The sequence below is a fragment of the Spirillospora sp. NPDC048911 genome (genome assembly GCF_043198015.1).
In the GTDB taxonomy this organism is placed as follows: Bacteria; Actinomycetota; Actinomycetes; order Streptosporangiales; family Streptosporangiaceae; genus Spirillospora.
Map to the genome: position 1 here is coordinate 115,343 of NZ_JBICUD010000016.1, position 56,081 is coordinate 171,423.

49 protein-coding genes (2 of these 49 running past the window's edge) are annotated in these 56,081 nt (G+C 71.2%); 17 read left to right on the top strand and 32 right to left on the bottom strand.

What is annotated here, in order from left to right; genetic code table 11:
* The 14 genes from ACGFNU_RS47740 to ACGFNU_RS47805 all read right to left on the bottom strand — a co-directional run.
* A protein-coding gene (locus ACGFNU_RS47740) for an aldehyde dehydrogenase family protein (RefSeq protein WP_392603398.1) crosses the window boundary here: on the bottom strand, positions 1-897 show its 5' portion. The gene continues 693 nt to the left of window position 1, outside the view; the window shows 897 of its 1,590 coding nt (coding positions 1-897); its start codon is at positions 895-897; its stop codon lies off the left edge, out of view.
* A gap of 156 nt (positions 898-1,053) precedes the next feature.
* Positions 1,054-2,964, bottom strand: coding sequence for an anthranilate synthase family protein (locus tag ACGFNU_RS47745; RefSeq protein ID WP_392603399.1), 1,911 nt, complete (start codon positions 2,962-2,964; stop codon positions 1,054-1,056).
* The gene (locus ACGFNU_RS47750; RefSeq protein WP_392603400.1) at positions 2,961-3,632 is read right to left on the bottom strand and encodes an isochorismatase family protein; all 672 of its coding nucleotides are present in this window, start codon (positions 3,630-3,632) and stop codon (positions 2,961-2,963) included. The genes ACGFNU_RS47745 and ACGFNU_RS47750 overlap by 4 nt, the downstream gene beginning before the upstream one ends.
* A 16-nt stretch (positions 3,633-3,648) precedes the next feature.
* Positions 3,649-4,419: a 2,3-dihydro-2,3-dihydroxybenzoate dehydrogenase gene (locus ACGFNU_RS47755; protein ID WP_392603401.1), complete on the bottom strand. Its 771-nt coding sequence runs from the start codon at positions 4,417-4,419 to the stop codon at positions 3,649-3,651.
* Between the two features lie 3 nt (positions 4,420-4,422).
* Entirely contained in the window at positions 4,423-5,934 is a 1,512-nt protein-coding gene (locus ACGFNU_RS47760) for an amidohydrolase family protein (RefSeq protein WP_392603402.1), read from the bottom strand.
* Positions 5,931-6,164: a phosphopantetheine-binding protein gene (locus ACGFNU_RS47765; protein WP_392603403.1), complete on the bottom strand. Its 234-nt coding sequence runs from the start codon at positions 6,162-6,164 to the stop codon at positions 5,931-5,933. Before ACGFNU_RS47765 ends, ACGFNU_RS47760 begins: the two co-directional genes overlap by 4 nt.
* Positions 6,161-7,837 carry a (2,3-dihydroxybenzoyl)adenylate synthase gene (locus ACGFNU_RS47770; protein WP_392603404.1) on the bottom strand — a complete coding sequence of 559 codons (1,677 nt, stop codon included), beginning with the start codon at positions 7,835-7,837 and terminating at the stop codon, positions 6,161-6,163. The genes ACGFNU_RS47765 and ACGFNU_RS47770 overlap by 4 nt, the downstream gene beginning before the upstream one ends.
* Positions 7,837-8,871, bottom strand: a complete 1,035-nt coding sequence (locus ACGFNU_RS47775) for a ketoacyl-ACP synthase III family protein (RefSeq protein WP_392603405.1) — start codon at positions 8,869-8,871, stop codon at positions 7,837-7,839. Before ACGFNU_RS47775 ends, ACGFNU_RS47770 begins: the two co-directional genes overlap by 1 nt.
* Positions 8,868-10,241, bottom strand: coding sequence for a salicylate synthase (locus ACGFNU_RS47780; protein WP_392603406.1), 1,374 nt, complete (start codon positions 10,239-10,241; stop codon positions 8,868-8,870). Before ACGFNU_RS47780 ends, ACGFNU_RS47775 begins: the two co-directional genes overlap by 4 nt.
* Positions 10,242-10,274: 33 nt before the next feature.
* Positions 10,275-12,581 (bottom strand): amino acid adenylation domain-containing protein, encoded by a 2,307-nt coding sequence (locus ACGFNU_RS47785; RefSeq protein ID WP_392603407.1) that lies wholly within the window; start codon positions 12,579-12,581, stop codon positions 10,275-10,277.
* A gap of 5 nt (positions 12,582-12,586) precedes the next feature.
* Positions 12,587-13,699: a 3-deoxy-7-phosphoheptulonate synthase gene (locus tag ACGFNU_RS47790; protein ID WP_392603408.1), complete on the bottom strand. Its 1,113-nt coding sequence runs from the start codon at positions 13,697-13,699 to the stop codon at positions 12,587-12,589.
* Between the two features lie 13 nt (positions 13,700-13,712).
* On the bottom strand, positions 13,713-14,729 hold the full coding sequence (locus ACGFNU_RS47795; protein WP_392603409.1) for a ketoacyl-ACP synthase III family protein: 1,017 nt from the start codon (positions 14,727-14,729) through the stop codon (positions 13,713-13,715).
* 171 nt (positions 14,730-14,900) lie between these two features.
* Positions 14,901-16,073 (bottom strand): 3-hydroxybenzoate 6-monooxygenase, encoded by a 1,173-nt coding sequence (locus ACGFNU_RS47800; RefSeq protein WP_392603410.1) that lies wholly within the window; start codon positions 16,071-16,073, stop codon positions 14,901-14,903.
* Positions 16,074-16,120: 47 nt separating this feature from the next.
* Positions 16,121-17,578: an MFS transporter gene (locus tag ACGFNU_RS47805; RefSeq protein WP_392603411.1), complete on the bottom strand. Its 1,458-nt coding sequence runs from the start codon at positions 17,576-17,578 to the stop codon at positions 16,121-16,123.
* Positions 17,579-17,663: 85 nt separating this feature from the next.
* Here ACGFNU_RS47805 and ACGFNU_RS47810 point away from each other — a divergent pair, with 85 nt between their 5' ends.
* Positions 17,664-18,206 (top strand): CGNR zinc finger domain-containing protein, encoded by a 543-nt coding sequence (locus tag ACGFNU_RS47810; protein WP_392603412.1) that lies wholly within the window; start codon positions 17,664-17,666, stop codon positions 18,204-18,206.
* A gap of 14 nt (positions 18,207-18,220) precedes the next feature.
* On the opposite strand, the gene ACGFNU_RS47815 is transcribed toward ACGFNU_RS47810, so the two are convergent.
* From ACGFNU_RS47815 to ACGFNU_RS47845, 7 genes are read right to left on the bottom strand one after another with little or no spacing between them, the layout of a single operon-like run.
* On the bottom strand, positions 18,221-19,366 hold the full coding sequence (locus ACGFNU_RS47815) for an acyl-CoA dehydrogenase family protein (protein WP_392603413.1): 1,146 nt from the start codon (positions 19,364-19,366) through the stop codon (positions 18,221-18,223).
* Positions 19,367-19,368: 2 nt separating this feature from the next.
* Positions 19,369-21,039: an AMP-binding protein gene (locus tag ACGFNU_RS47820; RefSeq protein WP_392603414.1), complete on the bottom strand. Its 1,671-nt coding sequence runs from the start codon at positions 21,037-21,039 to the stop codon at positions 19,369-19,371.
* Positions 21,036-21,992, bottom strand: a complete 957-nt coding sequence (locus tag ACGFNU_RS47825) for a transketolase family protein (RefSeq protein ID WP_392603415.1) — start codon at positions 21,990-21,992, stop codon at positions 21,036-21,038. Before ACGFNU_RS47825 ends, ACGFNU_RS47820 begins: the two co-directional genes overlap by 4 nt.
* On the bottom strand, positions 21,989-22,852 hold the full coding sequence (locus ACGFNU_RS47830; RefSeq protein ID WP_392603416.1) for a transketolase: 864 nt from the start codon (positions 22,850-22,852) through the stop codon (positions 21,989-21,991). Before ACGFNU_RS47830 ends, ACGFNU_RS47825 begins: the two co-directional genes overlap by 4 nt.
* Before the next feature lie 9 nt (positions 22,853-22,861).
* Positions 22,862-23,887, bottom strand: a complete 1,026-nt coding sequence (gene argC / locus ACGFNU_RS47835) for an N-acetyl-gamma-glutamyl-phosphate reductase (protein ID WP_392603417.1) — start codon at positions 23,885-23,887, stop codon at positions 22,862-22,864.
* Entirely contained in the window at positions 23,884-24,747 is an 864-nt protein-coding gene (locus ACGFNU_RS47840) for a RimK family alpha-L-glutamate ligase (protein WP_392603418.1), read from the bottom strand. Before ACGFNU_RS47840 ends, argC begins: the two co-directional genes overlap by 4 nt.
* A gap of 4 nt (positions 24,748-24,751) precedes the next feature.
* On the bottom strand, positions 24,752-24,934 hold the full coding sequence (locus ACGFNU_RS47845) for a lysine biosynthesis protein LysW (RefSeq protein ID WP_392603419.1): 183 nt from the start codon (positions 24,932-24,934) through the stop codon (positions 24,752-24,754).
* A 238-nt stretch (positions 24,935-25,172) separates the two neighbouring features.
* Between ACGFNU_RS47845 and ACGFNU_RS47850 the strand changes: the two genes are divergently transcribed.
* From ACGFNU_RS47850 to ACGFNU_RS47875, 6 genes are read left to right on the top strand one after another with little or no spacing between them, the layout of a single operon-like run.
* Positions 25,173-25,997: a family 3 encapsulin nanocompartment shell protein gene (locus ACGFNU_RS47850; protein WP_392603420.1), complete on the top strand. Its 825-nt coding sequence runs from the start codon at positions 25,173-25,175 to the stop codon at positions 25,995-25,997.
* Positions 25,990-26,907, top strand: a complete 918-nt coding sequence (locus ACGFNU_RS47855; RefSeq protein ID WP_392603421.1) for a sulfotransferase — start codon at positions 25,990-25,992, stop codon at positions 26,905-26,907. The genes ACGFNU_RS47850 and ACGFNU_RS47855 overlap by 8 nt, the downstream gene beginning before the upstream one ends.
* Before the next feature lie 15 nt (positions 26,908-26,922).
* On the top strand, positions 26,923-27,693 hold the full coding sequence (locus ACGFNU_RS47860; protein ID WP_392603422.1) for an SDR family NAD(P)-dependent oxidoreductase: 771 nt from the start codon (positions 26,923-26,925) through the stop codon (positions 27,691-27,693).
* Positions 27,694-27,717: 24 nt separating this feature from the next.
* A complete protein-coding gene (locus ACGFNU_RS47865) occupies positions 27,718-29,589 on the top strand; it encodes a M20/M25/M40 family metallo-hydrolase (RefSeq protein ID WP_392603423.1) in 1,872 nt (623 codons plus the stop codon).
* A complete protein-coding gene (gene cysD, locus ACGFNU_RS47870) occupies positions 29,586-30,506 on the top strand; it encodes a sulfate adenylyltransferase subunit CysD (RefSeq protein WP_392603424.1) in 921 nt (306 codons plus the stop codon). Before ACGFNU_RS47865 ends, cysD begins: the two co-directional genes overlap by 4 nt.
* Positions 30,506-31,747, top strand: a complete 1,242-nt coding sequence (locus ACGFNU_RS47875) for a sulfate adenylyltransferase subunit 1 (protein WP_392603425.1) — start codon at positions 30,506-30,508, stop codon at positions 31,745-31,747. The genes cysD and ACGFNU_RS47875 overlap by 1 nt, the downstream gene beginning before the upstream one ends.
* Before the next feature lie 250 nt (positions 31,748-31,997).
* On the opposite strand, the gene ACGFNU_RS47880 is transcribed toward ACGFNU_RS47875, so the two are convergent.
* A complete protein-coding gene (locus ACGFNU_RS47880) occupies positions 31,998-32,873 on the bottom strand; it encodes a LysR substrate-binding domain-containing protein (protein ID WP_392603426.1) in 876 nt (291 codons plus the stop codon).
* Between the two features lie 282 nt (positions 32,874-33,155).
* On the opposite strand from ACGFNU_RS47880, the gene ACGFNU_RS47885 reads away from it, so the two are divergent.
* The 5 genes from ACGFNU_RS47885 to ACGFNU_RS47905 all read left to right on the top strand — a co-directional run bounded on the left by ACGFNU_RS47885 (position 33,156) and on the right by ACGFNU_RS47905 (position 40,096).
* Positions 33,156-33,284, top strand: coding sequence for a hypothetical protein (locus ACGFNU_RS47885; protein WP_392603427.1), 129 nt, complete (start codon positions 33,156-33,158; stop codon positions 33,282-33,284).
* 14 nt (positions 33,285-33,298) lie between these two features.
* Positions 33,299-35,521, top strand: a complete 2,223-nt coding sequence (locus ACGFNU_RS47890; protein WP_392603428.1) for a TOMM precursor leader peptide-binding protein — start codon at positions 33,299-33,301, stop codon at positions 35,519-35,521.
* Positions 35,522-35,572: 51 nt separating this feature from the next.
* Complete coding sequence (locus tag ACGFNU_RS47895) at positions 35,573-37,063, top strand: SagB family peptide dehydrogenase (protein ID WP_392603429.1); 1,491 nt, start codon at positions 35,573-35,575, stop codon at positions 37,061-37,063.
* 160 nt (positions 37,064-37,223) lie between these two features.
* Positions 37,224-39,491, top strand: a complete 2,268-nt coding sequence (locus ACGFNU_RS47900) for a sensor histidine kinase (RefSeq protein ID WP_392603430.1) — start codon at positions 37,224-37,226, stop codon at positions 39,489-39,491.
* A complete protein-coding gene (locus ACGFNU_RS47905) occupies positions 39,491-40,096 on the top strand; it encodes a DNA-binding response regulator (RefSeq protein ID WP_392603465.1) in 606 nt (201 codons plus the stop codon). Before ACGFNU_RS47900 ends, ACGFNU_RS47905 begins: the two co-directional genes overlap by 1 nt.
* Before the next feature lie 48 nt (positions 40,097-40,144).
* Here ACGFNU_RS47905 and ACGFNU_RS47910 read toward each other — a convergent pair whose 3' ends face one another.
* Both ACGFNU_RS47910 and ACGFNU_RS47915 read right to left on the bottom strand, forming a co-directional pair.
* Positions 40,145-41,362 carry a cytochrome P450 gene (locus ACGFNU_RS47910; RefSeq protein WP_392603431.1) on the bottom strand — a complete coding sequence of 406 codons (1,218 nt, stop codon included), beginning with the start codon at positions 41,360-41,362 and terminating at the stop codon, positions 40,145-40,147.
* A 230-nt stretch (positions 41,363-41,592) separates the two neighbouring features.
* The gene (locus ACGFNU_RS47915; RefSeq protein WP_392603432.1) at positions 41,593-43,206 is read right to left on the bottom strand and encodes a DHA2 family efflux MFS transporter permease subunit; all 1,614 of its coding nucleotides are present in this window, start codon (positions 43,204-43,206) and stop codon (positions 41,593-41,595) included.
* A 104-nt stretch (positions 43,207-43,310) separates the two neighbouring features.
* On the opposite strand from ACGFNU_RS47915, the gene ACGFNU_RS47920 reads away from it, so the two are divergent.
* Positions 43,311-43,841, top strand: coding sequence for a MarR family winged helix-turn-helix transcriptional regulator (locus ACGFNU_RS47920; RefSeq protein WP_392603433.1), 531 nt, complete (start codon positions 43,311-43,313; stop codon positions 43,839-43,841).
* A 154-nt stretch (positions 43,842-43,995) separates the two neighbouring features.
* The gene (locus ACGFNU_RS47925; protein ID WP_392603434.1) at positions 43,996-44,745 is read left to right on the top strand and encodes a glycoside hydrolase family 16 protein; all 750 of its coding nucleotides are present in this window, start codon (positions 43,996-43,998) and stop codon (positions 44,743-44,745) included.
* Positions 44,746-44,785: 40 nt separating this feature from the next.
* Here the strand turns inward: ACGFNU_RS47925 and ACGFNU_RS47930 are convergent, their stop codons facing one another.
* From ACGFNU_RS47930 to ACGFNU_RS47960, 7 genes are all read right to left on the bottom strand, one after another.
* Positions 44,786-45,586, bottom strand: coding sequence for an SAM-dependent methyltransferase (locus ACGFNU_RS47930; RefSeq protein ID WP_392603435.1), 801 nt, complete (start codon positions 45,584-45,586; stop codon positions 44,786-44,788).
* Positions 45,587-45,769: 183 nt separating this feature from the next.
* Positions 45,770-46,954 carry an NAD(P)/FAD-dependent oxidoreductase gene (locus tag ACGFNU_RS47935; protein ID WP_392603436.1) on the bottom strand — a complete coding sequence of 395 codons (1,185 nt, stop codon included), beginning with the start codon at positions 46,952-46,954 and terminating at the stop codon, positions 45,770-45,772.
* A gap of 81 nt (positions 46,955-47,035) precedes the next feature.
* Complete coding sequence (locus ACGFNU_RS47940) at positions 47,036-47,977, bottom strand: RNA polymerase sigma-70 factor (RefSeq protein WP_392603437.1); 942 nt, start codon at positions 47,975-47,977, stop codon at positions 47,036-47,038.
* Between the two features lie 27 nt (positions 47,978-48,004).
* On the bottom strand, positions 48,005-48,685 hold the full coding sequence (locus ACGFNU_RS47945; RefSeq protein ID WP_392603438.1) for a hypothetical protein: 681 nt from the start codon (positions 48,683-48,685) through the stop codon (positions 48,005-48,007).
* Positions 48,686-48,716: 31 nt separating this feature from the next.
* Positions 48,717-49,181 (bottom strand): hypothetical protein, encoded by a 465-nt coding sequence (locus tag ACGFNU_RS47950; protein WP_392603439.1) that lies wholly within the window; start codon positions 49,179-49,181, stop codon positions 48,717-48,719.
* A 97-nt stretch (positions 49,182-49,278) separates the two neighbouring features.
* On the bottom strand, positions 49,279-51,024 hold the full coding sequence (locus ACGFNU_RS47955) for a feruloyl-CoA synthase (RefSeq protein ID WP_392603440.1): 1,746 nt from the start codon (positions 51,022-51,024) through the stop codon (positions 49,279-49,281).
* Positions 51,025-51,177: 153 nt separating this feature from the next.
* Positions 51,178-51,681 carry a hypothetical protein gene (locus ACGFNU_RS47960; RefSeq protein WP_392603441.1) on the bottom strand — a complete coding sequence of 168 codons (504 nt, stop codon included), beginning with the start codon at positions 51,679-51,681 and terminating at the stop codon, positions 51,178-51,180.
* 11 nt (positions 51,682-51,692) lie between these two features.
* Between ACGFNU_RS47960 and ACGFNU_RS47965 the strand changes: the two genes are divergently transcribed.
* Positions 51,693-52,142 carry a YdeI/OmpD-associated family protein gene (locus tag ACGFNU_RS47965; protein WP_392603442.1) on the top strand — a complete coding sequence of 150 codons (450 nt, stop codon included), beginning with the start codon at positions 51,693-51,695 and terminating at the stop codon, positions 52,140-52,142.
* A 4-nt stretch (positions 52,143-52,146) separates the two neighbouring features.
* On the opposite strand, the gene ACGFNU_RS47970 is transcribed toward ACGFNU_RS47965, so the two are convergent.
* The gene (locus tag ACGFNU_RS47970; RefSeq protein ID WP_392603443.1) at positions 52,147-53,280 is read right to left on the bottom strand and encodes a substrate-binding domain-containing protein; all 1,134 of its coding nucleotides are present in this window, start codon (positions 53,278-53,280) and stop codon (positions 52,147-52,149) included.
* Positions 53,281-53,601: 321 nt separating this feature from the next.
* On the opposite strand from ACGFNU_RS47970, the gene ACGFNU_RS47975 reads away from it, so the two are divergent.
* A complete protein-coding gene (locus ACGFNU_RS47975) occupies positions 53,602-56,049 on the top strand; it encodes an ATP-binding protein (protein ID WP_392603444.1) in 2,448 nt (815 codons plus the stop codon).
* Positions 56,030-56,081 carry the 5' end (the start) of a roadblock/LC7 domain-containing protein gene (locus tag ACGFNU_RS47980; RefSeq protein ID WP_392603445.1) on the top strand. Its footprint extends 422 nt past the window's final position, so 52 of the gene's 474 nt are visible here — the first part of the coding sequence; it begins with the start codon at positions 56,030-56,032; its stop codon lies off the right edge, out of view. The genes ACGFNU_RS47975 and ACGFNU_RS47980 overlap by 20 nt, the downstream gene beginning before the upstream one ends.

Sequence of the window (56,081 nt, forward strand, 5' to 3'; positions counted from 1 at the left end):
GATCGAGTCGATGGCGGCGTCCAGGTCGGCGTCACGCCAGACGACGCAGCAGTCGTTGCCGGCGAGTTCCAGGATCGGCTTCTTGCCGGTCGCGATGCAGTCGCGCTCGAATTCCATGCCCTTCTTGCTGCCGCCGAAGTAGAGAACGTCGTTGACGTGCGGGCTGGCCAGCCAGGCGTCGAGCATGGGCGGCCCGCACAGGACGTTGACCGTCCCGGGCGGGGCCCCGGCCTCCGCCAGCACCGGCGCGACGACCTCGCGGATCGCGTACATGCAGCTGAGGGCGACGCCACGCGGCGCGCGAACCACCGCGGTGTTGCCGGAGAGCAGGGCGGTCAGGCCGTTCAGGGCGTTGACCGTGGCGGCGTTCTGCGGCGGGTTGATGCAGACGACCCCGTCGGGGACGCGCCGCAGGATCATTTCGCGGTCACCGTCCTGCCGGCGGAATTCCAGCTGGCCGGCGCACCACTCGAGCGTCTCGGGGCTCCAGCTCGTCAGCGGCAGCCCGCCGATCATGCCTTGGGCGGCCGAGCGCGGGGTGCCCTCGGCGACCAGAAGCTCGACCAGGGGGTCGAGGTGCTGACTGATCCGGTCCGCCAGCAGGCGCCCGATCTCGATCCGGTCGCGCAGCGGAACCCCGGCCCAGGCGGGCGCGGCCTCGGCGGCCGCTTGCAGGGCCAGCTCGACCGTGCCGGCGTCGGCGACGGCACAGGCCCCTACGACCCGCTCGTCGGCCGCGTCCGGGACGGCGGCTCCCTGGTCCAGGTCACGCTTCAGCGCCAGGCTGGGGAAAGTGTCCTCGATAATCGCCCGGGCCGTGACCGTGTGCACGAATTGTGCGTCGTCCGCGACGACATCTCGGCCATTGATGTAAGCGGGAAGACTCCCGAACTTCACCTTGGCCCCCTTTCGATCGAACCGGCTCGACTTGCAATATGAAAACGCTACGTCGCGCCCTGAGCACCGGACAACGGCCGGGATATCAGGGCTGTTTATCGGTAGGGCAGCCCGGGTTATTGCCACACCTCGACCGGCGCCGCAATAACCGTCTGATCAGTTCTTCTTCTCGGCCTGGCCGGTCTTCTTCTCGGCGAGGAGGTCGCCGAGGAACTCGGCGAGGAGCTCCGCGCCGTTGCGCGTCAGCACCGAGGCCGGATGGAACTGCACCGAGGTGAACCCCGGTCCGCGGAGGGCGTGGACCTCGCCGGTCACCTCGTCGCGGGCCGCCACGATGCCGTCCTTCCAGGCCCCGTACGCGATGCGGTCGGACTGGCTGTGCGCCGCGAACGTGTTGTAGAAGCCCACCAATTCGGTCCGGCCGAAGATTTCGATCTTGCGCTGCATGCCCTGATTCGGGAACCGGATGGGAACGAGCTCCAGGCCGAGCAGGGTACTGAGCACCTGATGGCCCAGGCAGACCGCGAAGAAAGGCTTGCCCCGGGCGAGCAGCCGGCTCACCACGGCGCGCATTTTCGCGATCTTCGGATCGTCGTGATCCCGCGGATCGCCGGGACCCGGGCCGACGATGACGAGATCGTGCTCGTCCAATCGGAATTCCTCGTCGAATCGCCGGATGGTCACGTTCAGACCCAGCTCGCCCAGCAGATGCCGGGCCATCGCCGTGAAGGTGTCCTCGGCGTCGATGATCAGGACGTCGGGCCGGGCCGGGCCGGAGTCCAGCCGGACCCGGCCTTCGGAGCCCGCGAGCCAGAACGGCGACAGCGGCACGTTCCGTTCGTCCAGCGCCCGCCGCACCTCCGGATGATCGGCGATCCGCACCGAGGCGTCGCCCGCGCGCGTGCACTCGCCGCGCAGTGCTCCGAGGAGGCCGGCCGCCTTGGCCCGGGTCTCCGCCGCCTCGGAGTCGGGGTCGGAGTCGCGCACCAGCGTGGCGCCGACCGAGATCCGCATCCGCCCCGAGGCGTCGATGTCGGCGGTGCGGATGAGGATCGCGGAGTCCATGGCCGGCGCACCGGCGTCATCCCGGCCGATCAGTGCCACGACCCCGGCGTAGTAGCCGCGCCCCTCGGGCTCGAACCGGCTGATCGTGCGGCAGGCGCTCTCCAGCGGCCCGCCCGTGACGGTCGGCGCGAACATCGTCTCGCGCAGGATCTCCCTGGCGTCCAGCGAGCTGCGGCCGCTGATCAGGTACTCGGTGTGCGCGATGCGTCCCAGCGGCTTGAGGTAGGGGCCGTCGGCCCGGCCGCCCTCGTCGCAGACCCGGCCCATCATCTTCAGTTCCTCGTCGAGGACCATGTAGAGCTCGTTGGCCTCCTTGGGGTCGGACAGGAACCGCAGGACACCGTCGAGTTCCGGCCCGTCCGGCGGATAGCGGTAGGTCCCGCTGATCGGGTTCATCACGACCGTGCCGGCGTCGAGACTGACGTGCCGCTCGGGCGACGCGCCGACGAAGGTCCGCTCGCCGGTGTGGATGATGAAGGTCCAGTGGCTGCCGATGTCCTTGCCGACCAGCCGCCGGAAGAAGGCCAGCGCCGTCCGCTGCGACCAGTTCTCGATGGACGAGACGAACGACCGCTTGATCACGAAGTTGGCTCCGGTGCCCGAGCCGATCTCCGAGGCGAGCACGCGCCGCACCGTGTCGGCGTACTCCGCGTCGGAGGAGTCGAAGTCCCCCTCCCCCAGCTCGATCGGCCCGTCCGGCAGCCGTTCCAGCACCTCGGGCAGGTCCAGCACCGCCTGGTCGGTGACGGTCATCGCCAGCAGCGGCGCGCCGTCGTCGGGGAAGGCGAAGCCGCGCTCACCGATCTGCCGGTACGGCAGGACGGCGAGGACCTCGTGGCGTCCACGTCCGCCCGCGGGCGGCAGCGGAATGTCGGCGGTCCCCGGCACGGCCGCGGTCTCCCCGACGAGCACGTCGATCGAGTCCGCCGCCGTGCCCGGCCGGTGCAGCAACGCGTACGGCGGCGGGTCGTCGCTCAGGACGGCGTCCAGCAGCGCGTTCATGACGCCTTCCCGCGCAGCGCCACCGGCGCCTTCTCGCGCAGTGCCGCCAGCGCGGTCCGCGTCGACACGGTGACCGAGCAGCGCGACGCCGCGTAGTCCAGCGCGAGCCGGTGGTACTCGAGCGAGAAGTCGGCGACCGCGTCACCGACGAGGAACGTCTGGATGTCGTGGGAGAACCCCTCGTGGGCGGTCATGAGGATCCCCACGTGCGCGTACACCCCGCAGATCACCAGCTGGTCGCGGCCCTGCTCGCGCATGAGCGCGAGCAGGTCGGTGCGGCAGAACGCGCTCGGCCGCCATTTGGTCAGCACGATGTCCCCGGGCGCGGGGGCCAGCCGATCCAGGATCAGCCGGTGGGCCGGATCCCTGCTCATCCCCGGCCCCCAGAAGTCCTTGAGCAGGCCGCGGTCCGCCTCCGACATGCCGCCGGGCTGGGCCGTGTAGGCCACCGGAACGCCCGCCGACGCGCAAGCCGACCGCAGCGCCGAGACGTTCTCGACCAACTCCTGCGCCGGTGACTGATCGGCTTCGAACGGGGACAGGAAATAGTTCTGCATATCGTGGATCAGCAAGACCGCGCGTGCCGGATCGATCGTCCACTCCGCGATGTTCTGCGGCAGGTCCTGCTCGGCGGGCATGGGGTACGGTGCGATCGCTTGAATGGCCATCTCATCTCTCCAAACTTCAGACGCCTAGGGCTGCGCCCCCGTCGACGGTCAGCTCGTGCAAGGTGACGTGCGAGGCCCGGTCGGACAGCAGGAAGAGCACCGCGTCGGCGACGTCTTCGGGCTGGGCCAGCCGGCCGAGCGGGATGCCGACGCGGAATCGTTCCGGGGAGCCCGCGATCGAGACACGCCCGGCGTCGGCGCCGTTCCACAGCGACGTCAGCATCGGGGTCTCGGTCGATCCCGGCGCGACCACGTTGCAGCGGATCCCATGGCCGGCCAGCTCCAGTCCCAGGCTCTTGGTGAAGCTGGTGGCGGCCGCTTTGGACGCCGCGTAGGCGGCCATGTCCCATCGCGGGGTCCGGGCGGAGTTCGACGCCACCGTGACGATCGCGCCCGAACCGCGCGGGATCATCCGGTTGGCCACGGCCCGGCTGACGTTGAACACGCCGGTCGTGTTGACCGCGAAGGTCGTCTCCCAGTCGGCGTCGGCGAGCGAGGTCGCCGCGCCGGTGCGGAGCACGCCCGCCGCGTTGACGAGATATTCGATGGGCCCGAGATCCCGCTCGGCCCGGTCCACCACCGCCTCCGTCTCGGAACTGGAGGCGACGTCCGCGCTGTACCCGCGGACCTCGTCACCGGCCTCGCTCAGGGTCTTGACGAGCTGGTTCAGCGTCTCGGTGTTCCGGTCGATCGCCGCGACCCGGGCGCCGGCACCCGCCAGCGCGCGCACCACGGCCTCGCCGATACCGCCTGCCGCCCCGGTGACCAGGGCTGTCTTGTTCCGCATGATTCACCTCTCAGCCGGATCGTCCGCGCGTCCGCCGGGTCGTCCGGATCGTCCGGGCGGACGCCGGGTCACGGCGGCGACCACGTCGGGGGCGATGCCGAGGCAGCGCACCGAGAAGCTCTCGAGGGCCTCGAGGTAGTGCGCTTCGAGCTCCGCCTCGTCGTGGGCGGTGGCCCGGCCGGCCTCGACCACGATCTCGCCGCCGACCATCACGGTGTCGATGTCGTTGGAGCCGCCGAGGGCCAGGAACCCCTCCAGCGGGCGCGGGTTGAGCAGATACCGCCAGTCGTCGGCCGGGATCAGCACCAGGTCGGCCTGCTTGCCCGGCTCCAGGCTGCCGATCTCCCGGTCCCAGTCCAGACCGCGCGCGGCGATCCGGGTGGCCATCGCCAGCGCGTCGGTCGGCAGCACCTCGGTGGGGTCGGCGTACATCTCGGTGAACAGCTGCCAGGTGGTCCGCATGGCCTCGGCCATGCCTCCGACGGGAAGGGCCGCGCCGTCGGTGGACAGCGAGACGTCGAGACCGGCCCGCCGGAGCTCGGGGATCATCCGGGTCTCGGTGAGCGTCGACTCCCCCGCCGGCCCGTACTTGGCCGGTGACGTGCTGACATGGACGTCCGCGTCGACGAGCAGCTTGCGCTCCCGGTCGTCGGCGAACGCGCAGTGCACCGCCATGAACCGGGGGGACAGCAGCCCGAGATCGGCGAACCGCTGGACCGGGGTGGCCCCGAAGTAGGCCTGCATGGCCTCGGACTCGTTCCGCAGCGCACCGACATGGGTCGCGAACGGAACGTCGAAGCGGGACACCAGCTCGGCGAGCCCGCCCCCGAGTTCGTCGGTCATGTTGGTGCCGTACACGGCGGTCGGCCGGGCCCGGATCAGGCCGCTCCGGTCGGCGGCGCACGCGTCCAGCAGCGCCTCGATACGGCGCAGGACGACGTCGGCGTCACGCGTGCGGCGGAAGCGCGACTCTCCCGGCGGGCAGACCGCGTCGCTCGCCCAGGTGCTGACCACGCACCGCATCCCGAGGTCGCGGGCCGCCTGGACGAGGGCTTCGGGCCGGTTGACCGAGCCGACGTCGCCGAGCGTGGTCACCCCGGAGCGCAGCTGGGTCCACATGGAATAGCGGGCGATGGCGACCGCCTCATCGGGGGTGAGCTGGTCGATCCGGCCGGTGAACGCGTCGAAGGCCAGCGAGATCCGCGAGAGGTCGCCGCCGAGCGCCATGAACGCCGGTTCGTCCTCCCGGTCGTGCGAGGGGCGCAGCGCTCCCTTGAACGGAAGCCGCAGGGCGAACAGCTCGTGCCAGTGCGGGTTGACGAATCCGGGGAGGATCATCTTGCCGCGCGCGTCGACGACGCGGAGGCCGTCTCGCGGTGCCAGCCGTTCCACGTCGGCGGCCGGCCCGGCGGCCGTGATCCGGTCGCCGTCCACCAGGACCGCCCCGGCCGGCACGACCTGTCCTTCGGCGTCCGCCGGGTAGAGGAAGCCGCCCGTGATCAGCGTCGCGGTCATGCCCCGGCCACCGCCTTCAGGTGCGCCGTCCACGCCGCCACGGTCGGCTCGGCCGCCAGCTCGGTGAAGTCGGCGTCGATGCCCTGCCGCCGCCAGCGGGTGACCAGGCGCATCATCTCCAGCGAGCCGAGCCCCAGGACGATCAGGTTGGCGTCGTCGGCGATCGCGCCGGGATCCGTTCCGATGATCTGTGCGACGGTCTCCCGGAGACCGTCCGTCGAGATGGTCATGCCGCGTTCCCTTCCGTGCCGCCGGACGTCCAGATCCGGGGATGGTCTCGGTCCGCGGCCGCCGCGGCCAGGACCTTCTTGTCGATCTTGCCGAGCGGGGTGAGCGGGAAATCCGCGACGATCTCGACCCGGTCGGGCAGCTTGTATTCGGCGAGGCCGCGCTCGTGCAGCGCCTGCCTCAGCTCGGGCAGCGCCGGCGTGCTCAGCGGGCAGACCAGGAAGGCGTAGATCCGCTCACCGAGCATCTCGTCGGGGACGGGCACCACGGCGGCCCTGGTCACGCTCGGGTGGGCGAGCAGATGGCCCTCCACCTCGCCCGCGGAGATCTTGTCGCCGCCGCGGATCACGACGTCCTTCAGCCGGCCCTCGATCACCAGGTCGCCCTCGGGCGTGACGCTGGCCACGTCACCGGTCCGGTAGAAGCCGTCGGCGGTGAACGCCCGCCGGTTGTGGACCTCCGCCTTGTAGTAGCCCTGCAGGGTGTACGGGCCGCGGGCGTACAGCTCACCGGCCGTGCCGGACGGCACGTCGCGGCCGTGTTCGTCGACGATGCGCACCTCGTCGGCGGGCGACACCGGGCGGCCCTGGGTCCGCAGGACGGACTCCGGCGCGTCGTCCGGGCGCGACATCGACAGCAGGCCTTCCGCCATGCCGAACACCTGCTGGAGCCGGCAGCCCAGCTCGGGTTCGATGCGCGCGGCGACCTCGGGCTGCAGCCGGGCGCCGCCGATCTGCAGGAGGCGCAGGCTGGACAGGTCGGCCTCGACCCATTCGGCAGCCTCCAGCCAGAGCTGCGCGACCGTCGGCACCGCCGAGGTGACGGTGGCGCGCTCCCGCTCGATGAGGCCGAAGCACGTCTCGGGGTCCGGGCTCTCGGCCAGGACGACGGTTCCGCCCGAGCGCAGCGTTCCGATCACTCCCGGGCAGCCCCAGGTGAAGTTGAACTCCACCGGCAGCGCGGCCAGGTAGACGTCGTCGCCCGAGACCTCGCACAGCTCGGCGACCACCCGGGTCTGGTAGGAGTAGTCGTCGTGGGTCCGCGGGATCAGCTTCGGCAGCGCCGTCGTGCCGCCCGACAGCAGGAAGAACGCCACGTCCGAGGGGTCGCAGGGCGGGAAGCCGCCCGGGTCGGCGTCCACCTCGGCCAGCGGGAGCATCCGCGGGTCGGGCAGCTCCCCCGAATCCGAATCCGAGTCCGGTCCCTGGACGAAGACGTGCCGCAGCGTGGGCACCTCGTCGAGCATCTGGGCGCCGAGCGCGGTGTGGTCGAAGCCGCGGTGTTCGGCGGGGATCACATAGCCGGTGGCCTCGGACAGCGAGCACAGGTGCCCGATCTCGTTGGCCCGGTGCGAGGCCAGCGAGAAGACCGGCTTCGCGCCCATCCGGAAGAGGGCGAACGCGACGATGATGAACTCTGGGACATTCGGCAGTTGCAGCACGACGCGGTCGTCCGGCCGGATCCCCTGGCGCTGGAAGCCGGCCGCGGTCCGGTCGATCCGCTCGGCCAGTTCCGTGAAGCTCAGCCGCCTGGACCCGCTCACCATGGCCGTCTTGTCGCCGAAGGCCCGCGCCCAGGCCGCCGGCAGTTCGCTGAGACTCTCGCCGGTCCACAAGCCGTCACGCCGGTAGCGTTCGGCCAGCGCCGCCGGCCAGGAGGTGCATCCTTCCAACATCAGTGGTCTCCGTAAGGGTTGAGGATCTCCAGCACCGCGCAGCCGGCCTCCATGCCGGGCGCGCTGCCGATGAGCAGGACGTACTCGCCGGGAGCCACGGCGCCCTCCGTCCACAGCCGTTCGAGGCCGATGAACAGGTCGCCGGCGCCGGCGTGCCCGATCCGGCGGGTGAACTCCCAGATGCCGCGGTCGAGACTGACGCCGAGCGGGTCGAGGAACATGGCCTGGAGCGAGCCCTGGGCGAATCCGGTGTGGCAGACCCGGGCCACCTTGTCGATCGAGATCCCCGCCTCGTCCATGGTCCGCTCGGCCAGCTCGGAGACGCACTCGCCGAAGTGGCCCATCGGCGGCGCGACGCCGAGCGCCCACTGCTTCCGCCAGTACTCGCTGCGCTCCTCGAAGTTCAGCCCGCGGCCCACGGTGACGCCGGGCGGGAACAGCTCTTCGCCACCGCGATGGAGCTCCTCCATCCCGGGGTTGGAGAGCGAGCCGATGGCGGCGACCCGGGCGAAGCCGCCGCGGCGGGAGACGACCGCGGCCGCGCCGCCGTCGGCGAGCAGGAACATCTTGGACGCGCGCCAGCGGTCGACCAGCGGCGTCGAGTAGTTGTCGGCGGCCGTGAGCAGCACGGCGTCGTGCGCCGGGTCGGCCGCCAGGCGGAAGGTGGCCAGTTCGAGGCCGGCCAGCAGCCCGAGGCATCCCAGTCGCACCTCGACCGCGCTGATCGGGCGGTCCAGCGTGTGCCGGAGCACGTAGTGCGGGGCGGACCAGCCGTCCGGGCCCTGATGGAAGCTGGAGCTGTGCATCAGGGCGCCGAAGTCGTCGGCCGCGTGCCCCGAGCGCTGCAACGCGATGTGAGCGGCGCGCACGGCCATCTCGGGCGCCGGCAGGTCGCCGGCCACCGCGACCGACTCCATCCCGGACGCCTCGCGGTCGGCCGCGTCGTACCAGGACTCGCGGACGGCCCGCTCGGTCGTGACGGTCTCGGGCAGCCAGGCGCCGAGGCCCGACAGGAAGACGTCGTCGATCCTCATCGCCGGTCACCCCCGTCCGCCGGGACGAGGAACCGGGCGACGCTGTCGAGCTTCTCGCAGGTCTCCTCGTACTCCCGCTCGGGCGTGGACTGCCCGACGATGCCGGCGCCGGCCCGCAGCCACGTGCGGCCGTTCACGCGGTACGCGCTGCGCAGCACGAGTGCGGCGTCCAGCTCGCCGGTGTGGTCGACGGTCATGACCGCGCCGCTGTAGAGGCCGCGCGCCTCGCTCTCGTGCCGCCGGATGTTGCGATAGGCGGCCTCCTTCGGCACGCCGGAGGCGGTCACGGCGGGGAAGACCGCCCCGAAGGCGTCCCAGGCGCGGCGGCCCGCGGCGAGGCGGCCGGCGACGCGGGACGCCAGGTGCTGGACGCTGCCGCGCTCCCGGATCGCCATGAACTCCGGCACCTCGATGGACCCGGGCTCGCAGACGTCGACCAGCTCGTCCGCCCCGACCTTCACCGAGATCGCGTGCTCGTAGACCTCCTTGGCCGAGCCGAGCAGATCGGCCCGCAGGACCTCGTTCTCCAGCAGGTCCGGGGTGAGCGCGCGGGTGCCGGCCAGCGGCTGGCTGGCCACCCGGCCGTCGGCCGTCACCCGGCAGACGATCTCCGGGCTGAAGCCGAGCGCCTCGACGCCGCCGAGGTCGAGCACGAACGACCGGGCGGGGTTGTTGCCCTCGCGGCCGGCCAGGTAGGTGGCGACCAGATCGATCTCCTGCTCCACGTCCACGACGCGGGAGAGGATCACCTTGTGCAGCTCTCCCCGCTTGATCTCCTCGATCGCCCGCTTGACCGTCAGCTGGTAGGCCTCCGCGCCCAGCCCGCGCACGTCCAGCGGAGCGGGCGCGCCGCGCGGGATCGGAGTCGGCTCGGTGACGGCGGTCATGAGGGCGGTGAGCGTTCCGGTGTCGGCGGCGCGCAGGTGGGCGTGACCGTCGGCGAGCCGCACCTCCGCCCGCGGGATGACCAGATGCAGCAGGCGGCCGTCGCCGACATGGTCGAGCGCGCCGTCGGCGACGGCACCGTCGGCGACGGCACCGTCAGTGACGGCACCGTCAGTGGCGTAGGACAGCTCGAAGGCCGCCCAGCCGTACGCGCGCCATTCGGGGATCGTCACCTGGTCGAGCAGCTCGGCCACCGCGTCCAGGGGCCGGCCGTCCCAGGGCCGGACGGCTTCGGGAGCATCCTGCTGGACCAGCCGCGCGCCGGTCCGGTCCAGGGTCAGTTCGGCCAAGGCTCCGCCGGCGTACGACCAGTGGCCGCCGCTCTCGTACACGACGTACGAGTCGTGCAGGCCCATCCCGGCGAGCCGGGAGGCGACCCGCAGCGGATCCTCGGTGAGCGGGATCCGGGTCTCGAAATAGTGCATCGGGGCACTCTCTTTCCACGTCGCGGTCATGGGCTACGAGGCTGCGCGGGAGCCGGTCAGCTCCGCCTGCCGCGCCTGGGCGACCAGAGCCGCCTGCCCCTCGATGCTGGGTGCGTCCAGGAGCTCGTCCAGGTCGAGCTCGATGGTGTAGAGCTCACTGACCTTCTCGGTGAGGCGCGCCGCACCCAGCGAGTCGCCGCCCAGCTCGAAGAAGTTGTCCAGCACGCCGATGTCGTCGAGGTCCAGAAGCTCGGACCAGATCCGCTGCAGGGACCGCTCGATGTCGTTGCGCGGCTCCTGGTAGGGGCTGTCGATGTCCGGCCGGGACCGCGGCGGCTCGGGGAGGTTCTTCCGGTCGATCTTGCCGTTGGTCGTCCTGGGCAGGTCGCCCACGACGAAGGCGGACGGCACCATGAAGGACGGCAGCCGCTGTTGCAGCGCCCCGCGCAGCTCGCGCCCCTCGGGAGCGGGCCCGGCCGCGGGCTCGACGTAGGCCACGAGCTTGACGTCCCCCTCCTCGTCCCGGCGCGCCGCCACGACCCCCTGGCCGACGCCGGGCAACCCGGCCAGCACGGCCTCGATCTCGCCCAGATGCACGCGGTTCCCGCGCACCTTGACCTGGTTGTCGGTCCGGCCGACGATCTCGATGGAGCCGTCCGTCCAGTACCGGGCGAGATCACCGGTCTTGTAGAGGTCACCGTCCCCGTACGGGTCGGCGATCCACTTCTCGGCGGTCGCGTCCGGCCGGCCCAGGTAGCCGGCCGAGAGGCTGTGCCCGGCCACGTGGATCTCGCCGACCACGCCGGGTGGCACGGGCCGCAGCTCGTCGTCCAGCACGTAGGCCTTGACGTTCGGCGTCGGGCGACCGATCGGCGGCTGGAGCCGGGTGCGCCCCGCCTCCCCGAGCCGCTGCCCGAGCTCGGTGATGTCGCAGGTGGCCACCACCGTCGCCTCCGCCGAGCCGTACAGGTTGAAGACATGGAAGGGCAGGTCGGCCGACGGCCACGCCTGCACGCGCTCTCCGGCGATCCGCACGTTCCGCAGCGCGGTGCCGGCGGGCCAGTCGAGCACCCACAACCGCTCGCACATGGCCTTCATCAGCAGCGTGTGGGTGATCTCCTCGGCCACCAGCCAGTCGCGCAGCCATTCCGGCGACGTGACCACCGACGGTTCGGGGATGTGCACCTCGGCGCCGGCGGCCAGCAGCGGGAAGCACTCGACCTCGACCATCCCGTAGCCCGGGGCGGCCAGCCAGGTCCCGCGCGACCGGTCCGTCATGCCGGACAGCACGCGCATGCTGTAGATGAGGTTGCGGGCGGCGCCGTGCCGCACCATGACGGCCTTCGGCAGGCCCGTCGATCCGGACGTGTAGCAGATGTGGATGAGGTCGTCGGCGTCGACCTTCACGCTGACCAGGGTGGCGGGCGCGTCCGCCCAGCCGGAACCGTCCAGGGTGATCACCGGGCAGGGGCCGGCGACCGCCGGCGCGTGCTCCTTCATGGTCAGCACGGTCACCGCCGACGCGTCCTCCACCATGAAGCGGATGCGCTCGGCCGGGAAGTCGGGGTCCAGCAGGATCGCGGCGGCGCCCAGCTTGAAGCACGCCAGCTGGGCGATCAGGCTCTCCGGGCCGCGCTTGAAGCAGGTGCCGACCCGGTCGTGCCGGCCGACGCCGCGGGCGTCGAGGTGGTTGGCCAGCCGGTTGGCGGCGTCGTCCAGTTCGCGGTACGTCAGCCGGCCGTCCGGCCAGACGATCGCGGTCGCGTCCGGGGTCCGCCGGGCCACCTCGGCGACGATCTCGTGGAAGAACTCCCGCGGGATCTCCCGCTCGGTCTGGTTCCAGTCCACGAGCGTCCGGTGGGCCTCGTACCCGGTCACGAGCTCGATGTCGCGGACCCTGATCGACGGGTCGGCGGCGGCCGCGGCGAAGATCCGGTCGAGATGCCGGGCGTACTGATCGGCGGCGTCGGCGTCGAACTCCGCGACGGACATCACCAGGTCGAGCGTGCCGTCACCGATCACGACGGTGAACGCGGCGCGCTCGTCGGGAGCGGCGCCGACGGCGGCGTGGTACGGCCGGTCCTCGGCCGGCAGGATCGGCGCGTCGGCGGCGGCGGCCACCAGGTCGGCCATGGTCGTCCGGTCCGTGACCGTGAGCCCGGCCGTCCCGGTGGCGAGGCCGATGAGCACATCGGTCTCGCCGGTGTAGCGGTGCAGCAGGGCGGCGATCGCGGCCGCCACGGTCCGCTGGTCGGCGGACGCGGCGAGGATGGCGTGATGCCGGGTGCCGCTCCGGTCGCCTTCCAGCGGCCGGGCCAGCGGCATGAGGGTCTTCTCCATGACGTTCACTCCTGTCCGAGGGCGAGGGCTTTGGCGCCGACCGGCTGGGGAGGGGTGCGGCGGCGGGTGGCGATGGCTTCGGCGAGGCGCCGCACCATCCGTACGGTCTGGTCCCAGCCCACGCAGGCGTCGGTGATGCTCTTGCCGAAGGTGAGCTGGTCGGTGCAGCCGGGGACCAGGTCCTGGCGGCCGGGGGCGAGGAAACTCTCGATCATCATCCCGGCGATGCCCGGTTCGCCCGCGGCGATCCGGTCGGCGACCTCGGCGACCACCTCGGCCTGCCGCTCGTGGTCCTTGCCGCTGTTGCCGTGGCTGGCGTCGATGACGAGCCGGGGCGGCAGGCCGACCGTCTGGAGCAGCTCCAGCGTCCGGGCGACCTCGTGCGGGCCGTAGTTCGGCGCCGAGTTGCCGCCGCGCAGCACGACGTGGCAGTCGGGATTGCCGACCGTGGTGACGACGGCCGCGCGCCCGTTCTCGTCGAAGCCGGGGAACACGTGACCGTGCCTGCTGGCGAAGATCGCGTCGATCGCGTCCTCGACCCGGCCGGTGGTGGCGTTCTTGATCCCGACGGGCATGTCCAGGCCGCTGGTCAGCTGCCGGTGGATCTGGCTCTGGACGGTCCGGGCGCCGATCGCGCCCCAGCTGACGGTGTCGGCGATATAGGCCGGGATCACCGGATCGAGGAACTCGCAGCCGATCGGCAGACCGGTCTGGAGGATCTGGACCATCAGGCCGCGGGACAGGCGCAGACCGCTGTTGAGGTCGTTCGAGCCGTCCAGCCCGGGGTCGCTGATGAGTCCTTTCCATCCCAGGCGGGTACGCGGCTTCTCCACGTAGACCCGCATGACCACCACGAGGGAGTCGGCGACCTCGCGGGCCAGTTCGGCCAGCTTCTCGGCGTAGGCCAGAGCCGCCGCGGGGTCGTGGACGGAACACGGGCCGACGACCAGCACCGCCCGGTCGTCCTCCCCCGCCAGGATGGCGGCGGTCTCGGCACGGGCGCGCTCGACGGTCCGCCGGGCGGCGTCGTCCAGCGGGATTTCGGATCTGAGGGTCTTCGGGGGCAGGAGCCATCGGCTCGCGATGAAACGGGACTTGGCGTTCCGGGCCTTACGCATCGGGAGGCCTCCTTCACTTCGCTTGGAAAACGGCCGCTGAGAACGTGAAGCCCATTCCGGTTCCGATGGTCAGCACGCGGTCACCCGGCTGAAGGAGGTTCTCCTTGACCAGGTGGTGGAGGGCGTAGATCTGGTCGGCCGGGCCGAGGTGGCCGATGGTCAGGCCCAGTTCGAGCAGGGTCTGCTCGGGGACGCTCCCGAAGGGACGGACGAAGCTGTCGCGGTAGAGGGCCCGGCCGACGAACGGGGCGACGAACCAGTCGATCCGGTCCAGGGACGTCCCGGCTTCGGCCAGGGCCCGCTCGGCGACGCTCACGGTCCGTGCGGCGGAGCGGCGGCGGACGTCGCGCAGTGACAGGCCGCCGTGCGCGAGGAACTCACGGGTCCGGCGGCGCGTGTCCGGTTCGAGGTGCGGCGTGGTGTGGAAGGGTTCGTCGCCCCGGGACAGTCCCTCCAGCACCGTGTCGGCCTCGGAGACCAGGGAGACGAGCCGCAGCCGGCCCGTTCCGCGGGTGACCACGGCGGCGGCCGCGCCGTCGCCGAACACCATGCCGGGCGAGAGGTGCCAGCGGTCCACGGGCGGCGCGAACCGGTCGCCGATCGTGATCAGCGCGCTGGGCAGGGCGGGCTGGGCGTCCAGCATGCTCGCGGCGACCTCCAGGCAGGCCGTCGACCCGTTGGACGCCGCCGACACGGTCAGCGGCATGCGGGTGGGCGTCTCGCCGATCAGCTCCCGCGCGATCCAGCAGTCGGCCGGCCACATCTCCAGGCCCTGGAAGTGCCCGTGGCTGTGCAGGTGCTGGCTGCCCGGGCCCACGTCCGTCCCGAGCTCGGCCGCCTGCTTGATCGCCTGCCGTCCCGCCGTCACCGCGAGTTCGGGCGGCGCCTGGTCGGCCTGCGAGACGGAGACCGTCCCCGTGCTCTCCGCCTCCTCGGGCGAATACGAGCCGTCGCGAATCGCGTCGCCGATCGGCACCAGCTCACCCAGTGCCCCGCCTGTCCCGGCTATCCAGACGTCCTTGAACCGCATTCCCGGTGTCCTTCCCGTGGAGGTGTTACCACCTATTACGTTATGGAGGTAGCGTGAATGCGGACAAGGCGTCCCCGATAACCCCTGCTTCTCGCCTTCCAAACAGGTGGACGGCACAAAGCCCGGCCACTCGATCGAGTGGCCGGGCTTTGACCGTCGAACTCGGCGGGCTCAGGCGACGCGCGCGCCGTGCAGCCAGGCGACCTTGTCGTGCAGGTCGCCGGCGGTGAGCGATGCCAGCATCTCGTTGCGCGCCTCGGCGTGCGGACCGGCTGGATGATAGAGCCGGGTGCCCATTTCCCGGGACACCAGCTGCGCCTTGGCGGTGCGGTCACGCCGTTCGGCGTTATATTTCTCCAGTCGCCGCGGAATGACGTCCGGCTCGCAGCCGAGCATCCGTCCGAGCACCACCGCGTCCTCCAGGGCCTGGCACGCGCCCTGGGCCGCGTACTGCAGCATGGGGTGGGCGGCGTCGCCCAGCAGGGCGACCCGGCCGTCCGTCCAGACCGGCACCGGGTCCCGGTCGCACAGGACCCAGGTACGCCAGTCCGTGCCGAGATCCAGCAGCCGCTTGGCCGTGGCGCTGAGCCCGGGGAACTGGGCGAGCACGTGGAAGCTCGCCACCGGGACGCCGGTCACCTCCTCGCCGGCGTTGTCGTCCCGGGTGGCGGCGAGATTGAGATAGCGCCCCCCGCCGATCGGATAGTGGACGAAGTGCCATTTCGGGCCGGCCCAGAGAGTCACGCAGTTCCAGCGCAGATCTTCCGGGACCTCCTCCATCGGAATGACGGAACGGTAGATGGTGTGGCCGCATATGCGTGGCCGGCCGTCTCCCACCAGCTGACCGCGCACCGCCGACCGGATGCCGTCGGCGCCGATGAGCGCCTCCCCGGTGAAGCGCCCGCCCGAACCCGTGATCGCGGTGACGGTGTCGTCCTGCTGCTCGTAGCCCGTGACGGCTTGGCCGGCCAGCAGTTCGATCGGTTCGGCGGCGGTGCAGGCGTCGAGCAGTGCCTGGTAGAGGTCTCCGCGGTGCACGACGGCGTAGGGGTTGCCGAATCGGGAGCGGTAGCTGCCGGTCAGCGGCATGCTCGCGACGTGTTCGCCGGTCAGGCCGTCCATGAAACGTAGTTCGTCGATGAGGACGGCCTGGGCGCGTAGTTGAGCGCCGATGCCCAGCTGGTCGAGTGTGTGGAAGGCGTTGGGGGCGAGCTGGATGCCCGCGCCGAGTTCGCTGAATTCTTCTTGACGTTCCAGGACGGTGATGTGGTGGCCTTGGCCGGAGAGGCTGAGTGCTGTCGCGAGGCCACCGATTCCGCCTCCGGCGATGGTGATGTTGGCCATGGTGGTCGGGCCTTTCCCAAGGCGATGGGCATTGACTTGACGGCGGGTTATCTGGCGGGGGCGGGGGTTCGTTCGGGCTGTGCGGGGCTTGTGGGGGTTTTTGCGGAAGTGCGTGGGGCGAGGGTGAGGGTGAGTGCGGCGATGAGGATGGCGAGTGTGGTGGTGAAGCCGAAAGCGACCTGGTAGTCGGGGTTCTGGGGGTTGGTGAGGGATACGGCGATGGCCAGGAGCACTGCGACGCCGAGCTGGCGGTTGGAGTTGACCAGGCCGGAGGCCAGGCCGAGTTGGGGAGGGGCGACGCCGGCCATGGCGGCGAACGCGGTGGAGATCATCATGGTGCTCAGGCCCAGGCCGAGCAGGACGCTGCCGGGCAGGACGTGCAGGAGGTAGGCGGTGGTGGTGTCGGTGGGGTGATGGGGGACGGTGGTGAGGATCAGTGACCCGGCGGCCAGGAAGACCACGCCCGTCAGCAGCACCGGGCGCGGTCCCGACCGTCCGGTGGACTGGGCGATGAACTTGCTGGTCAGCAGGATCGCCAGGGCCTGGGGGAAGAACGCCAGACCGGCCCGCAGAGCCGAGTAGTGCAGGGTGTGCTGCAGGTACAGGGTCAGGAAGTAGGTCGACACCGACATCACCCCGCCCGCGGCGAACGCGATGGCGTTGCCTGCCGAGACGTTGCGGTTGGTGAAGATGCCGAGAGGGACCAGGGGGTTGCTCAGGCGGGTCTGCAGGGCCAGGAACGCGATGATCAGCGCGATGCCCGCGGTCAGGGTCGACAGAACGATGGCCGAGGTCCAGCCGTGGTCGGTGGAAGCGGTCAGCGCGTAGATGACCGAGCACGTACCCGAGGTCACCAGCAGCGCGCTGGGCAGATCGATCCGCTGACGCTCACCACCACCGTCGGTGTCCTGGTGGGTGGCGCGGGCGGCGCGGTGGTCGGCGGTGAGCATCCTGGCCGCCAGCGCGATGAGGATGATTCCGGCGGGGATGTTGACGAACATGACCCAGCGCCAGCCCAGCCACTCGGTCAGCACACCGCCGGCCAGGACACCGCCGGCGAACCCGGCCGAGGACACCGCGCCGACCGCGCCCATCGCCTTGGCCCGATCGGGCGGCGAGGTGAACAGGCTGGACATCAGCGCCAGCACCGCCGGTGAGACCGCGGCCGCCGACAGTCCCTGCAGACCCCGCGCCAGGATCAGCACGATCGGGTCGGTGGCCAGGCCCCCCGCCAGCGACGCGGCGGTGAACACCGCCAGCCCCCACACGAACAGGCGCTTGCGGCCCAGCACGTCCCCGGCCCGTCCGCCCAGCAGCAGGAAGCCACCGAACAGCAGCCCGTACGCGCCCACCACCCACTGCAACGAGGACCCGGAGAACCCCAGACCCCGCTGCATCGACGGCAACGCCACATTCACGATCGCGAAATCGAGCGTGAGCATGAACTGCGCACAGCACAGCAGCACAGCGACCTTCGCCCGATCGCTCAGCCCCTTACCGGACATGACGGCCCCTTCGGCTCAGGGCTACCGGCAAAAGCCGATAGCCGGTATGATTGGTGACGTGCCTCGACAACCAGGAGACAGACAGGTGGCGCCGGGCCCCCTTGCCCTGGTCCAGGCGTTCACGAACAGCGCGAACGTGGAGTTCGGCCGCGACGAGTTCGCCACGACGCGGGGTCTGGAGGCCTGGCTGGAGCGGCACGGGTTCGCCGCCCCCGGGCTGGTGCCCGACGAGCTCGACAGGCGCGAAGCGGTCACCCTGCGGGAGGCCTTCCGCGCCATCCTGCGCGAGAACAACGGCGGCCCCATCGACGAGGACGCCCGCCGCACGGTCGAGCACATCGCTCGCGACTGCCCGCTCGTCGTCGGCTTCGACGCGCCGGACGGGCGGCTGGCGCTCCGGCCCGTCCTGTCCGACATGCGGGGGGTGCTCGCCACCGTGCTCGAGACGGCGGCCACCGCGGTCTCGGACGGTTCCTGGCAGCGGCTCAAGGCCTGCAGCGACCACCGATGCGAGTGGATCTTCTATGACCGCTCGCGGAACCGGTCGAGCCGCTGGTGCTCGATGGCGGTCTGCGGCACCCGCTCGAAGATGACCACCTACCGGCAGGGCAAGCGGCAGCACGGCTGAGGTCGCGGCCGAGGTCATGGCGCCGACTCCCGGCCGAGCAGCTGCCGCGCCACGACGAGCTTGGTGGCCGCCGCGGTGCCGTCCGCCAGTTGCAGGCCGATGACGTCGCGCAGCCGCTGCGCGACGGGGCCGTCCTCGGAGTAGCCGAGCTGGCCGAACGTCAGCAGTGCCTGGTGGACGGCCTCCATCGCCACCTTCGGCGCCCACCACTTGGTCATGTTGGCCGGCACCCGCGGATCGAGGCCGTTGTCCGCGCGCCACAGCGCTTCGTAGGCGACCAGGCGGGCCGCGTGGAGCAGGGTGGCGCACTCGACCAGCGGGAACGACACGGACTGGAACCGCCCGATGGGCTTGCCGAACGCCTCGCGCGTCCGGGCGTGCGCCATGGCCTCGTCCACGGCCGCCTGGCCGACGGCGATCGCCATCAGCGCGATCAGCGCCCGGGAGACGTCGAATCCGCGCATGACCTCGACGAACCCCCGGCCGGGTGCGCCGACCACGTCGTCGGCACCGGCCGGGAGCCCGTCGAAGACCAGGCCGCCCCGGCCGCCGGACCGGCAGCCGAGATCGGCATGGCGCTCCCGGCTGACCGCGGCGTCGTCGAGAGCGGTGTAGAAGGCCGAGATGCCGTGCGCTCCGGGTTCGCCGGTCCGCGCGAACACCAGGCCGTGGGTCGCGTAGGCGGCCAGCATGATCGACGTCTTGGCGCCGGTCACCCGCCACCCGTCGCCGTCCTGCTCCGCCCTGGTCTCGATGGCCGCGGCGTCCATGCCGTGCCCTGGTTCGGTGAGGCACAGCGACACGATCGCCTCGCCCTTGGCGATCGGCGGCAGCCAGCGGGCGAGCTGCCCGGGCGTGCCGTTGGCGGCCAGCACCCTTCCGACGAGCGCCGCGTTGAGAACCGGATAGCAGACCGAGAGATCGGCCGCGGCCAGCTCTTCCAGCGCGACTCCCGCGCTCACCGCGTCGAGCCCCGCGCCGCCGTGCTCCGGCGGGATCATCAGCGCGAACAGTCCTTCGGCGGCCAGCTCCGCGAGGAGACCGGGCCGGTAGGCGCCGTCGGCGTCGTTCTGCTCGCGGTACGGGGCGACCGCCTCCGCCGCGAACTCGCGGACCCGCTTGGCGAGCGCCCGCTGGTCGGGAGTGAACTCGAATTCCATGATCAGCCTTCTCTCCCCAGTGCGAGGGACAGGCGCAGGCGCTCGCGGAGCGCGAACTTCTGGATCTTGCCCGAGGGCGTGCGCGGCAGCGCCGGAACGATCTCCACCCGTTCGGGCCAGTACTGCTTGGCCATGCCGAGCCCGTCGAGGTGGGCGCGCAGGTCGGCCAGGGTGAACGGATCGCCGTCCTCGGTCACCAGCACCGAGCAGGCCCGTTCGCCGAGACGATCGTCCGGATAGGCGACGACCGCGACGTCGGTGACGGCCGGGTGGCGGAGCAGGGCGGCCTCGACCTCCACGACGGGGATGTTCTCCGCGCCGCGCACGATGACGTCCTTGAGCCGCCCGCTGATCCGGATGCCGCCGTGGCCGTCGTGCCGGGCCAGGTCGCCGGTGTCGAACCAGCCGTCCGGCGTCGTCGCCGCGGCGTAGATCTCGGGCCGGCGGAAGTATCCCAGGCACTGGCTCGCGCCGCGTACCTGCAGCAGCCCGGATTCGCCCGGCCCCACCGGCTCGCCGGTGTCGCGATCGACGATGCGCGTCCGCATGCCCGGCACGACGGTGCCGTCGCTCTCCGCGGCGCGCAGCGGCGGATCCTCCGGGCGCGTGATCGTCACGCAGCCGTTCTCGGTCATTCCCCACAGCGCGTACACGCGGCAGCCGAGCACCTCGCCGGCGTCCTCGACCAGCACCGGCGCGATCGGGGCGCTGCCCGTCGCGAAGGCGCGCAGGGCGGTCAGGTCGCGCGGCTCCGCGCGCTGGGCGGCGATGAGGTCGGACAGGAAGGTCGGGGCGCCCATGAAGAAGGTCACCCGGTGCTCCTCCAGGAACCGCAGCATCGCGGCGGGCTCCCACGCGTCCACCATCACGGCGGTCGCGCCGAGCAGGAGCGGCATGACGAAGTTCCAGGTGTACCCGGCCTGGTGGGTCGTGGGCGAGCCCATCGCGGTGACCTCGTCGCGCGTCAGGTGCAGGACGTCGGCCTGCGCCCGGTTCATGGCGTAGAGCGTGTTGTGGCTGTGGACCACGCCCTTGGGCTCGCCGGTCGTCCCCGAGGTGAACATGATCTGGCCGATGCCGTCGGGTCCGGCCTCCAGCTCGTCCAGGTCCACCGGAGGCGCGTCCTGGAGGAGCTCGCCGAAGTCGAGCGCCCCGGGGCCGCCGCCGATCAGCACGCGATGGCGCAACGACGGGACGTCCCCGGCGAGCCGCTCGCTCATCTCGGCGTAGGAGAAGTTCCGCACCCGCGCGGGGGCGATATAGAGCGGGCTCTCGGTGAGCCGCAGCATGTGGCCCAGCTCGCGGCTGCGCATGATCGGCAGCACCGGGCCGGGCACCGCGCCCATCCGGGCGCAGGCCAGGCACAGCGCGACCAGCTGCCAGCAGTTGGGCAGCTGGAGGGTGACGACGTCGCCGGGCCGCGCGCCCAGCCGGACGAGGTTGCGGGCGATCCGGTCGACCAGGTCGGCCAGTTCCGCGTAGGTGACGGTGACCGTCGTCCCGTCCTGGTGGCAGATGAACGCCGGCTTGCCCGGCTGGAGACGCGCCCAGCGGCGCAGGTCGTCGAGGAGCGTTTCGTCGCGCCAGCTTCCGGCGGCCCTGAACTCGTCGCCGGCGCGCTCCTGCGGGCCGGGCTCCGGTATAGCGGGTTCCTTCACAGCGGATTTCTTCACAGGGGGCTCCTTCGCACCGAGCCGAGGGCGGACCGCGCCAGTGCGGCGATCGCCGAGGGCGTGACGCCGCCCCGCTCGAACAGGTATTTCTGGCCGCCCGAGACCCCGACGAACGAGTCGGGCATCCCGGCGCGGCGCACCACGACGGGCAGCCGCTCGGTGAGCGCCTCGGCGACGGCGGAGCCGAAGCCCGCGGCCCGCCAGTGCTCCTCGACGGTGACCACGACGCCGGTCCGGCCCGCCGACTCGGCCAGCGCGTCGACGTCCAGCGGCTTGACGGTGTGCACGTGCATGACCGTCGCCTCGACGCCGTCGGCCGCCAGCCGGTCGGCGGCCGTCAGCGCGGCCAGCACCGGGTACGGCCCGCAGGCCGCGAGCGTGACGTCCCCGCCGTCCCGCAGGACCTGCGCCTCCCCCACCCGCACGTCGGCGCCGCTGGGGAGGTCGGGCGTGGCGTTGCGGCCGAGCCGCAGGTACACCGGCCCGGGAAGCCCGACGGCCTGGCGGAACAGCGTCTCGGTCGAGGCCGCGTCGCCCGGGGCGACCACGGTCATGCCCGGCAGCGCGCGCATCGCGGCCAGGTCCTCCAGCGAGTGGTGGGTCGGGCCGAGATGCCCGGCCGAGACGCCGCTGTGGGTGCCGACGATGCGGACGGGCAGCTCGTTCAGCGCGATGTCGATCTTGACGGCCTCGACGGCGCGGGACGCGGCGAACGTGGCGAAGGTGTTGACCAGCGGGATGCGGCCCTCCTTCGCCAGGCCCGCGGCCGCGCCCATGAGGGTGTGCTCGGCGATGCCTATGTTGATGTAGCGGGACGCGCCGGGTCCGAAGTCCACGGAGCCGAACAGGCCGGTGTCGCTGTCGAGGCAGACCAGGCGCTCGTCCGTGCGCATCAGGTCCACGACCGCGTCCCGGTACGCCTCGCGGGACGAGCGGGTCGTCGTCGCGTTCATCGTTGCTCCTCCCGGCGCAGGGCGTTGAGGGCGCGCCGGTGCTGCCGCTCACCGAGCCGCGCGTAGTGGCTGTGCGTCCGGCCCTCGACGAAGGGGAGGCCCTTCCCCTTGACGGTGTGCGCGATGACGACGGTCGGCCGGTCCGGCTCCGCCGGCCCGCCGAGCGCGCGCGTCAGCGCCTCGATGTCGTGCCCGTCGACCTCCTGCACGCGCCAGCCGAAGGCGCGCCACCGGTCGGCCAGCGGTTCGAGGGAGGCGACGCTCTCGGTCTCGCCCGTGATCTGCAGTTTGTTGCGGTCGATGACCGCGACCAGGTTGTCCAGCCGCTGGTGCGCCGCCACGGCGGCGGCCTCCCAGACCGATCCCTCCTGCAGCTCGCCGTCGCCCATGACGACGAAGCAGCGGCGGTCGGTCCCGTCCAGCCGGGTCGCCAGCGCGAGGCCGACGCCCAGCGCCAGGCCGTGCCCGAGCGAGCCGGACGGCATCTCCACGCCGGGGATCTCCGGGTGCGGATGGGCCATGAACGGGCTCCCCGGACGCCCGTAGCCGGCCAGGCATTCACGTGGGAAGAATCCGACCGCGCAGAGCGTGGCGTAGAGGGCGATGCCGCCGTGGCCCTTGCTCAGCACCAGCAGGTCGCGCCTGGGCGAGGCCGGAAGGCCGGGATCGACGCGCATCACGTTGAAGTAGAGGGCGGTGAGGATCTCCACGAGGGACATCGCTCCGCCCAGGTGCCCGCCCTCGGGACCGGCGCACATGTCGACGACGTACTCCCTGATCCGGGCGGTGACCGCGGCATGGTCGACCAGCTCGTCCGGCGACGTCGGCGTGGTCGCGCCACGCAGGGTGGGGGTGCTCATAGGAACTCCTTAGTTCGGGTGCAGACCGGTGAATTCCAGCCCGCTCGCCTCGTCCAGGCCGTAGCGGACGTTCATGCACTGCACCGCGTTGCCCGCACCTCCCTTGACGAGGTTGTCCAGGGCGGCGATCACCGTGACCTGGCGGGCGCCGGTCTCCAGCGCGAACCCGACATCGCAGAAATTGGAACCGGAGAGGATCTTGGCGTCGGGGAACCGGTGCAGGCCGCGCCGGTGCGCCACGACCCGGACGAACGGCTCGTCGCCGTACCGGGCCCGGTACGCGGCGCGAATGCTCCGCTCGTCGGCGCCCCCGGCCAGCTCGGCCTTGCAGATGAGCTGGACGCCCCGCACGGCCTCCACTCCGGTGGCCGTCATGCGGACCGGGAGCCCGGTCACCTGGGCGATCTCGGCCTCGTGCCGGTGCCGGGTGGGAGCGAACACGCGCATCGCGCCGCTGCGTTCGGCGTGCAGGTTCTCCGCGCCCGCCCGGGCGCCGGCGCCGCTGGAGCCGGTCCGGGCGTCGACGATGAGCTCGCCGGTGAGCTGCCCCGACTCGGCCAGCGGCACCAGCGCCAGGATCCCGGCGGTCGCCATGCAGCCCGGCACGCTGATGCGGTCGGCGGTGCGCAGCCGGTCCCGGTGGTGCTCGGGCAGCCCGGGCACGAAGCTCTCGATGAGCTCCGGGCACTCGTGCGGGAGGCCGTAGTACTCGCTGTAGGCCCCGGGATCGCGGAGCCGGAAGTCGCCGGACAGGTCGATGACCGTCCCGGCGACGCCCAGGTACCGCGGCATCGTCCTCATGGTCTCGCGGTGCGGCGTGGCCAGGAACACCACGTCGCAGTGGCCGAGCTCCTCCTCGGTGGTGAAGGCCAGCCCGGTGCGGCTCCGCAGGTTGGGGTGGACGCCGTCGATCCGGCGGCCCCGCAGCGAACGGGAGGTCGCGGCGACCACCTCGGCCTGGGGATGGGAGAGCAGGATGCGCAGCAGCTCGCCGCCGATGTAGCCGGCTCCGCCGATGACCGCCACCTTGATCATGACGGCACCTTGCTCAGCGCGTGGGAGACGATGGCCTCGGCCACGCCGACCTCCTGCCCGTGCGCCTCCTGGAAGCCGCGGAACTCCACCCGGTCGTTGACCTCGAGCACGGTGAGCTCCCCGTCGGCGGCCTCGATGAGGTCGACGCCGGCGATGTCGGCACCGACCGCGGCCGCGGCCGCGACGGCGAGCTCGGCGTGCTCGGTCGCGAGCGGGCAGCGCTCGCTCACGGCACCGCGCGCCACGTTGGCCCGCCAGTCGGCGGCGCGCCGCCAGGTGGCGCCCAGCGCCTCGCCGCCCACGACGATCACCCGCAGGTCACGGGCGGCCTTGGCGACCAGCTCCTGCAGATAGATCAGCTGCGACTGCGGCGACGGCAGCGCCGCGACGTGCTCCAGCACGGTCGTGGCCACGCCGGCGTCCGGCAGCCGGCCGACCAGCCGCCCCCACGAGCCGACCAGCGGCTTGATCACCGCCGGGTAGCCGAGCTCCTCCAGGGTGGGCAGGGCGGCCTCGGGCGTCATGGCCAGGGCGGTCCGGGGCGTCGGCAGGCCGCTGTTGAGCAGGGCCGCCGTGGTGTGCCACTTGTCGCCGCTGATCCGCGTCGTGTCGGCGCGGTTGACGACCGTCGCCCCGGCCGACTCCAGCGCGCCCGCGGCGTACAGGGCACGGAAATGACCGATCTCACGGTTGATCACCAGCCGGGGGCCGGCCCAGCGCGCGCCGCCGAGCAGGGACAGCTCACGCGGATCGACCGGCACATGAGCAACGTTGCGCCTTTCCAGCGCGGCAAAGATCTGCTTCTCCTCATACCGCATTCGCGACGCGAGAACGGCGATGGAGGGAGTTGCCATCCGCATCGCACTACTCGCCCCAGTCCTCTTCGACCTCGGGGGCGACGATCAGCGCCGGCGGAGCCGTAGAAGTGACCTCCAGCTCGATCCGGCAGTCGCCGCATTCGACGATCTCGCTCACCCTGGCATCGGGTGCGAGCGCCATCGGAGCCGTGCACTCAGGGCACTCGGTGCCGTTGAGAACCTTCTCCATTTCAGAGCCTCCTGGTCCCGTTGATTGGTGCAGTCGATTTAAACCGTAACCCGAATTCCCCATCGACCACCAATAAGAGCTTGTACTCAAATCGAATTAACGTGCTTATCATCGAGCCAATCAACGCAGGTGGGAGCGGGGAATAAGCAACACTTCTTGAACCGCCAAAGAGTCTTGCCCGCCGGAGATCTAATCTCCATTAAGAGGACTAAATTGCCCACACCCACAGGGAGTCTCGATGGAAGCGACCGCGATGGAAGCGACCGCGACCGCCCGGCCCACCCCGGGCGAGGCGTACGCGGCGGCGGTGCGGCGCGGTGAGCGGGCGATTCCGCTCAACGTGCACCTGCCCGCCGCCTTTCCGCTGTTCGGCTCGCGTCCGCGCTACGCCGTGCGCCACCTGCTGAAGACGGCCGACGTCCCGGACGGGCCGCTGAACTACGTGCACGAACCCGCCGGGGGGGTGATCGGCGCGGCCGGGACGTCCTACGCCGCGACCCCCGAGAGCGCCTTCCACCCTCAGTTGCGACAGGTCCGCCTCACCGACATGCGGGTGAGCCTGCCGCTCCCGGAGGGGATCATGGACGATCTCCGCTCGCTGGCGAACTTCGTCGACTACCGGCTGCTGGTGCGCCTCTCGGTGGTCGAGAACGAGTCGCTGCTGCACGGCACCGCCGACGGCGCCATCACGGGCATGCTCGACCTGCCGGGCCTCCGCGAGCGCAAGACCACCCGGGGCCTGGCCGAGACCGTCACGGAGACGGCCGCCGAGGTCGAGGAGACCGGCGGCTCCTGCGACGGCATCGTCGTGCACCCGGCCGTCTACTGGGAGATGGTCCAGCACGGCGTGCTGGACCGGCTGGACGCCCCGCGCATCATGGTCTCCCGCACGCGCATGATCCCCAAGGACACGATGCTGTTCGGCGACTTCCGGGCCGCGTTCACGCTGTTCCTCCCGCAGCTGTCCGAGATCTCGGTGACCGGCGACGCCGTCTCGGCGACCTCCCGGTTCGGGCTGGCCGTCCATCTTCCGCAGCACCTGGTGAGGGTGAACCGTGTCTGAGACCCGCGTTCTGTACATCACCGGCTGGACCCGCAGCGGCAGCACGCTGCTCGGCAACGTCCTGGGCGAGTTGCCCGGCGTCCAGCACGTCGGTGAACTCCACTACCTGTGGCGCAACGGCGTGCTCAAGGCCGGCACCAACTCGTGCTGCGGCTGCGGCCTGGACCTGCGCAAGTGCGATCTGTGGGCGTCGGTCATCGAGACCGGCGGCGCGGACGAGGGGACCGCCCGGCGCCAGGAGGCCCTGCAGCAACGGTTCCTGCGCACCCGCCACACGCGGACGCGGCTGTCGGAGTCCCGCGACGGGCGGCCGCCCACCAACGGCACCGCCGAGGCGGTCGAGCGGATCGCCGGCGTCTACCACATGCTCGCCGGCCTCGGCGGCGAGCGCCTGATCGTCGACGGCTCGAAGTACCCGGCCGAGGCCGCGGCCCTGCTGGGCCGCGACGATCTGGACGTCCGGGTCCTGCACATGGTCCGCGATCCCCGTCCGACGGCGTACTCCTACAAGCGCGCCAAGGACTACATCGACCCCATGTCCCCGGCGCTCAGCAGCGGCTACTGGACCGCCTTCAACCTCGCCTCCGAGCTCGTCGGGCGGGCCGCCGGCGAGCGCTACCTGAGGGTGCGGCACGAGGACCTGTGCCGCGAACCGCGCCGGGTCGTCGAACGGGTCATGCGCTTCGCGGGCCTGGACGGCGAGCCGCCGGTCGACGACCGGGGCCGGGTCGGCCTCGGCGAGAACCACACGGTCACCGGCAACCCGGACCGCCTCTCCAGCGGCACCACCGTGATCCGCTCGGACGAACGCTGGCGCACCGGCCTGTCGCGCCGGGAGATCGCCGCCGCGACGGCCCCGGCGCTGCCCCTCCTCACCCGCTACGGCTACGCGCTGGTGCCGGCCCGCTAGGAGGAGGCGCTTCTCATGGATCTTCGACTCACCGATCGCGTGGCGCTCGTGGCCTGTTCCAGCAGCGGGCTCGGCCTCGCCGTGGCCAAGGCCCTGGCGGCCGAGGGCGCCCATGTCTCCATCTGCGGGCGGGACCGGGCCAAGCTGGCCCGCGCGCACGCCGAGGTGGACTCCGCCGGGCCGGGCAAGGTGCTGAGCACCGCGCTCGACCTGTGCGACGAGGGACCCGCCGAGCGCTGGGTGCACCACACCGCCGAGGCCCTCGGCGGGCTCGACATCGTGGTGACCAACACCGGCGGCGTGCCCTTCGGGCCGGTGGAGAGCTTCACGGTCGCCGACTACCGCACGGCGCTCGACGGCAACCTGCTGCCCCACATCGGCCTCACGCTCGCGGCCCTGCCCCTGCTGAAGGAGGGCGGCTGGGGACGCGTCCTGATGATCGCGTCCGAGTCCGTCCGGCAGCCGCACCCCGAGAGCGGGCTGTCCTCGGTGGCGCGCCTCGGCCTGCTCGGCTACATGCAGGGCCTGGTGCACTCGCTGGGCGGGGCCGGCGTGACCGTCAACGTCCTCGCGCCCGGGTTCCACCGCACCCCGATCCTGGACGAGCAGTTCGGCGCGGACGTGGAGGCGGAGCTCGCCAAGGTCGCCGAGCGCATCCCGCTCCGCCGGATCGGCGACGTGGACGACTTCGGCGCGATCGCCGCGTTCCTCGCCGGCGACCAGGCCTCCTACGTCACCGGCACCGTCTTCGTCGCCGACGGCGGCAACACTCGCGGCCTCGGCTGAACCCCACACGTGGAGTTGTGACCCATGCCAATGCTCGGACCCGTCGCCGGTTCTCGCGGGCCGGCGCTGTACGTCGTCAAAATCGGAAGTTCCAGCCTCGCCCACGACCGGGTGTTCGACGAGGTGGCCGCGCTGCGCCGCCGCGGAGCGCGGATCCTGGTCGTCGCGGGCGGCGCGCGGGCCATCGCCGCGCACTACGCGTCGATCGAACGTCCCGTCCGGGAACTGCGGCTGCGCACCGGCACCGTGCGGTACTGCCCGCCGGACGAGATGAGCCACATCGTGGACGCCTACGAGCGGATCACGCTGCCCCGGGTCCGGGCGGGCTTCGCCGAACGCGGCCTGACCGTCCACGCGAGCGTCGCGAAGGACTGGGGCATCGTCGCCGGGAAGGCGAACCCGCCGTTCCGGGCCGTCCAGGACGATCGCGCCGTGGTGGTCCGCGACCACCGGGCGGGCTCGGTCACGCGGGTGGCGGCCGACCGGCTGCGAGCCCTGCTCGCGGCGTTCGACGTGGTCTGTCTGTCGCCGCCCGTCGCCGACGAGGCGGGCGGCCCGGCGCTCAACGTGGACGCCGACGTGCTGGCCGCCGAACTGGCCAACGCCCTCGACGCCGACCATCTCCGGCTGGTCACCGGCACGCCGGGGCTGCTCACCGACCCGGACGACCCCGCGAGCCGCGTCCCGGACGCGCTGCGCGGCGACGGCGAGGCCTACGCGCGGGGCAGGATGCGGCAGAAGGTGCGCGCCGCCGAGATCGCGCTGCGCGGCACCGCCGACGTGGCCATCACGGGCCCCCACCTGCTGGCGCCCGGTTCGGGAACCCGGTTCTGGCGGGCCCCCGCCCCCGATCCCGGCCTGGACCTGCCGGCCCGGATGGTCGAGATCTCCTCGGTCTCCGGAGACGAACGCGAGCTGGCCGAATACCTCGTCGACTGGTGCATCGAGCGCGGGATCGACGCGACGATCGACCCGGCCGGAAACCTGGTGGCGACCCGCGGCGATGGCGCGCACCGCCTCCTGATGCTCGGCCATCTCGACACCGTTCCGCACCGCTGGCCCGCCCGCTGGGACGGCGAGCGCCTCACCGGCCGCGGCTGCGTCGACGCCAAGGCCAGCCTGGCCGTGTTCCTGCAGACCCTGGCCGAACTGGACGTCCCCCCCGGGGTTCAGGTGCGGGTGGTCGGCGCGGTCGAGGAGGAGAACACCTCGGCCGGCGCCTTCCACGTCCGCGACCACTACCCGGCGGACGCGGTGATCGTCGGCGAGCCCAGCGGAGCCGGGGCGCTCACCGTCGGCTACTACGGCCTGCTCAAGATGCGCCTGCGGGTCGACGAACCGGTCGGGCACACCGCGGGCCGCGACGTGCGGACCGCGGCCGACACCCTGGCCGACACCCTCGGCCTGATCCGCGCGCGGATCGGCGAGGCGAGCCCGGACGCGCTGGTGGCCACGCTCGGCGTCCACGCGGTGAACGCGGGCGACCGCCAGGTCGGCGAGGCCGTGGTGGACGTCCGCGTGCCCGGGCCGTCCCCGGACCCGCTGATCGAGCTGGTGCGCGAGGCCGCCGGGCCGGTCGCCGTCGAGGTCCTGCGCGCGACGCCCGGCACCTCCACGCGCCGCTCGAACGCCTTGGTCAAGGCCTTCTCACGCGCGTTCCACGAGGCCGGGATCAACCCGCGGTTCCTCGCCAAGAAGGGCAGCAGCGACATGAACACGCTGGCGACGACCTGGGCCGGGGTCCCCCAGGTGGCCTACGGGCCCGGCGACGCCTCGCTGGACCACACGCCGCACGAGCACATCGACGCCGCGGAGTACCGCGGGGCCCGAAACGTCCTGACCCATGCCATCGCCGCCTGGGTCGACTCAACCGTCCCCGAAGGAATGGTGAGATGACCACCGCGACGACCACACCCATCCGGCCGCTGACCCATCTCGACATATTGGAGGCGGAGGCCGTTCACATCCTCCGGGAAACGGCCGGCGAGTTCGACCGGCCGGTCATCCTCTTCTCCGGAGGCAAGGACTCCGTCGTCATGCTGCACCTGGCGCGCAAGGCGTTCGCTCCGGGGCCGCCGCCCATTCCGCTGCTGCACGTCGACACCGGGCACAACTTCCCGGAGGTCATCGCCTACCGGGACGCCGTGGTGGCCGAGCACGGCCTGCGGCTTCACGTCGCCTCCGTCCAGGAGTACCTGGACACGGGCCTCCTGGCCGAACGCCCTGACGGGATGCGCAATCCGCTGCAGACCACGCCGCTGCTGGAGGCCATCGAGTCGCACCGCTTCGACGCGGTGTTCGGCGGCGGCCGCCGGGACGAGGAGAAGGCCCGCGCCAAGGAGCGGGTGTTCTCGCTGCGCGACGAGTTCGGCGGCTGGGACCCGCGCAGGCAGCGTCCCGAACTGTGGAACCTCTACAACGGGCGGCACTCCCCCGGCGAGCACGTGCGCGTCTTCCCCCTGTCCAACTGGACCGAGCTGGACGTCTGGCAGTACATCGCCCGGGAGGGCATCGAGCTTCCGCCCATCTACTTCGCCCACGAGCGCGAGGTCTTCATGCGCCGCGGCATGTGGCTGACCGCCGGCGCGTGGGGCGGCCCCCGGCCGGACGAGCCCGTCGAGCGGCGCTCGGTGCGGTACCGGACGGTCGGCGACATGTCGTGCACGGGCGCCGTCGACTCGGCGGCCACGACGGTGACCGAGGTCATCGACGAGATCGCCGCCTCCAGGCGGACCGAGCGCGGGGCCACGCGCGCCGACGACCAGATGACCGAGGCGGCCATGGAGGACCGCAAACGGGAAGGGTACTTCTGATGACCTCGCTGCTCCGCTTCGCCACGGCCGGCTCCGTGGACGACGGCAAGTCGACGCTGGTGGGCCGGCTGCTGTACGACTCCAAGACGATCCTCGCCGACCAGTTGGAGGCGGTGGAATGGGCCTCCCGCGAGCGCGGCCGGGAGGACACCGACCTGGCCCTGCTCACCGACGGGCTGCGCGCCGAGCGGGAACAGGGCATCACGATCGATGTCGCCTACCGCTACTTCGCGACGTCCCGCCGCCGGTTCATCCTGGCCGACACGCCCGGCCACGTGCAGTACACCCGCAACATGGTCACCGGCGCGTCCACCGCCGACCTGGTGCTCATCCTGGTCGACGCGCGCAAGGGCATCGTCGCGCAGACCCGGCGGCACGCGGCCATCGCGGCGCTGCTGCGGGTCCCCCGGGTGGTGCTCGCCGTCAACAAGATGGACCTGGTGGACTGGTCGGAGGAGGCCTTCGCGGCCATCGCCCGCGAGTTCGCCGAGCTGGTCGCCGACCTGGGGATCGGAAGCGTCACCTCCATCCCCGTCTCCGGTCTGACCGGCGACAACGTGGTCACCCCGACGTCCCGCATGCCGTGGTACCGGGGCGAGACGATCATGGAGTTGCTGGAGAGCGTGGAGGTGGAGCAGGACGCGGCCCGCGCCCCGGCCCGGTTCCCCGTCCAGTACGTCATCAGGAACGACGGCCGGCGCTACTACGCGGGCCAGCTCTCGGCGGGCGGGCTGACGGTCGGCGAGCGCGTCGTCGTGCTGCCGAGCGGGACGGTCACCGCGGTCGAGGCGATCGACGCGCTCGGCGAGCAGGCCGCGGCGGCCTGGGCACCGCAGTCGGTGGCGCTGCGGCTCTCCGACGAGCTCGACGTGTCGCGCGGCGACCTGATCGCCGAAGCCGAGGACCCGCCCGTGCTCGCCTCCGAGTTCCGCACGACGATCTGCCACTTGCACGAACGTCCCCTGGAGCTGGGCGAGGAGGTCGTGGTCAAGCACGCCACCCGGACCGTGCCCGGGGTGGTCACCGACATCGTCCCGCGCACCGGCCTGGCCGATCTGACCTGCCGCCCGGGCGCGCGGACGCTTGAGGCCAACGAGATCGCCGGGGTCGCGCTGCGCACGTTCGCCCCGCTGCCGGTGGACCTGTACGCCCAGTCGCGCACCACCGGGGCCTGCCTGCTGATCGATCCGGCCGACGGGGCGACCCGCGCCGCCGGGATCATCGAGTCCGTTCCCGCCTGAGCGCCTGGCGGCCGGGGGCCTTGGGGACCAGGCGGCCGGACCGGGCGGCCGGGGGTCTTGGGGCCAGGCGGCCAGGGGCCTGAGAGCCTGGCGGCCAAGGGGCTTTGGAGTCCTGGCGGCCGAGGGCCTGAGGGCCAGGCGGCCGGGAGATTGCGAGCCTGGCGGCCGGGAGCCTGAAGGCCAGGCGGCCGGGGGCTTCGCGGGCCTGGCGGCCGGGAGACTGAGGGGTCGGCGGCCAGGGGTCAGCCGGTCATTCGACGAAGGGGTAGTCCCGCAAGGCGTTCTGGAACGTCTTCTCCGCGATCGGCCCGATGCCCGACGCCGCTCCCGGGCCGGACATCGCGAGGGTCACGGGGACGGGTCCCGGAGGGCTGGGCAGGGCGCTGCGGACCGTCTTGGGCAGCCCCCACAACTCGTCGCCGTTGGCGATCAGGCACGCCACTCCGAGGCCCGCCTGGGCCGCCGAGCGCACGCCGACGAACTGGTCGCCCTCGTAGCCCACCCGCCAGGACACCCCCGCGTCAGAAAACGCTTCCATGATGGGCCCGCGCAACGTGCAGGGCTCGGAGAACAGGGTGAGCGGAAGCTCCGCGCCCTCGCCGTACGCCGGCCGGCCGAACCAGTCCATGCGCATGAGGCCGAGCGGGCAGCTGAGGGACGGCGGAAGGCGCAGCTGGTTCTGCAGGAGCAGCGCGCAGTCGAACTGCCCGCTGGTGACCTGTCCCTCCAGCGACTCGCTGAGCCCGGTCTGCACGGTCACCTGTGCCCGGGGCAGCTGCCTGGCGAACAGGCGGAGGATCTCCGGAAGCGCGTCCGCCAATTGCTCGACGACGCCCACGGAAATCCGGGTGGAGCCGGTGGTGGGAATGAACCGCGAGACGGCCTCGTCATTCAGCGCCACGATGCGGCGCGCGTAGCCGAGCAGTTCCGTGCCCTGGGGGCTGAGTTTCAATTCGCGGCCGGTCGACAGGAAGACCGGCCCCTTGAGGATAGTGCCGAGTTGCCGGATCTGCTGGCTGACCGCGGGCTGCGTGATGTGCAGCGCCTCGGCCGCTCGCCGGAAACCGCCTCGATCGACCACGGTGACGAAGGTGCGCAGCCGGGTGATCTGCAGATCATGATGCATGGTCTCTCACCTCGATGCGCTGCTCAGTACGGCAGCCGTTCCCCGCTGGGTGTGCGGGTGTCGATGGCACCTTTCCGTGTCCGCCGCTTTTTGATCTTCATGTGTATTCGAATCATGGAACCGACGGTAGGCCGGAAGTACCGCGACCTCCCACACCCTGCGTCATCGAGACGGTGTGAATCTTTCACATCCCGATGATGACGAGAGAACTATGAAGGACCCCTTCGCCGATCGCAGAATGCTTGACATCGACGAACCGCAGAACCGGCGAAGGAGCCCCTGATGTCGATCTGGATCACCATCCGCCCGGAGGAGCAGCTCGTGCACCACGGCCACGAGATCACCGACCTGATCATCGAGGACCTCGACCACGCGGCCCCGCTCTCGGCGGCTTATACCTACTGCGGCTGAAGGGCACACCGCACATGAACGACGAGCCGATCGGGTTCAAGCGTCATGTGGCCCCGGCGATCGTCCCCGGCGAGGCGGTCTACCTGCTGTCCGCCCAGGGGACGATCGCCCTTTCCGGGGCCAAGATCCAGAGTCTCGCGCCGCTGCTGGACGGCCGTCACAGCCTGGACGAGGTGCGCGAGCGGACCAGGCTCTCCGACGCCGAGGTCGACGCGACCCTGAGCAAGCTCGCCGAGGCCAACCTGGTGGGATACCGCAAGCCGAGCAGCGAGCCCCCGGCCGACGCGTACTGGGACCTGGCGGGCGCGGAGACCGCCGAGGCCCCCGCCGGCCGAGTCCGGCTCATCGAGCTGGGCGACGAGGAGTCGGACGAGGACGAGCACCGGGCCGAAGCCGCCGGCGCGCTGCGCGACCTCGGGCTGGAGCCGGACGACGGCGCCGAGTTCGCCCTCGTCCTGTGCGACGACTACCTGGACCCGCGGCTCGAGGACCTCAACCGGCGGCGGCTCGCCGACGGCGTCCCCTGGCTGCTGGCCAAGCCGTCGGGACCCGAGCTGTGGATCGGCCCGGTCTTCCGCCCCGGCGAGGGCCCCTGCTGGTCCTGCCTGGCCACGCGGCTGAGCGCGCACCGGAGAGGGGAGATGTGGTTGCGGAGCAAGGTGGACACCTCCCTTCGTCCCCCGGAGGCGTCGCTGCCGACCACCCGCGCCCTCGGTGTGAACCTCGCGGTCCTGGAGACGGCCAAGTGGATCGCCGACGTGCGCACGCCGCAGCAGGACGCCGTCTGGACGCTCGAGACCCTGAGCATGGAGGCCGAACGCCACCAGGTCTCCCACCGGCCGCAGTGCGCCGCGTGCGGGGACAGCGAAGTCATCGCCGAGCAGGTCTGCGAGCCCGTCGTCATCAGGTCGCGGGCGAAGAAGGCCACGGGCGGCAACGGGCACCGCGCGCTCTCCCCCGAACTCGTGTGGCACGAATACGAGCATCTGGCCGATCCGGTCACCGGAGTCACCGAGCCCATCCGGCGTGACCCCCGATGCCCGCCGTTCCTGCACTGCTACCTGGCCGGCCCCAACCTCGCGTTGACCCACGATGACTTGACGGCAATGCGCACGGGATTGCGCCGGCAGAGCGGCGGCAAGGGCCATACCGAGCTGGAGGCCCGGGTCGGAGCGCTCTGCGAGGCCGTCGAACGCTACTGCGGGTCCAGGCACGGCGACGAGCCGGCCGTCCGCGCGAGCCTGCGCGACCTCGGCCCGGCGGCGGTGCATCCCGACTCCTGCCAGCTCTTCGATCCCCGGCAGTACGCCGACCGGGACCGCTGGAACGCCGCGGGCATGAACTTCCAGTACGTTCCGGAACCCTTCGACGACCAGGAGGTCCTCGACTGGACGCCCGTCTGGTCGCTGACGCACGGCAACCGGCGCCTGCTCCCGACGGACCTGCTCTACTTCGGCCGCTCGGGCCATCCGTCGGTGCTCGCGAACTCCAACGGCAACGCGGCCGGTTCCTCCCTCGAGGACGCGATCGTCCAGGGGTTCCTGGAACTCGTCGAACGCGACGCCGTCGCGCTGTGGTGGTACAACCGGACGCGCCATCCGAGCGCCGACCCCGCCCTGCTCGCGGACCCGTGGATCGCCGGCCTCCGGGCGCGCTACCGGAAGCTCGATCGCGAGTTCTGGGTGCTCGATGTGAGCTCCGACCTGGGCATACCCGTGATGGCCGCCATCTCGCGGCGGACGGACAAGCCCGCCGAGGACATCATGCTCGGCTTCGGCGCGCACTTCGATCCCGAGGTGGCGGTACGGCGAGCCCTCACGGAACTGGGGCAGCTGCTGCCCAACGTCTCCGCCGCCCGCGCCGACGGGTCCGGATACGGCGAAGCCGACGCGCACACCCGGAACTGGTGGCTGACGGCGACGGCGGCGACCCACCCGTACCTGGTGCCGGACGCCCGGCAGAGCCCCCGTCCGCATTACTACGTCCCGCGAAACGACCTGAAGGACGACGTCGAGCACATCGTCGCCCTGGCGCGCGGCGCGGGTCTGGAGGTCCTCGTCCTCGACCAGACGCGACCGGACATCGGCATGCCCGTGGCGAAGGTCATCGTGCCCGGCCTCAGGCATTTCTGGGCGCGCTTCGCTCCCGGGCGCCTCTATGACGTCCCGGTGGCGCTGGGACGCCTGGAGAGGCCGACCGCTTACGCGGATCTCAATCCGACCCCTCTCTTCCTGTGACGTCACGCCGTCCACATCCTCGCCCAGTTCCCGCCAACAGGAGCCATCGCGATGTCTGACCCGCCATATCCCCTCTGGTCGTTCCGGGAAGACGTCCACCTGGAGCCGGATCCGGGGAGTGGATGCCTGCTCATCCACAGCAGGTGGGACGACCTGCGCATCTCGATGCCGGGCGCGCCGCTCCTGGAGGCGCTGCGCCGCATGACGCTGGGCCCGATCTCGCTCGACAACGTGCTCCGCGGCGAGCGTGAGAGGCGGGAGCTCTTCCGCCTGCTCGACGGCCTGCAGCACCTCGTCGTGCGTTCCTTCGGCCTCGCTCCCGAACGGCCGCTGATCTCGGTCGTTCCGCTCGACCCGCAGGCCCGCTTCGAGCTCCCCGAGACGCCCTCGGCCAATCCGGTCCGGCTCTCCCGCTTCGCGTTGATCAGAAGCGACTCGCGCGGGTACTGCGTCGAGTCGCCGCTGGCCCTGCACCGGGTGCTCCTGCATCAGGGCCAGGCCGTGACCGAACTGGGCGAGCTGATCCGTCCCGTCGTGCCCGCGGAGATCGGGCGGCCGGCCCAGGAGGTCATCCGCTATCTGACGGCCGCGGGGATGCTGGTGGAGACCAGGGCCGGCGGCCCGTTCCAGCCGCTCCGCTTCGCCGAGGACACCGATCCCGCCCTCGCCCTGTGGACGCCGTTCGACCTGATGTTCCACACCCGGTCGATGCCGGGGCGCAACGACCAGGACTTCGGCGCCGTCTTCCCGCTGGGCGAGCAGGGCGCCGTCGAGCCGGTGGTGAAACCGCCGATGGCCGACGACGCGATCTCGCTGCCCAGGCCGGAGTGGGACGCGCTGCTCGCCGCGGACCCGCCCATGACGGCGGCCATCGAGGGCAACGACCGTACCGACGGATGCCCCGAGGATCCGCTGACCCTCGGCGAACTGGCCGGGCTCCTCTACCGGACGGCCCGGCTCCGGTCGCTCATCGGCTCCCGTGACACCGACTCCACGACCACCACGAGCGACCGGCCGTACACCTCCCACGGCGGCTCGTACGAGCTGGAGCTGTACGCCGTGATCGACCGGTGCGCGGACCTCCCGCGCGACGCCTACCACTACGACCCCTTGCGGCACGTGCTGGAGCCGCTGAACGCCAAGCCCCCGGACGTGGACGAGCTGATGGAGATGGGAAGGGTGCTGGCCGGCCTCGAGCGCCGGCCGCCCATGCTGCTCATCATCACCGCCCGGTTCCGGCGGCTTTCCTGGAAGTACGACGGCCTCGGCTACTCGCTCGCCCTCACGAACGTCGGCGCGCTCACGCAGACGCTGTCGCTGGTCGGCACGGCCATGGGAGTGGCCACCCGCGGGCTGGACGCCACGGACGTCGAGGTCGTCGCGCGGGTGCTCGGCTTGGACTGGCGGGTCGAGTCGGGCGTCGGCGGCCTCGCCGTCGGCCGCCGCGCCGCGGCGGCGCGGGCTCCCGGGCACCCCGCTCACCCGGTCAATGACGCCGAGTGGAGCGAGCTCGCACGCGCCGTGCTGACGGGACGCGACTGACCTCTGTTGGCCAAATTGAACCGCAGATCGTATTGCCTGTTATACGAATCTTCTACCAAATTGTGATGAGAGCACCGGATGCTGGACGGGCGAGGGGTAGGGGGGCGTCAACATGACGGCTGCTCGCTTATTACGGCCGTCCCACTCCACAGCTCCCCACATGGCCAGGACGATCATCGCCGTCGTCCTGCTCGGCGTCATGGCCAACACCCTGATCGCCGTCCTGGACGCAGGGCTCCGTGACTGGCGGCTGGCCGCGTTCTGCGGCTGCCTCGCCGGCATCCTCGCCCTCCAGCAGACCCACTCCACCCGGAACCTGCTCGCCTGGACGCCCGCGCGGCGGACGCTCACGCTGTCCGCGCAGGCCGCGCTCACCTTCGCCCCTTTCACCTTCGCCGGGCCCGCGGCCGGGGCGATCGCCGGGTTCCTCGCCGGGTCCATGCTGCTCGCGATGACCGGACCCGCGCGCTGGGCCCTGTACGGCACGGTGGGCGGCGGCGTGCTGCTCGCGCTGTGGAACGCGCCCCTGAACGCCGTCGACATCGGCTACGCCGTCTACTTCACCCTGCTGACCGGGCTCATGGTGTACGGCATCAGCTCGCTGGCCGCCCTCGTCGGCCAGGTGCTCGCGGCGCGCGGCGAGCTGGCCCGGATGGCCATCGTCCAGGACCGGCTGCGCGTGGCCCGGGACCTGCACGACCTCCTCGGCTACAACGTCTCGGCGATCACGCTGAAGAGCGAGCTGTCCTACCGGCTCGTCGCGATCGACGTGGACCGGTCCCGCGCTGAGCTGCGGGAGGTGCTCCAGCTCGCCCGGCGGGCGATGGCGGACCTCCGGGACCTCACCGACGGCCACCGCGCGATGTCGTTCACGACCGAGCTCGAATCGGCCCGGTCCCTGCTCGACTCGACCGACATCGCCGTCCAGGTCCACGCCGCTCCCGTCGCGCTGCCCCCGGCGCTCGACACCACGCTGGCCATCGTCCTGCGCGAGGCGCTCACCAACGTGCTCCGGCACAGCAAGGCCCAGCGCTGCGTGATCCAGATCGCCGTCGAAGGCAGCCAGGCCTGCCTGTCGGTGGCCAACGACCATCCCTCCCCCAACGACCGTCCTTCCCCCGGCGCGACGCGGCGGCCCCCGGCCGGGCCGGGGGAGAGTTTCGGGCTGGGCAACCTCAGCTCCCGCCTCGAGGCGATCGGCGGGACCCTCGTCACCGAGCTCGACGGCGGCTGGTTCCACCTCGTCGCCCGCGCACCGCTGGACAGCCCGGGCCTGGAAGCGCCGGAGGACGACCTTCCGGTACCGGACGCCGAGTCCTCCCATACGTGGCACCTGGCGGCGGCGAGACGGATCGCCGTGCTGGTGCTGGCCGGATACGCGCTCCTCATCGTCATCAACGGGCTGTCGCTCACCATCGGCAACGCCAGGCTGGCCGGGATCACCGCCTGCATCATCGCCATGGCCGGCGTGCAGATCCACCATGTCCTCCGGCCGTGGCCCGCCCGCTGGATCCTGGGCACGCAGCTGGCCTTGATGGCGGCGGCGCTGGCACTGGCCGAGGAGCCGCTCGGCTCGGTCGGCGGATTCCTCACCGGGACCGTGCTCATGACCTTCGGGGGCCGGTTGCGCTGGGAGCTGTGCACGCTGATCGCCCTGGGCATCGTGCTGTGGTCGGCGACGCGGTACGACTCGGTGACCTGGACGGCCTACCTGGCGATCTCCACGGTGCTCACGGGGGTCGTGGTGTACGGCATCAGCTCCCTGTCGATCCTCGTCGGGAGGGTGGACGAGGCCCGTGCCGACATGGCGCGGATGGCCGTCGCCCAGGAACGGTTGCGGGTGGCGCGCGACCTGCACGCCGCGCTGGGCAACGCCCTTTCGACGCTCGCCGCGAAGGCGAGCCTGGCCCACCGGTTGCTGCCGGGGTCCCCGGAGGAGGCCGGGAAGCACGTCGCCGAAGTCGTGGAGAGCGGACGTCAGGCCATCGCCGGCGTCCGTTCCGTCGCCGGCGGCTACCGTCACATGTCGTTCAGCACCGAACTGGACTCCGCCAAGGGCACGCTGTCCGCGGCCGGAATCGACGTCCGGCCGGACACCGCGGCCACCGGGCTCCCCAAGGCGGCGGACGCCCTGCTGGCCGTCGTCTTGCGCGAGGCGGTCACGAACATCCTGCGCCACAGCGACGCCGGGTCGTGCACGGTCACCATGACCGTCGACCAGGTCGAGGCGCGGCTCGCCGTGGCCAACGACGGAGCGTCGCCGTCGGCCCCGGACCTCACCCACAACGAGTCGGGGCTGGGAAATCTGGCGGGGCTGCTGGAAGCCGTCGCCGGCGGTCTCACGGCGGAGGCGGGCGACGGCTGGTTCCGCCTGCTGGCCACCGTGCCGGTCGACATCAGCTCCGAACGCTTCGACGAAAGCGGATGATGATCAGGATTCTGGTAGCCGAGGACGTGCACATCGTGCGCGACGCGCTGGCCGCGCTGCTCGACATCGAGCACGACCTCACGGTGGTCGCCCAGGTCGCCAGCGGTGACGAGATCGTGCCGACCGCGCTCAGCACACGTCCCGACGTCGCGATCATCGACGTCGATCTGCCCATCGTCGACGGCCTGTCGGCCGCCGAGGAGCTCAAGGCCCAGCTGCCGACCTGCCGGACGCTGATCCTCACCGGGCTCGGCCGGCCGGGGACGCTCCGGCGGGCGCTGTCGATCCCGATCGCCGGCTTCCTGCTGAAGGACACCGGATTCGACCGGCTGGCACAGGCGATCCGCGAGATCGCCGCCGGCCGCCGCGTCGTCGACCCGCAGCTCGCGCTCACCGCCTGGGACGTCGGCGAGACGCCCCTGTCGGGCCGGGAGCTCCAGGCGCTCCGGCTGGCCGCCGAAGGCGCCGAGCCCCCCGAGATCGCCGCCGTCATGCACGTCTCGGTCGGCACCGTCCGCAACTACCTGACCAGGATCGTCACGAAACTGAACGCCCGCAACCGCGTGGACGCCATCCGCATCGCCACCGAGGCCGGCTGGATCTGAGCTCCGCCACGCGGTACGGCCGGCCATCCGATCACCCGCCCGGGCCCATCAGCCGAAGGTCAACGGGAGAGCTTCGGGACCTGCGATTCCGATGGGGCCCCGCCAGGAGAGGGGGGCGGCGACGGAGGGAGGCCCGAGCCTGCTCGCGAGCACCGGAAGCGCCTCGCCGAGCTCGGCGCGGGCGAGCGCGGCGCCCACGCAGTAGTGCGGTCCCCCGCCGAACTGCAGCGTGGGCACTTCCCTGGCGATCGTGATGTCGAAGGAGTCGGCGTCGCCGAAGGTGCGCGGGTCACGCTGGGCGAGCGACGCGCAGATCAGCAGGAGGGTGTCCTTCGCGATGTGCACACCGTCGTATTCGAAGTCCTCTTTGACGTACCGGAAGAGGGTGGCCGCCGCGGGGCGCCATCGGATGACCTCTTCGACTGCCTGGGGCGTCAGCTCGGGACGCTCCGCCAGCAGGGTCCACTGGTCCGGGTGCTCGGCGAAGGCGACCATGGCGTTGGCGAGCTGGTGGCGTGTCGTGTCGTGGGCGGCGAACACGAGCGTGACCAGGAGACTGCGGACGTCGGTCAGGCTCACCCGGCCGTCGTCCTCGTGCGCGGCCACCAGCGCGGAGATGAGGTCGCCGGTCGGATGGTCCCGCTTCTGGCGGATCAGCGAGTCGCAGTAGTCGTTCAGCCCGAGGATGGCGTTCTCCACCCGTTGCGCGGTGTCGCCACCGGCGGTGAGGCTGAGGACCAGCCCGAGGTCCGTGCTCCAGGTGCGGAACGTCTCGTAGTCCTCGGCCGGTATGCCGAACATGTGGCTCATGACGGCCAGCGGCAGCTTGTTGGCGAATTCCTCGACGAAATCGGGGGTGTCGGCCGAGGCCAGCCCCTCCGCCAGCTCTTCGGCGTTCTGCCGGATGAACACCCGCAGGTTGTTGATCATGCGCGGGGTGAACGCCTTGTTGATCAGGCTCCGCAGCCGGCGATGATCCTCCCCCGCCCTGTTGCCGATCATCGGTACGAACCAGTCCCAGATCGGTCCGCCGGAGATGCCGTTCATCTCGAGGTACTTCTCGTTGTTGGGCCCCAGCCGCTGGTCACGGAGAAACTCCTGCGCCTCGGCGTACCGGAGGACCAGGAGCCCGATCGGGCTCTCCGCGTACCAGCTCGCCTCCCTGGCCGCCCGCGCCTCCGCCGACCCGAAGTCGAAGGACGGATCGAGGACGTTGAGGAACGGCGCGCCACGGGATGCCGACGCGGAAACCATCATGGTGGACATCTCTTCTCCTTGCGGGACTCGATGGGCGGTACTCGATGGGACGATGATCACGAGAATGCCCTCTCCTCGAGCCCGGCGAAAGGGAACCTTCAGCTAAGGACCCTTATCAAACGAATGTGGCCGTTAATACTCAGGCCCTTATTCACGCCGGAAAACAGCCCGCGCACGCCGGCGCCCGCCCCACATGGGGCGGGCGCTGACGCCGGGAAGGGATGGTGGGAGGGGCTCGGTCAGGCGTGTGCCGGCTCCCGGTCGGGTGCGTCCGTCTCGGCGGACTCGGGCTTGGGGATCAGGGCGGTGCTGATCAGTGCCACCAGGAGGAAGCCCGCGGCGAGATAACCGCTCAGGGTGATGCCGTCGGTCATCGCGCTGCGACCGGCCTGCGCGGCGGGCCGGGTCTGCGGCTTCTGGTCAAGTCCCTGGATGGCCGCGCCCGCGCTGTCGGTGATGGCCTTGGAGTACTGGCCGGCCTGGGCCGCCGGTACTCCCTTGTCCTTGAGGCCGTCCTCGGCCTGGGAGCTGAGCGTGGTGAAGAACGCCGTGGTCAGGACCGCGATGCCCAGCGCGGATCCGAGCTGGCGGAAGGTGCTCTGGATGCCGGAGGCCTGCCCGCTGCTGCGTTCGGGGATGTCCGCGAGCACCACGTTGGTGACCTGGGCGGTCGCGAATCCCACTCCGGCGCCGAACAGGCACAGGATCAGCGCGATCGACCACCAGGAGCTGCCGGTGGAGGCGAACAGGGCCAGCAGGGCCAGTCCCGCGGCCTCCAGCATCAGGCCGAGACGCACCAGGTTCAGCGCCGAGGTCTTGCCGGCCATGCCGAAGCTGGCACCGCTGGCGATGAAGCTGCCGACGGCGACCGGCACCAGCGCCGAACCCGCTTGCAGGGCGCTGTAGCCGAGCGTGAACTGCAGCCACAGCGGCAGCACGGCGACGATCCCGAACTCGCCGAGCCCGATGATGAGCGTGGCGACGTTGCCGTTACGGAAGGAGGACACGGAGAACAGGCTCAGGTCCATCAGCGCCTTGTCGGAGCTCCGTCCCCGGCGCAGCCGGGCCTGCCGCCAGATGAACGCGCCGAGCACCAGCACGGAGACGACGAGCGCGACCAGGACGGGCGAGACGGCGCCGTCCCAGCTGAACCCGCCGATCTCCAGCGGCTGGATCGTCTTGATCCAGCCGTAGGTGCGTCCCTCGATCAGGCCGAAGGCCAGCAGGCCCATGCCCAGCACCGACAGGACCGAGCCGATCAGGTCGATCCGTCCCGGCCGACGGCGTGAGGGCGCCAGGCAGAGCACGACGCCCACCACGATGAGCACGGCCAGCGGCACGTTGATGCCGAACGCCCACCGCCACGAGGTGTGCTCGGCGAGCCAGCCGCCCAGCACCGGCCCGAGCGCGGCGGCGGCGCCGATGGTCGAGCCCCAGACCGCGAAGGCCTGGCCGCGGGCCTTGCCGGTGAAGTTGTCGTTCAGCAGCGCCAGCGAGGTCGGCATGATCATCGCCGCGGCCGCGCCCTGCAGGAAGCGGGCCACGATCAGCACGTCCCCGCTGGACGCGAGCCCGGCCAGGACGCTGGTGACGCCGAACGCGACGACGCCGGCGACGAAGACCCGGCGGGCCCCGATGATGTCGGCGATCCGGCCGACCAGCAGGAGCAGCGCCGCGAAGACGATGGCGTAGGACTCCTGGATCCACTGTCCCTGGACCGACGTGATGTCCAGGCCCTCGATGATCGAGGGGATGATCACGTTGACGATCGTGGTGTCGACCACGATCAATGCGACACCCAGGGCGATGGCGAACAGCCCGAGCCACCGGCGGGTGGTACTTGTGTCACCCATAGGCACCTCCATGGCGAAGTGACTTTCCTATGAAGTAGCTTTACCATGAAGGTAGTCGGACCGAGGTAGGTTGTCAAACGGCGGCAGAAGGAAAGGTGGAGGGCATGAACGACCCCATGTTCCAGCCCCAGCGGGCGCGGACGCAGACGCAGGACGAACGACTGATGGAGACCCTGCGCGCCTACGGCGCCACATTCCGTGAGATCAGTCGCAAGTTCGCCGCGTGGCTGGGGCTGCACTCCACCGACGCCGAAGCGCTCATCGAGATCCTCCTCGCCGAGGAGAGAGGTACCCCGCTGTCGCCCGCGCGGCTCAGCGAGCGCGTCCCGCTGTCCTCAGGCGCCACCACCGCCCTGCTCAACCGCCTCGAGCAGGCGGGCCACGTGGTGCGCAGCCGCGAGCACAGCGACCGCCGGATCGTCACCCTGCGCAGCAGCCCGCAGGTTCACGAGCTGGCGGACAGGTTCTTCGGGCCCCTCGGCGAACGGACCAGCCAGGTGATGGCGCGCTACCAGCCCGACCTGCTGGAGCAGTTCGAGAAATTCCTGATCGACCTGGGCGGCACCATGGTCGACCACCTGAACACCATCGACGACCGGCTCAACGCCGACGCGTCCCGGCCCCCCGCGGGCTGACCAGGCGTCCGCCTCCAGCAAAAGTACTTATCAAGTTGAGCATGGCCGTTATCACTTACAGCCGCACGAATTCCGGCCCGCCAATGGAGTCCGCAAGGCGACCGAGTAGTTCACGAGTGCCGGGTGCGGTTCGACGATTTGTTACGCTCGAGCCGTGAGCTTCCGGGACGATTTCGAGGGCCAGAAGCTGGACCGGTCGGTGTGGATTCCGCATTACCTGCCGCATTGGAGTTCGCGTGCCGAGAGCGCGGCGACCTACCAGGTCGGCGACTCGGAGTTGCGGCTGTCGATCCCGCCCGAGCAGGGGCTGTGGTGCCCCCTCGACCATGAGACGCCGCTGCGCGTGTCGGGTATCCAGTCCGGAGAGTATTGCGGTGAAACCGGCAGCACGGTCGGCCAGCAGCCGTTCCGCGACGGGCTCCGCGTGCGCCAGACACAGCCGACGCAATGGGGCTGGACGCCGCACCATGGCGTCCTCGAAGTTCGCGCGCGCATGGAGTTGACCGCGCGGTCGATGGCGTCGGTCTGGATGGTCGGCATTGAAGACCGGCCCCACCGCTCGGGCGAGATCTGCGTTTTCGAGGTGTTCGGCGACTCCATCGACCGGACGGGGCCGGCGGTCGGCATGGGCGTCCATCCGTTCCGCGACCCCGCCCTGCGCGAGGACTTCGCGACGCCGCGGCTGCCGATCGACGTGACCGACTTCCACGTCTACGCCGCGGACTGGCGTCCAGGCCGCGTGGACCTGTTCGTCGACGGCGACCACGTCCGCACCCTGGACCAGGCGCCCGACTACCCCATGCAAATGATGATCGGCGTTTTCGACTTCCCCACGAGACCCGTGGCCGCCGAGCACGCCGACCATGTACCGCTGTTCGTCCTGGACTACGTGCGCGAGGCATGAGCCCTACGGCGCCCAGCAGCACATCCGCGGAGGCCGTGGGTCAGGGCTTGCGGCCGACGCCGCCGGTCATGAAGCGGACGTCGATGGTGCTGGCGTCCAGGACGGGCTCGTCGGGGCGCCACAGCGGGAGCGGGACGAGGCCGGGCGGCAGGATCTCGAGGCCGTCGAAGAAGGCGGCCAGCTCGGCCGGGGTGCGGACGCGGCCGGTGCCGAGCTGCTCCAGGAGCTGCTTCTCCAGCGCGACGGACTCGGGGGCGTCGCCGAGGCGGGTGAAGTTGGTGATGAAGAAGAAGGAGCCGCTGGGCATCGCGTCCCGCAGGATCTGGACGATCTGGCCGGGCTTCTCCTCGTCGGCGAGGTGGTGCAGGATGCCGACGAGCATCACGCAGACGGGCTGGTCGAAGTCGATGAGCGCGCGGACCTCCGGACGGCCGAGCAGTTCGCCGGGCTCGCGGATGTCGGCGGTGACCACGGTGGTGCCGGCGTTGTCGGCCAGGATCGCGCGGCCGTGGGCCAGCACGATCGGGTCGATGTCGACGTACACCACGTGGGCCTGCGGGTTGATCTCCTGCGCGACCTCGTGGGTGTTGCGGACGGTCGGCAGTCCCGAGCCGAGGTCGAGGAACTGGGTGATCCCCTCCTCCGCGGCGAGGTGGCGGACGACGCGATGCAGGATCGCGCGGTTGTGCAGGGCGATGTCCCGCAGTTCCGGCATGATCGCGAGGCTCGCCTCGGCCACGGCCCGGTCCACCGCGTAGTTGTCCTTGCCGCCGAGCATCACGTCATAGACGCGCGCCGCGGTCGGAACGCCGGTGGGGATCTGCGGGGACGACTCGGCCATGGGCACCTCGGGGCTCAGGGAGGATCTTCCCCGGCATCGTAGCTTCGCGGAGCCGTCCAGAATGCGAAAATCCTTATGCCACAGGGCTTTTAGTGCGACATAGCACGATCGCGCCCCTCCAGCCTCCCATCGCGATGCCTTCCCCGGCATCGCGATGGGTCAAGGCCGGAAGGTCGTCCATGTTCATGCGGTCGCCGGCGCGAGCGGCCGCCCGGACGTGACGCGACGACGCCGGACCGGCATCCCGAGCGTCGGGTTGGCGACGCTCCATGCGGCGCTCCAGCAGACCAGTTCCTTGTAGACGGCGGCCACCCGGCCGGTCAGGACCGACTTCCTGGCACGGTCGTCGGACGTGACGTACTGGATCAGGCCCTCCTTCCGGCCCAGCGATACGCACTGGTTGAAGTAGCCGATCGTCTTCTCGGGTGCCTTCTTGCCGGTCAGGCGCGCCGCGATGGCGTCGGCGGCCAGCCAGGCGGCCGGGATCCCCGAGGCGCACGACATGCGCAGCGGCTTGTCTCCGGCGCCCGGCGCCATGGCCGCGTCGCCGATGGCGTACACGTCGGGATGCGAGACCGAGCGCATGGTCCCGTCGACCACGATCTGGCCGGTGCCGGAGACCTTCAGGGAGGTCGCCTTCGCGATCGGGTGGACCGCGAAACCGGCGTTCCACACGGTGACCGCGGCGGGGAGGACCTCGCCATCGGCGGTGGTGACGTGGTCGGCCTCGACGCCGCTGATGGTGGTGTGCTCGTGGGCGGTGATGCCGAGCTTTCCGAAGACCTTTCCGACATGCGCGCGGCCCTTGGGCGAGAGCCAGTCGCCGAGGCCGCCGCTGACGGCCAGGGCGACGTCGAGGTCCGGGCGGGCCTCGGCGATCTCGGTGGAGGCCTCCACTCCGGTGAGGCCGCCGCCGACCACCATCACGGTCTGCCCGGCGTCGAGCTCCGCCAGGCGCTCACGTAGCCGGAGTGCTCCGCTGCGGCCGGCGATCTGGTGGGCGTGCTCGGCGGACCCGGGGACGCCCTGGTCGTTCCAGCCGCTGCCGAGGGCGTACACGAGAGTGTCGTACTCCAGCTCTTCGGCACCGTTCGCGCCGGCGATGGCGACGGTCTTGCGGTCGGCGTCGATGCCGGTGACCTTCGCGAGCCTGAGTTCGACGCCGGTGCCGTCGAACATCTCGCTGAGCGGCCGGTGCTTGAGGTCCTGGCCGGTCGCCAGCTGGTGGTTGCGGACGCGTTCGACGAAGTCGGCCTCGGCGTTGACGAGGGTGATGGCGACCTCGTCGCGGCGCAGCCGCTTGGCGAGGCGGCCGGCGGCGCTGGCACCGGTGTATCCGGCTCCGAGAACGATGACGCGGTGCTGCATTTCAGGCTCCTGTCCGGTTCGGGTTCGTGACTTGAACCGGATGGCCCGCCGTTTCCTGACAGGAATCGCATGTGATCCACATCACATGACGAGCAGGGGCTTCCCGTGGTCGGCCGCCGCCCACTGCTCGGTCGCGCGTTCGAGCTTGCCGGGGTTCGCCTGGGTGCGGCAGGCGGTGATGCCCTCGTCGGTGACCTGGAGGCACATGACGGCGACGACCCGGCCTTCGACGACGGCCACGACGGCGGGTTCGCCATTGGCGGTCCAGGCGTAGATCTCGGGCGCGCCGCCGACGACGGCGCGCTTGGCCTCGCCGGGCTTGAACATGCCCCACACGAACCTCGCGACCGCGACGGCGCCCTCGAACGGCTTGGTGCGCGCGGGAACCTTCCCGCCGCCGTCCCCGATGGAGATGGCGTCCTTGGTGAGCAGGCGGACGAGCTCGTCGGTCCGGCCACTGGTGGCGGCCGCGAGGAACTCCTCGACGATCCGCCGCGCGGCGGCCTCGTCGATCTCGGTGCGGGCCTTGCCGTGCGCGACGTGCTTCTTGGCGCGGTGAAAGATCTGCTGGCTGCCGGCCTCGGTGATGTCGAGGATCTCGGCGATCTCGCGGTGCGGATAGTCGAAGGCCTCCCGCAGCACGTACACGGCCCGCTCGTTGGGCGACAGGCGCTCCATGAGGGTGAGGACCGCGTACGAGACCGATTCGCGCTGCTCGACGGTGTCGGCCGGGCCGAGCATCGGGTCCCCCGCGAGCAGCGGCTCGGGAAGCCACCGCCCCACATAGGTCTCGCGGCGCGCCCGCGCGGAGGTGAGCTGATTGAGGCACAGATTGGTGAGGACCTTCGTCAGCCAAGCCTCAGGGACCTCGACACGGTCGACATCAGCCGCCTGCCAGCGCAGGAACGTCTCCTGCACGATGTCCTCCGCCTCGTCCGCGGAGCCGAGAAGACGGTAGGCGATGGCCTCCAGCCGGGGCCTCGAAAGCTCGAACCGATCGAGGGCGTCCACCGTCAAGGGCATGACCTGATCATATCTTCCGGCACCTGCTCACCCCGGGATGGTGAGGGGGAGCCCGTTGATGACGCGTTCGCGCAGGACGGCGCCGCGGATGCCGATCTCGGTGAAGTCGTCCTCGTCGGGGGTGCCGGTCAGCAGAAGTTCCGGCACCAGGAGCGCGTCGAGAGGAGCGTCGGGTGCGGGGTCGTGCAGGCCGCCCATGGCCACGGTGGACAGATCGAGGTAAGCCGGGGCCAGCGTCCTGCCGTGCAGGACGCCGGTGACCAGGTCGGGGCGGAACTCTCGCCAGAAGATCGCCACGGTGGCGCGCAGATCACCGTGGATCATCACCAGCTTGTCGGTCATGTCGCCCACGAAGCCGTCCACCGTCACGTCACCCATGACGATCAGCTTGGCGTCGCCCTCCAGATAGACGTCCTTGGCGCGCAGGTTGCCCAGGACGACCAGCGCGGCGGCTCCGTCGTCGATGTCGACGAGGCCGCCGTCGATGGTCAGGTCGCCGTCGACGACGTACCCGGTCGCCTGGTCGGGGGTGTCGTCCTGCCAGGGAGTCCGATCGTGATCGTCCAAGGGAAGCTCCCCGGTCACCGCCGCGGCGCCGGGGACCAGGATGTACTCCTCTTCGTACAGATTCCGGTAGCTGCTCTCCGGCAGTCCCCGCTTCTCGAAAAGGCCGACCGCGTCATTCCACGTCAGGTAGCTGCTGCGCATGCGCGCGAACCTAACAGCCACCCCTGACAGGTCAGGCCTTGGGGCCGCAGTGGTGGGCGGGCCGGTTGCCGTTGGTCAGGCAGGCGCGGATGTACAGGCCCTGGATGTTGTTGTACTCGATCTCCGCACTGACCGTGTCGCCGTTGTTCCAGGCGCGGTACTGCGAGTCCGGGACGAAGTAGTAGGGGTTGCCGCTGTCGAGGCCCGTCCATTCCAGCCTGGGGGTCGCGCCGGCGCCGTTCGCCTTGGTGTCCCACACGTGGTAGCGGGTCAGCGTGTAGTAGTTGCCGTTGCCGATGCGGCGCCAGCAGATGTTCGCGTCCACGTAGGCGCCGCCGCCGTTGTTGTCGTTGTCGATCGTGACGTGACGGCCGTTGGTGTAGCCGCGGTCGGTGCAGATGGTGGGAACGGCCTCAGCGGCGCCGGCGATGCCGACCACGCAGGCGGCGGTGACCGTGGCCGTCAGGGCGGCGGCGAGGGTGCGTGGACATTTCATGGCGGCCTCTCTGGTCCAGGGCAAGGTACCAACCATGATCACGGTGGCCTGGCCGACTGTCAGCGGGGGGGCGGGAAACGATCTCCAGTCGTGATCATCAACCGGCGAGGATCACAGTGCCGTCCGGGTCGGTGGCGTAGAGCCGGTCCAGGTGGCTCTGGCGGCGTTCAAGGACTCTGCGCTGGTTGACGTAGCCCTTGTCCGTGATCTCGCCCGCGTCCAGGCTGGGTGGCTCCGTGAGGAGAAGGAGCCGCTCCACCCGGCCTGCGGATCCGGCGGTGCCGTTGAGGTCGGCCAGCAGCTTGGCGATGTGGCCGGCCAGCTCGGGGCGAGGTGGTTCCGCCGGGTTGAGCCAGGCGAGGGCGCTGACGTAGGAGCGGTTCTCGCCGCAGATGACGGCGTCGGACAGGAGCGGCACGGCTGAGAGCAGCGCGGTCCGGACGGCCCCGACGCGGACGAACGTGCCGGTGTCGAGCTTGAAGTCCTCGGCGGTCCTTCCCTTGAACAGCAGGCCCTGGTCGGCTGCGAGCTCGACCGCGTCGCCCGTGCGGTAGAAGCCCTCGTCGTCGAACGCCTCGGCCGTCAGGTCCGGCCGGCGCAGATAGCCGGGCGTCACGGCGTCGCCGCGGACCCGGATCTCGTAGGCGTCGTCGACCGGGACGAGTTTGACCTCCAGTCCGGGCAGCGGGACGCCGATGCAGCGGGCGTCGGCGTAGGGATAGTGCGCGGAGGTCACGGCCGGCGCGGTCTCGGTCGCGCCCCAGGAGCCGGTGACGGGAACCTCCCGGCCGGTCACTTCCCGGGCGATGGAGGAAAGGCGTTCGCGCAGGGTCGAGGGCAGCGCCGCGGCGGCGTTGAAGACCAGGCGCAGGCGGGAGAAGAAGGCTTGGGCGAATTCGCGGTCGGCCTCGAGCGCGGGAACCAGCTGGGCATACCCGGCGGGAACATTGAACGCGATGGTCGGCCGCACGTCACGCAGGTTCTTCAGCGTGCGGGCGAAAAGGTGCGGCGCGGGTTTGCCGTCGTCGAGATAGAGGGTCCCGCCATTGTGCAGCACCATGTTCATGTTGTGGTTGCCACCGAAGGTGTGGCTCCACGGCAGCCAGTCGACCAGGACCGGCCTTTCTTCCATGAGGAACGGCCAGACTTGCCGCATCGCCTGCTGATTCGAGCACAGCATGCGGTGGGTGTTGAGAACGCCCTTCGGTGTGCCTGTCGACCCCGAGGTGAAGAGAATCTTGGCCAGGGTGTCCGCGGTGAGCGAGTCGAACGCGGTCTCCAGCGCGGACGTGGGAGAGGTGCTCGTCAGGTCGGCGAGCGTTTCCGCGCCTGGGACGGCGTTGGTGGCGACGGCGAGCAGGCGTCCGGGCGCGCGCACCGCCGCGATCGCGTCACCGAAGGCGGTGCCGTCCTCGGCGAAGACCATTCCCGGCCGCAGCAGGTCGGCGATGGCGCGGATGCGGGCGTGGTCGGACGTCATGACCGAGTAGGCCGCGCTGACCGGCGCGATCGGCACGCCCGCCGTCAGGGCGCCCATCGTCAGCAGGAAGTGCGCGGTCGAGTTGCCGGACAGCACCATCAGCGGGCGGTCCGGTCCCAGCCCGCGGTCGAGGAGCGCCTGGCCGATCGCGTCGGCCCGGGCTCGCACTTCGCCGTAGGTGAGCGTCCGCCATCCGTCATCGGCGTCGCGCTGCGCGATCAGCGGGTGATCGGGATCTTGCCGCGCCCAGGTCCGCAGCATCGCCGCGACGGAGCGCGGGTAGGGCGCGATGGGTTCACGGGAGCGGAGGACCATGCTCCCGTCGGGACGATCCGCACGTTCGATGTCAGGTGTGGCGAACATCCTGCTCCTCAGTCCTCGCCGACGAGAACGACGCCACGTCCGCCCGGCCCGGACGTCATACACAAATATCACGCAACGCGATGAATTTGTAGAGCTACGCGAATCGCCGGGTAGTGAGGGGAGTGAGGCGAGCGACCCCACTCCCCCGCTGCGCTACGGGCAGTCCCCCGGGTTGGGCTGCCGGCTCACGTCGATGGCGACGGTCGACCCGAGCACCGCCGTCGTGCCACCGACGGGCCACTGCGCCTGAACGTAGGGAGGCCCGCAGTCGACGCTCCCCCGTCCGACCTGGACGACGAAGCCGGCGGTCTGAAGCGCGGCGACCGCGGCGGCGCGCCTCTTGTCCACCACGTTCGGCACGATCCCGGACAGGGTCGGCGATCTGAGATCGAGTGCCCGGACCCCGGACAGGGAGGGCAGGAACGCCGAGCCTTCACCGGCGGATCGGCAGTTGACCGCGGCGTCGGGACTGTCGCCGACGTTGGTGCCACCCGCGCCACTGGGCAGGATCGTGGTGAAGAACCCCGGAGCCCCGGATGCCCAGACCCCTTCCCTGCCCGGATGGTCGTCGACTACGTCCGCGCCTACCAGACCGAACCCCGCTGAAGGCCCGGACGCCGCGAGGAGATCGTTAGGGTGGAGTCGCCATCGAGCCATCGGGAGTGAGCATGGCCACCTTCCGCACCACGCTGCTGGCGACCGGCGGGAACAACGTCGGCATCGTCGTGCCCGAGGACGTCGTGCTCGGCTTCGGCCGCGGCAAGCGCGTCCCGGTGACCGTCACGATCGACGACGGCTACACCTACCGGAACACGATCGCGTCCATGGGCGGCCGCTTCCTGATCTCCTTCAACGCCGAGACGCGCGCCGCGACGGGCCGGGGCGCCGGCGACGAGGTGGAGGTGACCCTCGAGGTCGACGACGCGCCCCGCACGGTGGAGATCCCCCAGCCGCTGGCCGAGGCGTTCGCGGCCGACCCGGACGCCGCCAAGGCCTGGGCCGCGCTCTCCTACAGCAGGCAGCGCGCCCATGCGCTGTCGATCGAAGGCGCGAAGACCGAGCAGACGCGGCAGCGCCGCGTCGACAAGGTCCTCGGCGAGCTGCGCGGTACCGTCTGAGCGCCTACCTGTTCCAGATCTTGCGGTAGGCCGTGCGGTAGCCCTCGGTGTCCCACGACAGCGCGCCGCCGCTGTTGGCGGCCGTGGTGACGTGGACGGGGGCGACGTATCCGCTGGCGGGCCTGCCGGCGAACGCGCGGTTGAACTCGTCGATGATCTGCCAGCCCTGCTCGGACAGCGGCTCGGGCACGGTGGCGGCCTGGAAGCGGCGGCCGTTGATGCGCTCGAAGGCCGACGGGTCGCCGTCGCCGGCGCCGATGTTGACCGGGGCGCCGGCTCCCTGCCTGCCGGCGGCGCGCAGGGCGGGGGCGGCGTCGTCGAAGTACAGGTCGTTGATGGCGGCGGAGTAGGTCCACTTGTCGCCGAAGCGGGAGAGGAGGGAGGAGACCGACGGGATGGTGCGGCTGCTGGACTCGGCGATGGGGATGCTCTCGTAGGCCAGCACCTTGACGTCGGAGCAGGTGGCGAGCTCCTTCCGGATCAGATCGGACTTCCTCTTGGCGAAGGGGATCGAGGCGTCGGTGAACAGGACGACGCCCGCGCGGCCGCCGGACCGGGCGATGATCCAGTCGGCGCTGATCTTGGCGACGTCCTCGACCCTGGTGGTGACGTTGCTGAAGAGCTTCGGGCTCTTGCTGGGGCCGGGAACGGCGACGGCGTGCCAGCCGATCACCGGGATGCCGGCGCCGCCGGCCCGCTGGAGCTGCCGGGCGACGGACCTGGGGTCGAAGCCGCCGATGACGATGCCGGCGGGCTTGAGGGCGATGGCCTGGCTGAAGGCGGTCTGGATGCCGGCGGGGGTGCCGTGGCCGTCGATGGTGCGGAAGTTCCAGCCCATGATCTTGGCGGCTTCCTGGGCGCCCTTGGCGACGCCCGCGACGCCGGGGTTGGTCATGGTCTGGGCGACGTAGACGACGGACTTTCTCGGGACGGCCTTGGGGCCGGTGGTGGGGCCGGTCCAGGGCGCGTTGACGTCTTCGGCCTTCTCGACGGCCTGCTTGGCGCTGGCGAGGACGGCCGGGCAGCCGGGTGTGGTGGCGCGGGACGCGGTGGTGGCCGAGCCGCTCTCGCAGCCGGCGGTGACGGCCACGGCCAGGAGCGTGGCGGAGGTCAGGGCCGCCCTGCGGGCAGGGTGCATATCGGGCTCCTAGCGGGCACGAGCGAAGCCGCAACGTTCCGGCAGGCGAAACGTTGTGGTCAGCGGATGATTCACGAACGATTCGTAATCAACTCTTGATGGGACATACCACGTGAACGGCCGCGTGGCGGATGGTGCAAACGGTAACCTACCGACTCTGCACCGTCAGTTCGGACACATGGCGAACGATCCGTTCGCCGCATCCGGACGGGAGCTGCGGAAGCGTCGATGCCGCCCTCGGCCGTCGGCGGTCCGACGGCGACGACGGCGGCGGCGACCACGGCGCGGTCGCCGCTCGAAAGCACATCGAAGGAGGCCCGGGTGTCCGCGAACACGGTGGAGCCGCAGCCCGCGCCCGGCCCGTCCGGCCACGAGCACCCCGCGCCGCGGTCCCATCGCAAGACGGGCTCCTCGCTCGACCGATGGCCGTTCCGGCGCAAGCTCAACGTCCTGGTGACCGTGCCCGTCGTGGTCGTCGGCGTCCTCCTCGGCATCGGCGTCTACGGCCAGGTGCAGCAGGCCCGGGCCGCCGGCCGGGTCGCCGAGCTGGTGCGCGACAGCGAGCAGGTCGCGAGGCTCATCAACAACGTGCAGGCCGAACACCGGCAGGCGCTCCTGCTGTCGGTGCAGTACGAGTCGGCCCGCCCCGGCGTCGCCCCGCCGTCGACCGCCGCCTACCGCCGGGTGCAGCGCGACACCGACGCGCAGATCGCCGCCGTGCGTTCCGCGTTCGGGTCGAGCCTGGCCGGCGAGGAGGCGCAGGCGCTCACCTACCTCGGCGGCCTCTCCGTCCTGCGCGAGAAGCTCGAACGGGGCTACGTCCCCGCCGCCAACATCGACCCCGCGTACGCCGCCGCGGTCGACTACCTGATCGACGGCCTCGGGCTCGGCCGCTTCTCCGGCACCTCGTCGTCCTCGGTCATCGATCTGCTCGACTCGGCGCTGCGGGCCGACGCCGCCCACGCGGCGTTCGAGAGCGGCGTGTTCTCCGCGCAGACCCGCGACGCCAACGCCATCACCGAGTTCACCCGCGCGGTCGGCGCCCACAAGCTCTACGACCACCAGGCCGACCGGTTCAGCCGCATCGCCACCCCGGCGCAGGTCCTCAGCATGCACGGCATCGAGCGCAGTGCCGAGCAGAACGACATCGAGTCCCAGTTCGCCGAGCTCCAGATCGATCCGAGCTCGCTGCAGGGCCAGACGCCGCAGCAACTGGCCAAGGCGCTCGCCGCCGGAACGCGGATGTCCGAGGCCCGCCTCCACATCACGCGGTCGCTGATCGGGCAGATCGCCGCCCAGGCCGACTCGGTCTCCGGGACCGCCCTGCGCAAGGCGGCGGTCATGCTCGCGCTGGCCCTGCTCGGCTTCGCCGGCTGGCTGACGTTCTGCATCCTCGTCCGGCGCTCGGTCGTGCGTCCCCTGGCGACCCTGACCGACACCGCCCAGCAGGTGGTCGACGTGGCGGGCGAGGAGCTCGCCCGCATCTCCGACGACGAGTCGGCCGACGACACGCCGCTGCGGCCGCAGGCGATCCCGGTGCCGGTCCGCGACGAGATCGGCAGGCTGGCCGAGGCGTTCAACCAGGTGCAGGTCACCGCCGCGCAACTGCTCGAACGGCAGGTGCTGAGCCGGCGCAACGTCGCCGAGATGTTCGGCAACGTCGGGCGCAGGGTCAGCAACCTGACCTCGCGCCAGCTCCTCCTGATCGACGCCGTCGAACGCGAGGAGACCGACCCGGACGTCCTCGAACGGCTCTACCGCATCGACCACATCTCCGTCCGCCTCCAGCGCAACGCCGACAGCCTGATGCTGCTCGCCGGGATCCGCGAGACCGGCGTCGAGGCCCGGCCGACGACCATGGCCAACGTCATCCGGACGGCGCTCGGCCAGATCGAGGGCTACCAGCGGGTGTCCCTGCGGTCCGAGACCGAGGTCACCATCGCGCCCGACATCATCGGCGACCTGACGCTGATGCTCGCCGAACTGCTGGACAACGCGGTCACGTTCTCCCCGTCCCACGCGCCCGTCGAGGTGGTCGTGCGGCCCGGCACCGACGTCACCACGGACGGCGGCGCGCTGATCGAGGTCATCGACCACGGCATGGGCATGAACGCCGACCGCCTCGCCGAGGAGAACGCGCGGCTGATCCGCCGGGAACGGCTCGACCTCGTGCCGACCAAGGTGCTCGGCCTCTTCGTGATCGGCACCCTCGCCCGCCGCTCGGGCATCCGGGTCACCCTGAGCCGGACGCCGGGCGGCGGGATCACCAGCACCGTCTGGATCCCCGCCGCGCTGCTGCTGACCATGGACCCCACCGATCCCGCGGCCGCGGGCCTCACCGGTACCGTGACGCCGCTCTCGACGAGGCCCGAGCGGGTGGCCGTCGAACCCGAGCCCTTCCCCGCCCCGGCTCCGGAATGGTCGACGACGGCCCCGGCGCCGGAGGGCGGCCTCCCCCGGCGCGTCCGGACCGGCACCACCACGGGCCCGGTCGCCGACCCGGCCGGCCCGGCCGCGCCGCGGGGGCCCCGGCCGCTGCGGCGGCGGGTACGAGGCGCGACCCTCGCCATGACCACACCACCGGCCGACGGAGGGATCGCGGACGCGCGGCAGCCCGTCGACGCCGACGCGGTCCGTTCCGAACTCGAGGAGTTCGAGGCCGCCGTACGCCAGGCAGAGCAGGACAGCTCCCTTCCCCAGCCGGAACCGGCATCATCACCACATCAGGACCCAAGGAAGGAGCCGGGCAGTGACCACGTCGACCGGTGAAGGCGGGCCCGAGTGGGCGGAACGCGACCTGC

What these genes read in the sequence shown, in the direction of transcription:
- ACGFNU_RS47770 (WP_392603404.1), bottom strand. Translation starts at nt 7,837, where the DNA reads ATGTTGGAAGGATGCACCTCCTGGCCGGCGGCGCTGGCCGAACGCTAC.
- ACGFNU_RS47775 (WP_392603405.1), bottom strand. Translation starts at nt 8,871, where the DNA reads ATGAGGATCGACGACGTCTTCCTGTCGGGCCTCGGCGCCTGGCTGCCC.
- ACGFNU_RS47910 (WP_392603431.1), bottom strand. Translation starts at nt 41,362, where the DNA reads ATGTCCACCATGATGGTTTCCGCGTCGGCATCCCGTGGCGCGCCGTTC.
- ACGFNU_RS47830 (WP_392603416.1), bottom strand. Translation starts at nt 22,852, where the DNA reads ATGAGCACCCCCACCCTGCGTGGCGCGACCACGCCGACGTCGCCGGAC.
- ACGFNU_RS47955 (WP_392603440.1), bottom strand. Translation starts at nt 51,024, where the DNA reads ATGTTCGCCACACCTGACATCGAACGTGCGGATCGTCCCGACGGGAGC.
- ACGFNU_RS47940 (WP_392603437.1), bottom strand. Translation starts at nt 47,977, where the DNA reads ATGCCCTTGACGGTGGACGCCCTCGATCGGTTCGAGCTTTCGAGGCCC.
- ACGFNU_RS47795 (WP_392603409.1), bottom strand. Translation starts at nt 14,729, where the DNA reads ATGCGGTTCAAGGACGTCTGGATAGCCGGGACAGGCGGGGCACTGGGT.
- ACGFNU_RS47815 (WP_392603413.1), bottom strand. Translation starts at nt 19,366, where the DNA reads ATGGAATTCGAGTTCACTCCCGACCAGCGGGCGCTCGCCAAGCGGGTC.
- ACGFNU_RS47895 (WP_392603429.1), top strand. Translation starts at nt 35,573, where the DNA reads ATGTCTGACCCGCCATATCCCCTCTGGTCGTTCCGGGAAGACGTCCAC.
- ACGFNU_RS47765 (WP_392603403.1), bottom strand. Translation starts at nt 6,164, where the DNA reads ATGACCATCTCGACGGACGGTCTCCGGGAGACCGTCGCACAGATCATC.
- ACGFNU_RS47930 (WP_392603435.1), bottom strand. Translation starts at nt 45,586, where the DNA reads ATGGCCGAGTCGTCCCCGCAGATCCCCACCGGCGTTCCGACCGCGGCG.
- ACGFNU_RS47780 (WP_392603406.1), bottom strand. Translation starts at nt 10,241, where the DNA reads ATGCACTATTTCGAGACCCGGATCCCGCTCACCGAGGATCCGCTGCGG.
- ACGFNU_RS47880 (WP_392603426.1), bottom strand. Translation starts at nt 32,873, where the DNA reads ATGCATCATGATCTGCAGATCACCCGGCTGCGCACCTTCGTCACCGTG.
- ACGFNU_RS47875 (WP_392603425.1), top strand. Translation starts at nt 30,506, where the DNA reads ATGACCTCGCTGCTCCGCTTCGCCACGGCCGGCTCCGTGGACGACGGC.
- ACGFNU_RS47785 (WP_392603407.1), bottom strand. Translation starts at nt 12,581, where the DNA reads ATGGAGAAGACCCTCATGCCGCTGGCCCGGCCGCTGGAAGGCGACCGG.
- ACGFNU_RS47840 (WP_392603418.1), bottom strand. Translation starts at nt 24,747, where the DNA reads ATGCGGATGGCAACTCCCTCCATCGCCGTTCTCGCGTCGCGAATGCGG.
- ACGFNU_RS47900 (WP_392603430.1), top strand. Translation starts at nt 37,224, where the DNA reads ATGGCCAGGACGATCATCGCCGTCGTCCTGCTCGGCGTCATGGCCAAC.
- ACGFNU_RS47860 (WP_392603422.1), top strand. Translation starts at nt 26,923, where the DNA reads ATGGATCTTCGACTCACCGATCGCGTGGCGCTCGTGGCCTGTTCCAGC.
- ACGFNU_RS47905 (WP_392603465.1), top strand. Translation starts at nt 39,491, where the DNA reads ATGATCAGGATTCTGGTAGCCGAGGACGTGCACATCGTGCGCGACGCG.
- ACGFNU_RS47825 (WP_392603415.1), bottom strand. Translation starts at nt 21,992, where the DNA reads ATGAACGCGACGACGACCCGCTCGTCCCGCGAGGCGTACCGGGACGCG.
- ACGFNU_RS47915 (WP_392603432.1), bottom strand. Translation starts at nt 43,206, where the DNA reads ATGGGTGACACAAGTACCACCCGCCGGTGGCTCGGGCTGTTCGCCATC.
- ACGFNU_RS47845 (WP_392603419.1), bottom strand. Translation starts at nt 24,934, where the DNA reads ATGGAGAAGGTTCTCAACGGCACCGAGTGCCCTGAGTGCACGGCTCCG.
- ACGFNU_RS47865 (WP_392603423.1), top strand. Translation starts at nt 27,718, where the DNA reads ATGCCAATGCTCGGACCCGTCGCCGGTTCTCGCGGGCCGGCGCTGTAC.
- ACGFNU_RS47750 (WP_392603400.1), bottom strand. Translation starts at nt 3,632, where the DNA reads ATGGCCATTCAAGCGATCGCACCGTACCCCATGCCCGCCGAGCAGGAC.
- ACGFNU_RS47755 (WP_392603401.1), bottom strand. Translation starts at nt 4,419, where the DNA reads ATGCGGAACAAGACAGCCCTGGTCACCGGGGCGGCAGGCGGTATCGGC.
- ACGFNU_RS47935 (WP_392603436.1), bottom strand. Translation starts at nt 46,954, where the DNA reads ATGCAGCACCGCGTCATCGTTCTCGGAGCCGGATACACCGGTGCCAGC.
- ACGFNU_RS47960 (WP_392603441.1), bottom strand. Translation starts at nt 51,681, where the DNA reads ATGGCTCGATGGCGACTCCACCCTAACGATCTCCTCGCGGCGTCCGGG.
- ACGFNU_RS47920 (WP_392603433.1), top strand. Translation starts at nt 43,311, where the DNA reads ATGAACGACCCCATGTTCCAGCCCCAGCGGGCGCGGACGCAGACGCAG.
- ACGFNU_RS47745 (WP_392603399.1), bottom strand. Translation starts at nt 2,964, where the DNA reads ATGAACGCGCTGCTGGACGCCGTCCTGAGCGACGACCCGCCGCCGTAC.
- ACGFNU_RS47805 (WP_392603411.1), bottom strand. Translation starts at nt 17,578, where the DNA reads ATGTCCGGTAAGGGGCTGAGCGATCGGGCGAAGGTCGCTGTGCTGCTG.
- ACGFNU_RS47950 (WP_392603439.1), bottom strand. Translation starts at nt 49,181, where the DNA reads ATGAAATGTCCACGCACCCTCGCCGCCGCCCTGACGGCCACGGTCACC.
- ACGFNU_RS47970 (WP_392603443.1), bottom strand. Translation starts at nt 53,280, where the DNA reads ATGCACCCTGCCCGCAGGGCGGCCCTGACCTCCGCCACGCTCCTGGCC.
- ACGFNU_RS47945 (WP_392603438.1), bottom strand. Translation starts at nt 48,685, where the DNA reads ATGCGCAGCAGCTACCTGACGTGGAATGACGCGGTCGGCCTTTTCGAG.
- ACGFNU_RS47760 (WP_392603402.1), bottom strand. Translation starts at nt 5,934, where the DNA reads ATGACCGCGACGCTGATCACGGGCGGCTTCCTCTACCCGGCGGACGCC.
- argC (WP_392603417.1), bottom strand. Translation starts at nt 23,887, where the DNA reads ATGATCAAGGTGGCGGTCATCGGCGGAGCCGGCTACATCGGCGGCGAG.
- cysD (WP_392603424.1), top strand. Translation starts at nt 29,586, where the DNA reads ATGACCACCGCGACGACCACACCCATCCGGCCGCTGACCCATCTCGAC.
- ACGFNU_RS47885 (WP_392603427.1), top strand. Translation starts at nt 33,156, where the DNA reads ATGTCGATCTGGATCACCATCCGCCCGGAGGAGCAGCTCGTGCACCAC.
- ACGFNU_RS47965 (WP_392603442.1), top strand. Translation starts at nt 51,693, where the DNA reads ATGGCCACCTTCCGCACCACGCTGCTGGCGACCGGCGGGAACAACGTC.
- ACGFNU_RS47850 (WP_392603420.1), top strand. Translation starts at nt 25,173, where the DNA reads ATGGAAGCGACCGCGATGGAAGCGACCGCGACCGCCCGGCCCACCCCG.
- ACGFNU_RS47800 (WP_392603410.1), bottom strand. Translation starts at nt 16,073, where the DNA reads ATGGCCAACATCACCATCGCCGGAGGCGGAATCGGTGGCCTCGCGACA.
- ACGFNU_RS47890 (WP_392603428.1), top strand. Translation starts at nt 33,299, where the DNA reads ATGAACGACGAGCCGATCGGGTTCAAGCGTCATGTGGCCCCGGCGATC.
- ACGFNU_RS47790 (WP_392603408.1), bottom strand. Translation starts at nt 13,699, where the DNA reads ATGCGTAAGGCCCGGAACGCCAAGTCCCGTTTCATCGCGAGCCGATGG.